57 protein-coding genes and 1 tRNA gene (2 of these 58 only partly in view) are annotated in these 54,872 nt (G+C 68.8%); 25 read left to right on the top strand and 33 right to left on the bottom strand.

Going from position 1 to position 54,872, the window contains the following annotated elements:
• The 13 genes from fliG to AC1RGU_RS01350 form a co-directional block, all read left to right on the top strand.
• On the top strand, positions 1-384 hold the 3' portion of the coding sequence (fliG, locus tag AC1RGU_RS01410) for a flagellar motor switch protein FliG (protein ID WP_062469343.1). 618 nt of this gene lie to the left of the window's left edge; the window shows 384 of its 1,002 coding nt (coding positions 619-1,002); its start codon lies off the left edge, out of view; its stop codon occupies positions 382-384.
• Positions 371-1,135, top strand: a complete 765-nt coding sequence (gene fliH, locus AC1RGU_RS01405) for a flagellar assembly protein FliH (RefSeq protein WP_492694233.1) — start codon at positions 371-373, stop codon at positions 1,133-1,135. The genes fliG and fliH overlap by 14 nt, the downstream gene beginning before the upstream one ends.
• A gap of 4 nt (positions 1,136-1,139) precedes the next feature.
• A complete protein-coding gene (fliI, locus tag AC1RGU_RS01400; protein ID WP_492694232.1) occupies positions 1,140-2,567 on the top strand; it encodes a flagellar protein export ATPase FliI in 1,428 nt (475 codons plus the stop codon).
• On the top strand, positions 2,564-3,022 hold the full coding sequence (gene fliJ / locus AC1RGU_RS01395) for a flagellar export protein FliJ (RefSeq protein WP_062469337.1): 459 nt from the start codon (positions 2,564-2,566) through the stop codon (positions 3,020-3,022). The genes fliI and fliJ overlap by 4 nt, the downstream gene beginning before the upstream one ends.
• Positions 3,023-3,041: 19 nt before the next feature.
• Positions 3,042-4,376, top strand: a complete 1,335-nt coding sequence (locus tag AC1RGU_RS01390; RefSeq protein ID WP_492694231.1) for a flagellar hook-length control protein FliK — start codon at positions 3,042-3,044, stop codon at positions 4,374-4,376.
• A gap of 116 nt (positions 4,377-4,492) precedes the next feature.
• Positions 4,493-5,008, top strand: coding sequence for a flagellar basal body-associated protein FliL (gene fliL / locus AC1RGU_RS01385; RefSeq protein ID WP_492694229.1), 516 nt, complete (start codon positions 4,493-4,495; stop codon positions 5,006-5,008).
• A 30-nt stretch (positions 5,009-5,038) separates the two neighbouring features.
• Positions 5,039-6,040, top strand: a complete 1,002-nt coding sequence (gene fliM / locus AC1RGU_RS01380) for a flagellar motor switch protein FliM (protein ID WP_492694227.1) — start codon at positions 5,039-5,041, stop codon at positions 6,038-6,040.
• Entirely contained in the window at positions 6,033-6,461 is a 429-nt protein-coding gene (fliN, locus tag AC1RGU_RS01375) for a flagellar motor switch protein FliN (protein ID WP_492694225.1), read from the top strand. Before fliM ends, fliN begins: the two co-directional genes overlap by 8 nt.
• A complete protein-coding gene (gene fliO / locus AC1RGU_RS01370) occupies positions 6,458-6,940 on the top strand; it encodes a flagellar biosynthetic protein FliO (RefSeq protein WP_492694223.1) in 483 nt (160 codons plus the stop codon). Before fliN ends, fliO begins: the two co-directional genes overlap by 4 nt.
• Positions 6,937-7,695, top strand: coding sequence for a flagellar type III secretion system pore protein FliP (gene fliP / locus AC1RGU_RS01365; RefSeq protein ID WP_062469318.1), 759 nt, complete (start codon positions 6,937-6,939; stop codon positions 7,693-7,695). Before fliO ends, fliP begins: the two co-directional genes overlap by 4 nt.
• Positions 7,692-7,961, top strand: coding sequence for a flagellar biosynthesis protein FliQ (gene fliQ / locus AC1RGU_RS01360; RefSeq protein WP_062469313.1), 270 nt, complete (start codon positions 7,692-7,694; stop codon positions 7,959-7,961). The genes fliP and fliQ overlap by 4 nt, the downstream gene beginning before the upstream one ends.
• A complete protein-coding gene (gene fliR, locus AC1RGU_RS01355; RefSeq protein ID WP_492694221.1) occupies positions 7,958-8,755 on the top strand; it encodes a flagellar biosynthetic protein FliR in 798 nt (265 codons plus the stop codon). The genes fliQ and fliR overlap by 4 nt, the downstream gene beginning before the upstream one ends.
• A 110-nt stretch (positions 8,756-8,865) precedes the next feature.
• The gene (locus AC1RGU_RS01350) at positions 8,866-9,747 is read left to right on the top strand and encodes a hypothetical protein (RefSeq protein ID WP_492694219.1); all 882 of its coding nucleotides are present in this window, start codon (positions 8,866-8,868) and stop codon (positions 9,745-9,747) included.
• A 33-nt stretch (positions 9,748-9,780) separates the two neighbouring features.
• On the opposite strand, the gene AC1RGU_RS01345 is transcribed toward AC1RGU_RS01350, so the two are convergent.
• A complete protein-coding gene (locus AC1RGU_RS01345; RefSeq protein ID WP_492694217.1) occupies positions 9,781-10,575 on the bottom strand; it encodes a LytR/AlgR family response regulator transcription factor in 795 nt (264 codons plus the stop codon).
• Complete coding sequence (locus tag AC1RGU_RS01340; RefSeq protein WP_492694215.1) at positions 10,572-11,627, bottom strand: sensor histidine kinase; 1,056 nt, start codon at positions 11,625-11,627, stop codon at positions 10,572-10,574. The genes AC1RGU_RS01345 and AC1RGU_RS01340 overlap by 4 nt, the downstream gene beginning before the upstream one ends.
• A gap of 237 nt (positions 11,628-11,864) precedes the next feature.
• Between AC1RGU_RS01340 and AC1RGU_RS01335 the strand changes: the two genes are divergently transcribed.
• A complete protein-coding gene (locus AC1RGU_RS01335) occupies positions 11,865-13,049 on the top strand; it encodes an alpha/beta fold hydrolase (protein WP_492694213.1) in 1,185 nt (394 codons plus the stop codon).
• Positions 13,050-13,182: 133 nt separating this feature from the next.
• Here the strand turns inward: AC1RGU_RS01335 and AC1RGU_RS01330 are convergent, their stop codons facing one another.
• On the bottom strand, positions 13,183-13,560 hold the full coding sequence (locus AC1RGU_RS01330; protein WP_492685877.1) for a tautomerase family protein: 378 nt from the start codon (positions 13,558-13,560) through the stop codon (positions 13,183-13,185).
• A gap of 83 nt (positions 13,561-13,643) precedes the next feature.
• On the opposite strand from AC1RGU_RS01330, the gene AC1RGU_RS01325 reads away from it, so the two are divergent.
• Positions 13,644-14,501, top strand: a complete 858-nt coding sequence (locus AC1RGU_RS01325; RefSeq protein ID WP_492694211.1) for a LysR family transcriptional regulator — start codon at positions 13,644-13,646, stop codon at positions 14,499-14,501.
• Positions 14,502-14,511: 10 nt separating this feature from the next.
• Here the strand turns inward: AC1RGU_RS01325 and AC1RGU_RS01320 are convergent, their stop codons facing one another.
• Both AC1RGU_RS01320 and AC1RGU_RS01315 read right to left on the bottom strand, forming a co-directional pair.
• Positions 14,512-15,114: an SMI1/KNR4 family protein gene (locus tag AC1RGU_RS01320; RefSeq protein WP_492694209.1), complete on the bottom strand. Its 603-nt coding sequence runs from the start codon at positions 15,112-15,114 to the stop codon at positions 14,512-14,514.
• Between the two features lie 65 nt (positions 15,115-15,179).
• Positions 15,180-15,716: a GNAT family N-acetyltransferase gene (locus AC1RGU_RS01315; RefSeq protein WP_492694207.1), complete on the bottom strand. Its 537-nt coding sequence runs from the start codon at positions 15,714-15,716 to the stop codon at positions 15,180-15,182.
• Positions 15,717-15,819: 103 nt separating this feature from the next.
• Here AC1RGU_RS01315 and kdsA point away from each other — a divergent pair, with 103 nt between their 5' ends.
• On the top strand, positions 15,820-16,671 hold the full coding sequence (kdsA, locus tag AC1RGU_RS01310) for a 3-deoxy-8-phosphooctulonate synthase (protein WP_492694205.1): 852 nt from the start codon (positions 15,820-15,822) through the stop codon (positions 16,669-16,671).
• 23 nt (positions 16,672-16,694) lie between these two features.
• On the opposite strand, the gene AC1RGU_RS01305 is transcribed toward kdsA, so the two are convergent.
• The 19 genes from AC1RGU_RS01305 to flgB form a co-directional block, all read right to left on the bottom strand.
• Entirely contained in the window at positions 16,695-17,753 is a 1,059-nt protein-coding gene (locus tag AC1RGU_RS01305) for a hypothetical protein (protein WP_492694203.1), read from the bottom strand.
• Between the two features lie 184 nt (positions 17,754-17,937).
• Positions 17,938-18,561, bottom strand: a complete 624-nt coding sequence (locus tag AC1RGU_RS01300; protein WP_492694201.1) for a pentapeptide repeat-containing protein — start codon at positions 18,559-18,561, stop codon at positions 17,938-17,940.
• A gap of 148 nt (positions 18,562-18,709) precedes the next feature.
• Positions 18,710-19,921 (bottom strand): flagellar hook-associated protein FlgL, encoded by a 1,212-nt coding sequence (gene flgL / locus AC1RGU_RS01295; RefSeq protein WP_492694199.1) that lies wholly within the window; start codon positions 19,919-19,921, stop codon positions 18,710-18,712.
• Between the two features lie 35 nt (positions 19,922-19,956).
• Positions 19,957-21,909 (bottom strand): flagellar hook-associated protein FlgK, encoded by a 1,953-nt coding sequence (gene flgK / locus AC1RGU_RS01290; RefSeq protein ID WP_492694197.1) that lies wholly within the window; start codon positions 21,907-21,909, stop codon positions 19,957-19,959.
• Positions 21,910-22,032: 123 nt separating this feature from the next.
• Positions 22,033-23,751: a methyl-accepting chemotaxis protein gene (locus AC1RGU_RS01285; protein ID WP_095946608.1), complete on the bottom strand. Its 1,719-nt coding sequence runs from the start codon at positions 23,749-23,751 to the stop codon at positions 22,033-22,035.
• A 10-nt stretch (positions 23,752-23,761) separates the two neighbouring features.
• A complete protein-coding gene (locus AC1RGU_RS01280; RefSeq protein ID WP_095946607.1) occupies positions 23,762-24,289 on the bottom strand; it encodes a chemotaxis protein CheW in 528 nt (175 codons plus the stop codon).
• Between the two features lie 16 nt (positions 24,290-24,305).
• Entirely contained in the window at positions 24,306-25,928 is a 1,623-nt protein-coding gene (locus AC1RGU_RS01275; protein WP_492694194.1) for a methyl-accepting chemotaxis protein, read from the bottom strand.
• A 16-nt stretch (positions 25,929-25,944) separates the two neighbouring features.
• A complete protein-coding gene (locus AC1RGU_RS01270) occupies positions 25,945-27,525 on the bottom strand; it encodes a methyl-accepting chemotaxis protein (RefSeq protein WP_492694192.1) in 1,581 nt (526 codons plus the stop codon).
• Positions 27,526-27,715: 190 nt separating this feature from the next.
• A complete protein-coding gene (locus AC1RGU_RS01265) occupies positions 27,716-27,997 on the bottom strand; it encodes a hypothetical protein (protein WP_447741797.1) in 282 nt (93 codons plus the stop codon).
• A 7-nt stretch (positions 27,998-28,004) separates the two neighbouring features.
• A complete protein-coding gene (locus AC1RGU_RS01260; protein WP_492694190.1) occupies positions 28,005-29,570 on the bottom strand; it encodes a methyl-accepting chemotaxis protein in 1,566 nt (521 codons plus the stop codon).
• Positions 29,571-29,640: 70 nt separating this feature from the next.
• Positions 29,641-30,633 carry a flagellar assembly peptidoglycan hydrolase FlgJ gene (gene flgJ / locus AC1RGU_RS01255; protein ID WP_492694188.1) on the bottom strand — a complete coding sequence of 331 codons (993 nt, stop codon included), beginning with the start codon at positions 30,631-30,633 and terminating at the stop codon, positions 29,641-29,643.
• Between the two features lie 10 nt (positions 30,634-30,643).
• On the bottom strand, positions 30,644-31,765 hold the full coding sequence (locus tag AC1RGU_RS01250; protein WP_492694186.1) for a flagellar basal body P-ring protein FlgI: 1,122 nt from the start codon (positions 31,763-31,765) through the stop codon (positions 30,644-30,646).
• Complete coding sequence (locus AC1RGU_RS01245; RefSeq protein ID WP_095946601.1) at positions 31,765-32,460, bottom strand: flagellar basal body L-ring protein FlgH; 696 nt, start codon at positions 32,458-32,460, stop codon at positions 31,765-31,767. The genes AC1RGU_RS01250 and AC1RGU_RS01245 overlap by 1 nt, the downstream gene beginning before the upstream one ends.
• Positions 32,460-33,242, bottom strand: coding sequence for a flagellar basal-body rod protein FlgG (flgG, locus tag AC1RGU_RS01240; RefSeq protein WP_062469245.1), 783 nt, complete (start codon positions 33,240-33,242; stop codon positions 32,460-32,462). The genes AC1RGU_RS01245 and flgG overlap by 1 nt, the downstream gene beginning before the upstream one ends.
• 23 nt (positions 33,243-33,265) lie before the next feature.
• The gene (locus AC1RGU_RS01235; protein ID WP_159274365.1) at positions 33,266-34,012 is read right to left on the bottom strand and encodes a flagellar basal body rod protein FlgF; all 747 of its coding nucleotides are present in this window, start codon (positions 34,010-34,012) and stop codon (positions 33,266-33,268) included.
• Between the two features lie 13 nt (positions 34,013-34,025).
• Positions 34,026-35,240 carry a flagellar hook protein FlgE gene (flgE, locus tag AC1RGU_RS01230; RefSeq protein WP_095747489.1) on the bottom strand — a complete coding sequence of 405 codons (1,215 nt, stop codon included), beginning with the start codon at positions 35,238-35,240 and terminating at the stop codon, positions 34,026-34,028.
• 82 nt (positions 35,241-35,322) lie between these two features.
• Positions 35,323-36,009, bottom strand: coding sequence for a flagellar hook assembly protein FlgD (locus AC1RGU_RS01225; protein WP_070061527.1), 687 nt, complete (start codon positions 36,007-36,009; stop codon positions 35,323-35,325).
• Positions 36,010-36,053: 44 nt separating this feature from the next.
• On the bottom strand, positions 36,054-36,449 hold the full coding sequence (gene flgC, locus AC1RGU_RS01220; protein ID WP_307586288.1) for a flagellar basal body rod protein FlgC: 396 nt from the start codon (positions 36,447-36,449) through the stop codon (positions 36,054-36,056).
• A complete protein-coding gene (gene flgB, locus AC1RGU_RS01215; RefSeq protein WP_159274363.1) occupies positions 36,446-36,853 on the bottom strand; it encodes a flagellar basal body rod protein FlgB in 408 nt (135 codons plus the stop codon). The genes flgC and flgB overlap by 4 nt, the downstream gene beginning before the upstream one ends.
• 221 nt (positions 36,854-37,074) lie before the next feature.
• Between flgB and flgA the strand changes: the two genes are divergently transcribed.
• The 6 genes from flgA to AC1RGU_RS01185 all read left to right on the top strand — a co-directional run bounded on the left by flgA (position 37,075) and on the right by AC1RGU_RS01185 (position 43,601).
• The gene (flgA, locus tag AC1RGU_RS01210; protein WP_492694183.1) at positions 37,075-37,773 is read left to right on the top strand and encodes a flagellar basal body P-ring formation chaperone FlgA; all 699 of its coding nucleotides are present in this window, start codon (positions 37,075-37,077) and stop codon (positions 37,771-37,773) included.
• 96 nt (positions 37,774-37,869) lie between these two features.
• Entirely contained in the window at positions 37,870-38,166 is a 297-nt protein-coding gene (gene flgM / locus AC1RGU_RS01205) for a flagellar biosynthesis anti-sigma factor FlgM (RefSeq protein ID WP_070061524.1), read from the top strand.
• Complete coding sequence (locus AC1RGU_RS01200; RefSeq protein ID WP_235926751.1) at positions 38,163-38,618, top strand: flagella synthesis protein FlgN; 456 nt, start codon at positions 38,163-38,165, stop codon at positions 38,616-38,618. Before flgM ends, AC1RGU_RS01200 begins: the two co-directional genes overlap by 4 nt.
• 9 nt (positions 38,619-38,627) lie before the next feature.
• Positions 38,628-39,062, top strand: coding sequence for a YadA-like family protein (locus AC1RGU_RS01195; RefSeq protein ID WP_492694181.1), 435 nt, complete (start codon positions 38,628-38,630; stop codon positions 39,060-39,062).
• Between the two features lie 123 nt (positions 39,063-39,185).
• Positions 39,186-40,016, top strand: a complete 831-nt coding sequence (locus AC1RGU_RS01190; RefSeq protein ID WP_492696433.1) for a response regulator transcription factor — start codon at positions 39,186-39,188, stop codon at positions 40,014-40,016.
• Between the two features lie 570 nt (positions 40,017-40,586).
• A complete protein-coding gene (locus AC1RGU_RS01185; RefSeq protein WP_492694179.1) occupies positions 40,587-43,601 on the top strand; it encodes a transglycosylase domain-containing protein in 3,015 nt (1,004 codons plus the stop codon).
• 61 nt (positions 43,602-43,662) lie between these two features.
• Here the strand turns inward: AC1RGU_RS01185 and AC1RGU_RS01180 are convergent.
• From AC1RGU_RS01180 to AC1RGU_RS01160, 5 genes are all read right to left on the bottom strand, one after another.
• A tRNA-Ser gene (locus AC1RGU_RS01180) sits at positions 43,663-43,752 on the bottom strand.
• Between the two features lie 57 nt (positions 43,753-43,809).
• On the bottom strand, positions 43,810-45,141 hold the full coding sequence (serS, locus tag AC1RGU_RS01175; RefSeq protein ID WP_139700286.1) for a serine--tRNA ligase: 1,332 nt from the start codon (positions 45,139-45,141) through the stop codon (positions 43,810-43,812).
• A 63-nt stretch (positions 45,142-45,204) separates the two neighbouring features.
• On the bottom strand, positions 45,205-46,161 hold the full coding sequence (locus tag AC1RGU_RS01170) for a threonine/serine dehydratase (protein ID WP_492694177.1): 957 nt from the start codon (positions 46,159-46,161) through the stop codon (positions 45,205-45,207).
• A 5-nt stretch (positions 46,162-46,166) separates the two neighbouring features.
• Positions 46,167-47,135 carry a 4-hydroxy-3-methylbut-2-enyl diphosphate reductase gene (ispH, locus tag AC1RGU_RS01165; RefSeq protein WP_095743996.1) on the bottom strand — a complete coding sequence of 323 codons (969 nt, stop codon included), beginning with the start codon at positions 47,133-47,135 and terminating at the stop codon, positions 46,167-46,169.
• Entirely contained in the window at positions 47,132-47,575 is a 444-nt protein-coding gene (locus AC1RGU_RS01160) for an FKBP-type peptidyl-prolyl cis-trans isomerase (RefSeq protein WP_062469447.1), read from the bottom strand. The genes ispH and AC1RGU_RS01160 overlap by 4 nt, the downstream gene beginning before the upstream one ends.
• Before the next feature lie 107 nt (positions 47,576-47,682).
• Between AC1RGU_RS01160 and radC the strand changes: the two genes are divergently transcribed.
• Both radC and AC1RGU_RS01150 read left to right on the top strand, forming a co-directional pair.
• The gene (radC, locus tag AC1RGU_RS01155; protein ID WP_062469128.1) at positions 47,683-48,360 is read left to right on the top strand and encodes a RadC family protein; all 678 of its coding nucleotides are present in this window, start codon (positions 47,683-47,685) and stop codon (positions 48,358-48,360) included.
• Complete coding sequence (locus AC1RGU_RS01150) at positions 48,360-49,025, top strand: Smr/MutS family protein (protein WP_062469125.1); 666 nt, start codon at positions 48,360-48,362, stop codon at positions 49,023-49,025. Before radC ends, AC1RGU_RS01150 begins: the two co-directional genes overlap by 1 nt.
• Positions 49,026-49,049: 24 nt before the next feature.
• On the opposite strand, the gene AC1RGU_RS01145 is transcribed toward AC1RGU_RS01150, so the two are convergent.
• The 4 genes from AC1RGU_RS01145 to fabV all read right to left on the bottom strand — a co-directional run bounded on the left by AC1RGU_RS01145 (position 49,050) and on the right by fabV (position 54,155).
• On the bottom strand, positions 49,050-51,113 hold the full coding sequence (locus AC1RGU_RS01145; RefSeq protein WP_492696432.1) for a bifunctional 2',3'-cyclic-nucleotide 2'-phosphodiesterase/3'-nucleotidase: 2,064 nt from the start codon (positions 51,111-51,113) through the stop codon (positions 49,050-49,052).
• 142 nt (positions 51,114-51,255) lie between these two features.
• Positions 51,256-52,479 (bottom strand): NAD(P)/FAD-dependent oxidoreductase, encoded by a 1,224-nt coding sequence (locus AC1RGU_RS01140; RefSeq protein ID WP_492694175.1) that lies wholly within the window; start codon positions 52,477-52,479, stop codon positions 51,256-51,258.
• A gap of 32 nt (positions 52,480-52,511) precedes the next feature.
• Positions 52,512-52,931, bottom strand: coding sequence for a group II truncated hemoglobin (locus tag AC1RGU_RS01135; RefSeq protein WP_056578450.1), 420 nt, complete (start codon positions 52,929-52,931; stop codon positions 52,512-52,514).
• 27 nt (positions 52,932-52,958) lie between these two features.
• Positions 52,959-54,155, bottom strand: coding sequence for an enoyl-ACP reductase FabV (fabV, locus tag AC1RGU_RS01130; protein WP_492694173.1), 1,197 nt, complete (start codon positions 54,153-54,155; stop codon positions 52,959-52,961).
• 191 nt (positions 54,156-54,346) lie between these two features.
• Between fabV and AC1RGU_RS01125 the strand changes: the two genes are divergently transcribed.
• Positions 54,347-54,872 carry the 5' portion of an ABC transporter substrate-binding protein gene (locus AC1RGU_RS01125; protein ID WP_062469113.1) on the top strand. It continues 302 nt past the right edge of the window, so 526 of the gene's 828 nt are visible here — the first part of the coding sequence; its start codon is at positions 54,347-54,349; its stop codon lies beyond the right edge, outside the window.

The following is a 54,872-nucleotide window of genomic DNA, read 5'->3' as shown; positions in this document are numbered from 1 at the left end:
ATGAGCACCACGGTGGAAGAAGAAGCCATTGCCCATGTGCGCGAGCAGGACGAGGCGCTGGCCCAGCGCATCGTCGACGAGATGTTCGTGTTCGAGAACCTGCTGGGCCTGGAAGACCGCAGCATCCAGCGCCTGCTCAAGGACATCGAGAGCGACTCGCTCATCATCGCGCTCAAGGGCGCGCCGCTGGAGCTGCGCGACAAGTTCCTCAGCAACATGTCGCAGCGCGCCGCAGAAACGCTGCGCGAGGACATGGAGCTGCGCGGTCCCGTGCGCGTGTCGCAGGTCGAGACCGAACAGAAGGCCATCCTGCAGGTCGCCCGCCGTCTGGCGGACGCCGGCGAGATCGTGATCGCGGCGCCTGGCACCGATGACTTCGTCTGACCCCGGCGCCTTCGGCGGCTCGCGCGAGCGCCTCGCCGCCATCCACGCGGCCGCGCGCCAGGCCGGCGCCGGCACGCCGGCGCTGTCGGCGTGGGAGCGTTGGGAGATGGGCACGCTCGATGGCAAGGCGCCCTCAGGCACGGCCCTCTCGCGTCAAACAGCACAGCGCCTTTCCCCGCCTCCTGCGCCTCCCGCGCCCAAGGTCGACCTCGCCGAGCTGGCCCGCATCCGCAAGGAAGCACGCGCCGCGGGCGAGGCCGAGGGCCGCGCTGCCGGGCTGGCCGAAGGCCGCCAGGTCGGCCACACCGAAGGCCTGGCCACCGGCCTCGCCGCCGCCAGCGTGCACGCCGAACGCCTGCGCGCGCTGGTCCGCTCGCTGCCCGAGGCGCTGCGCAGCGCCGAGGCCGAGCTGGCCGAGACCGTGCTCGCGCTCGCACTCGACGTGGCGCGCCAGGTGGTGCACCGCACCTACCAGGCCGAGCCCGAATGGGTGCTGCCGCTGGTGCGCGACCTGCTGCACGCCGAACCCGCGCTGCGCGGCGAACCGCGCCTGCTGCTGCACCCCGACGACATCGCGCTGGTGAAGAACAGCCTGGGCAACGAGATCGAGGCGGCCGGCTGGCAGCTGCGTGCCGACGACAGCCTGGCGCGCGGCGGCTGCCGCGTGCAGTCGGCCACGGGCGAGCTGGACGCCAGCCTGGCCACGCGCTGGGAGCGCGTGGGCGCGGCGCTGCGTGGCGACGCCTCCTGAGCCGATGCAGACGACGGCCACCAACCCTCATCTGAACAGCGTGCGCGCCGTGCTGGAACAGGCGCGCGCCGACGTCGCCCGCTGCACGACCACCACCGCCTCGGGCCGCCTCACGCGCGCCGTCGGCCTCGTGCTCGAAGCCGTGGGCCTGCAACTGCCCGTGGGCAGCGACTGCCTCATCGAGCTGCCGCCCGGCCACCCGCAGCGCCATGCCGAGGCCGAAGTGGTGGGCTTCGCGGGCGACCGCCTCTTCCTCATGTCACAGACCGAAGTCGCAGGCCTGTTGCCCGGCGCGCGCGTGTTCGCGCGGCCCGGCCTGCGCGAGCCCGGTGCGACCGGCGACGCGCACACCAAGCGCCTGCCCGTGGGCGAAGGCATGCTGGGCCGCGTGGTCGATGCGGCCGGCCGACCGCTCGACGGGCTGGGCCCGCTCGACGTGGCGCGCCAGGTGCCGCTCGCGGCGCCGCCGATCAATCCGCTGTCGCGCGCGGCCATCGACTCGGTGCTCGACGTGGGCGTGCGCGCCATCAACGCCATGCTCACCGTCGGCCGCGGCCAGCGCATGGGGCTGTTTGCCGGCTCGGGCGTGGGCAAGAGCGTGCTGCTGGGCATGATGGCGCGCTACACCAGCGCCGAGGTGATCGTGGTCGGCCTCATCGGCGAGCGCGGTCGCGAGGTGAAGGACTTCATCGAGAACACGCTGGGCGAAGAGGGCCTGGCCCGCGCCGTGGTGGTGGCCGCGCCGGCCGACAACTCGCCGCTGCTGCGCCTGCAGGGCGCGGCCTACGCCACCTGCCTGGCCGAGTACTTTCGCGACCAGGGCAAGGACGTGCTGCTCATCATGGATTCGCTCACGCGCTATGCGATGGCGCAGCGCGAGATCGCGCTGGCCGTGGGCGAGCCGCCCGCCACCAAGGGCTATCCGCCTTCGGTGTTCGCGCGGCTGCCTGCCTTGGTGGAGCGTGCCGGCAACGGCGCGCGCGATGCACAGGGGCGCGGCGGCTCGATCACGGCCTTCTACACCGTGCTCTCGGAAGGCGACGACCAGCAGGACCCGATCGCCGATTCGGCGCGCGCGATCCTGGACGGCCACGTCGTGCTCTCGCGCACGCTGGCCGAGGCCGGGCACTACCCGGCCATCGACATCGAGGCCTCGATCAGCCGCGCGATGACGTCATTGATCGCGCCCGCGCAGTTCGACACCGTGCGCCGCTTCAAGCAGATGCTGTCGCGCTACCAGCGCAACCGCGACCTGATCAGCGTCGGCGCCTACGCGCCGGGGCACGACCTGCAGCTGGACCAGGCGATCGCGATGTACCCGCGCATCGAGGCCTTCCTGCAGCAGTCGATGCACGAGCGCACCGGCTACGAGGAGGCCATCGCCCACATGGACAGCCTGTTCACGAACACACCTTCCCCAGGACGCCCATGAGCAGCAGCAAGCTCCCCCTCGGCATGCTCATCGACCTGGCGCAGAGCCAGACCGACGACGCCGCGCGCCGCCTGGGCGCACTGCAAAGCGCGCACCTGAGCGCGCAGCAGAAGCTCGAGCTGCTGCTGCAGTACCGCCAGGACTACCACGCGCAACTCGACACGCTGATGCGCGGCGGCCTGCCGTCGTCGCAGTGGCGCAACTACCGCAACTTCCTCGGCACGCTCGACCACGCGATCGCGCAGCAGCGCGCCATCGCCGAGCGGGCCGGGCACCAGCTCGACCGGGGCCGCACCGACTGGCAGCGCGAGAAGCGCCGCCTCAGCTCCTTCGACACGCTGGCCGATCGCGTGCGCGCACAGGAGCTGATGGCGCAGGCCAAGCGCGAACAGCGCGACAGCGACGAACGCGCCGCCCGCCAGTTCTTCGACCGCGCCTCGCACCCCACCCACTGAATCTCCTCCAGGAACCGACATGCCCCCCATGATCCCGCCGTCCGTCACGCCTGCCGCCACCTCGCCGGTGGCGCAGGGCGGCGCACGTGGCCGCAGCAACGCCGACGAGGCGCAGGGCCGCGCGTTCGGTGCCGCGCTCGAACGGTCGCGCGCGAGCCAGGCCGAGAAGGCGTCGGATGCCGACACCGTGGTGGCGGATGCCAAGCCGCTGCGCAAGACGGACCTTGCGGAAGAGATGCGGGACGCGCCGCCTGCGGAGCCGGACCTCGCTTTTCTCGCAGCAGCCGTCACGCCGCAACAGGCATTGGTGCTCGCGGGAGGTGCAGCCGCGCAGGGCAGCAGTGCGCCGGAAACTTCGCTGGCGCCGGCCACGCCCGACGCGCAAGCCGGTCTGCCTGCAGGCACGGTGCGTTTGAGCAGCGACGACGCCGCCACGCCCGCGCCTGCCATCGCCACCGAAGACGCTTCCACCCCCACCGCCACTGCCGCCGCACAAGGCGCGGCACCTGAAGCCGACAACGCCACACCGCCTTCGCTGTACGAGATCGTGCGCGCCGCCGTGGCCGCGCAGCCGATGGCTGTCGATGGCAAGAGGCCGGTGGCCGCCCCCGCCGGCCCGCCCGTCGGCACCGCCGCGCCGGGCCGCGCGGGTGCACCGCGCACCGTGAGCGCCACCACCACCGAACAGCTCGCAGCCGCTGCGCAAGCCCAGCCCGCTGGCGACGCGAAGCCCGCGACAGCGGACACCGCCCCCGTCGCCGCAGTGTCGGCCGGCACCTCGGGCGAGGACGCAGCGGCGCCATCCACCACGCCGTTTGCGCTGCAACAGCCCGCGACCGTCTCCTCCGAACGCACGACAGAGAGCCCCGCCGCACGCCCCGCCGTGCACACGCTCGCCCCCGAAGTCGGCAGTGAGAAATGGGCACCCGCACTCGGCCAGCAGCTCGCGCGCATGAGTCTCACCGGCACGCACACGGCCGAGCTGAACCTCAACCCCGCCGGCCTCGGCCCGCTGAAGGTCACGCTGTCCGTCGGCGAGCACCAGGCGCAGGCCGCGTTCGTGTCGGCGCACGAGAGCGTGCGCAAGGCCGTCGAGGCCGCGCTGCCGCAGCTGCGCACCAGCCTGTCGGAGCAGGGCATCACGCTGGGCCAGACCTCGGTCGGCGCGGACACGCGCGCGCCCTTCGGGCAGGACGCGGCGTTTGCGCAGCAACAGCAGCAACAACACCAACGACAGGGCGCATGGCGACCGCAGGGCACTTCCGCTGCCACCGACATCGCCCGCACGGCAACGGCAGCACCCCGCCCCGTTGCCACCCCACGCACGGGCCCGGGCGTCGACACCTTCGCCTGAAACGCCCCGCCCGCCTCCCGCAATGAACGGATGTGAAGCGCCTTTGTGCGCTTGTTCGGCCGTTCGCCGGCGGGCGACTTCGCAAAGAATAGATCGGACCCGTCCACCGTTTCACCATGGCTACCTCTTCTCCCGCCGCCACCGCGGCTGCGTCGGTCGCGACCGACCCGCCGGCCTCGCGCCGCACCTCGAAACTGCTGATCGGGCTCGTGGCCGTCCTCGGCCTGGCCGCGGCCGGCGCGGCGGCGTACGTCTTCGTGCTGCCCCGCTTCACGGAACACGCCGCCACCGAGACGGCCAAGGCGCCGGTGCCCGAGAAACCCATCTTCCTGCTGCTGGAGCCGCTGACCGTCAACCTGCAGTCCGAAGGCCGCTCGCGCTTTTTGCAGATCGGCATGGCGCTGAAGGTGCGGGACGAGCAGGCCAAGGCACAGATCGTGGAGTTCATGCCCGAGCTGCGCAGCCGCCTGCTGGTGCTGCTGTCGAACCGCCCGCCCGAATCGCTGGTCACCTCGGAAGACAAGGCCCGGCTGGCCACGGAGATCCACAGCGCGCTGAACGCACCACTGGCCGAGGGCCTGCCCGAGCTAGGCATCGCGAGCGTGTCCTTCAACTCCTTCGTCGTGCAGTGACGACGATGCCCGTTTGCGGACCCGCGATCCATGGCGTATGAACAGGTGCTCTCCCAGGACGAGGTCGATGCGCTGCTGCAGGGCGTCACCGGCGGCGACCTCGACCAGGCCGCCGCGCCCGCGCCGCCGCCCGACGGCCTGCCGGCCTACGACCTCGGTGCGCCCGACCGCGTGGTGCGCAACCGCATGCACACGCTGGAGGTCATCAACGACCGCTTTGCGCGCGGCCTGCGCAGCGCGCTGCTGAACTTCATGCGCCGCAGCCCCGACATCTCGGTGGGGCCGGTGCAGATCCAGCAGTTCGGCGAGTTCGTGCGGCACCTGCCGGTGCCCGCGAACATCAACATGGTCCACATGAAGCCGCTGCGCGGCACCGCCCTCTTCGTGTTCGACCCGAAGCTGGTGTTCCTCGTGGTGGACAACCTGTTCGGCAGCGACGGGCGCTACCACGTGCGCGTGGAAGGGCGCGACTTCACGCGCACCGAGCAGCGCATCATCAAGCGCCTGCTCGACCTGTCGCTGCAGTGCTACGGCGACGCGTGGCAGCCGGTGTTTCCGCTGGCCTTCGACTACGTGCGCGCCGAGATGCACGGCAAGCTCGCCAACATCGTGGCGCCCAACGAGGTGGTGATCAACACCACGCTGCAGATCGAGTTCGGCCCCATCGGCGGCTTCCTGCACGTGTGCCTGCCCTACTCGATGATCGAGCCGATCCGCGACCTGCTGTCCAACCCGATCCAGGACGAGGTCGAGGTCGACAAGCGCTGGGTCACGCAGATGTCGCGCCAGATGCAGGCCGCCGACGTCGAGCTCACCGCCGACTTCGTGACCATGCCCTCGACGCTGGGCGAGGTGATGAAGCTGCGCGTGGGCGACGTGATTCCCATCGAGCTGCCGGCGGCGGTGGTCGCCAAGGTCGGCGGCGTGCCCGTGATGGCCTGCGGCTACGGCACCTCCAACGAGCGCTACGCCCTGCGCGTGCAACACATGATCTCCCACCAAGACAGCGATTCGAAGAACGACCATGACTGACAACACCTCTGCCGCCAGCGACGCGGACGACTGGGCCAGCGCACTGGCCGAGCAGACCGCGGCCAGCGCGCCCACGCCCGACCCGGCCGTGGCTCCCGCAACGGCGCAGGTCTTCCAGCAGATCCAGGACGCGCCGGCCGCCTCATCCACGACGCCTGTCGACATCGCGCGCGTGCTCGACGTGCCGGTGCAGCTCACCGCCGAGATCGGCCGCACGCGCATCACCATCAAGAACCTGCTGCAGCTGTCGCAGGGCTCGGTGGTGGAGCTCGACGGCCTGGCCGGCCAGCCGCTGGACGTGCTGATCAACGGCTACCTCATTGCGCAGGGCGAGGTGGTGGTGGTGAACGAGAAGTACGGCATCCGCCTGACCGACATCGTCACGCCCTCCGAGCGCATGCAGAAGCTCGCGCGCGCATGAGCCTGGCGCGGGTGTCTTCGCTGCTTGCGCGGAGCGCCGCGCTGCTCGCACTGGGCCTGCATGCGGCCCATGCGGCCTTGCCCACCGTGCCCACGCCGGTGCGCGAAGCCGCGCCGCCCGCTGCGGTCGGCGGCGCGGGCCTGCTGCAGGCGGGCTTCGGCATGGCGGCGGTCGTCGGCCTGATCTTCCTGTGCGCGTGGCTGGCGCGGCGCTTCGGCCTGCAGCGGTTGGGCGGCGGCCAGGTGGTGAAGGTGGTGTCCACCGCCATGGTCGGCCCGCGCGAGCGCGTGGTCGTGGTGGACGTGGCCGGCCAGTGGCTGGTGCTGGGCGTCACCAGCAGCCAGGTCCGCACGCTGCACACGCTGCCGGCCCAGGCAACACCTGCGGCAGTCACACCCATGTCGCCACAGAACCCGGTGGGCCTGTTCGCCCAGAAGCTGCGCGATTCCCTCGCGGGCAAAGCGCGCACCGCGCCATGACGCGCCCTGCCCTGCACCGCGGCCTGCGCACCGCCTTGCTGCTGCTCGCCGCCACGCTGCCCGCCGCCGCGTGGACCCAAGGCCTGCCCGGCCTCACGAGCACGCCGGGCCCCGGCGGCAGCCAGACCTGGTCGCTGAGCGTGCAGACGCTGGTGCTGCTGACCTCGCTCACCTTCCTGCCCGCGCTGCTGCTGTCAATGACCAGCTTCACGCGCATCCTCATCGTGCTGGGCCTGCTGCGCACCGCCATCGGCACGCAGACCTCGCCGCCCAACCAGATCCTGGTGGGGCTGTCGCTGTTCCTCACCTTCTTCGTGATGTCGCCGGTGTTCGACAAGGCCTACACCGAGGCCTACGTGCCCTTCTCCGAAAGCAAGCTCAGCGCCGAGAAGGCGCTGGAGCGCGGCATCGCGCCCTTCAAGACCTTCATGCTCAAGCAGACGCGCGAGACCGACCTGGCCTTGTTCGCGCGGCTCGCCAAGGCGCCCGAGATGCAGGGGCCCGAAGACGTGCCGCTGCGCATCCTGCTGCCGGCCTTCGTCATCAGCGAGCTGAAGACCGCGTTCCAGATCGGCTTCACCATCTTCATCCCCTTTCTCATCATCGACCTCGTGGTGGCGAGCGTGCTGATGTCGATGGGCATGATGATGGTGCCGCCCGCGTCCATCGCGCTGCCCTTCAAGCTCATGCTGTTCGTACTGGCCGACGGCTGGCAGCTGCTGATCGGCGCGCTCTCGCAGAGCTTCTACTTATGACGCCCGAATCCGTCATGACCATGGGCCACCGGGCCATGGAAATCTCGTTGCTGCTGGGCGCACCGCTGCTGCTGGTGGCGCTGGTGATCGGCCTGGTGGTCAGCATCTTCCAGGCGGCCACGCAGATCAACGAGGCCACGCTGTCCTTCATTCCCAAGCTGCTCGCGGTGTTCGCGACGCTGGTCATCGCCGGGCCGTGGATGCTCGACCGCATGCTCGACTACATGCGCGCCCTGTTCGCCAGCATCCCGCAGATGCTGGCGTGACGCCCTCGGTTTTCTCCGTCACCTCGGGCCAGCTCGAGGCCTGGCTGGTGGCCTTCCTCTGGCCCTTCGTTCGCATGCTGGCCATGGTCTCCACGGCGCCGGTGTTCGGCGAGCCCTGGGCGACGCGGCAGGTGAAGGTCGGCATCGCCGCCGTGCTGACGCTGGTGATCTCGCCCACGATCGGGCCGCTGCCCGCAGTGCCCGTGGTGTCGGCAGGCGGCCTCTGGATCATCGTGCAGCAGGTGCTGATCGGCGCCGCCATGGGCTTCTCGATGCGCCTCATCTTCACGGCCGTGCTGGCCGCGGGCGAGTACATCGGCCTGCAGATGGGGTTGTCGTTCGCATCTTTCTTCGACCCCATGAGCCACGGCAGCACGATGGTGGTGTCGCGGTTGCTGAACATGCTGGCGATGCTGATCTTCATGGCGCTGGACGGCCACCTGCTCATGCTGGAGGCGCTGGCCGCGAGCTTCCACACGCTGCCCATCGCCGATGCGCCGCTGGCGTCCGGCGGCTGGATGTTCCTGGTGCTCGCGGCCGGCGACATCTTCGCGAGCGGCCTGCTGCTGGCGCTGCCGCTGATCACCGCGCTGCTCACGCTCAACCTCGCCATGGGCATCCTGAACCGCGCCTCGCCGCAGTTCAGCATCTTCGCGGTGGGCTTTCCGCTGACGCTGCTGGCGGGGCTGGTGATGCTGCAGCTGCTGATGCCGCACCTGGCCGCGTTCCTGGAACCGCGGTTTGCGGAGTCACTCTCGAACATGCTGCGGTTCACGCAGGGGCTGCGGCGCTGAGGGCTGGACCTGTGCTTGCGGCCAGTCCACTGGTTTGAAGGACAGCAGGGTCACGGGATGGCGCGCCACTCCCACTAAGATGATTCCGGCCCCAACACGGAAGGTCGCGCATGTCACACCCCATTTATCTGTCCAGCTCCTCCCTGCCCCGGATGCCGGAAGGCAGCCGCAACGAATGGCGCAGTTTCTTCGGCCATGGCACGGAGCTGGAGGCCAACGCGTTCTTCCCGCTGTTCTGGCGGGCACTTTTCAGCCCCAGCGACATCCGGTACGCGCGCTTCATCGACGAATACGACATGGACGACGAAGCCTCGGCCGTCGACCGCGAGGAATGCATCGAGGATTTCGGCGCCGACGCGACCTACCCCTACCTCGTCATTGACAAGGCCGCTGCGGTTGCGCGGCTGACGGAGCGGCGTGAAGCGATCCTCGGCGCCGTCGGAGAACGCTACCGCCCGATCTACGCGTCCTTTGAAGCACTGATTGCGCAGCACTTCGGGGACTACCTCCTGCTGCGCACTTCCGGCCTGCCAGATGCGGCCGATGCCGAGCCATGGCTGCGCGCCGATCTTGGGGACATCGACGGTCTCCACGACAGCAAGGCGCTCGAAAGCCTGATATCGGATCTTGCGAGGCACGATGCGGACCCGGTCTGGACATTGAGCGGCCTCGCGTCATCCAGCGATGGCGCCTGGCCCACGCCGGCGTTGCGAGAACACTTCCCCGACCCGCGACAACGGAAGGCCCGCAGACCGCCGACAACAACACAGCAGATCGACGAACACGATCGCGCGTTCGCGGAACCCAAGGCGCACGCTGCCAAGAGCTGGCTCGACCCCGCCCTGGAATGGCTGGGCGCCTTCGTGGCGGCGGGTGCGGCCTTGGGCGCCTATTACTTCACCCAATCCACCTGGCTGGCCGTGCTGGCCTTCTTGTGCGTCGCAGTGGCATTGGGCTTCGGCATTGCGAGGCTGCGCGCCCCGAGACGATGACCCCGGCCCTGGCCATCAATAAGCCTGCTCCCGCTACATCGCGCGGAACAGGTGCCCGAACGCCCGGCTGACCTTGAGCGATCGCGCCAGGCCCCGCACCGACAGGCTGTAGCGCCCGTTCTCGTCGCGGGTGGCGCTCACGACGCAGTGGGTGTTGACGAGCACGCCGCGATGCACCTGCGTGAAGTCGGTGGCGTCGATCCGCGACACCAGATCGCGCAGGCTCATGCGCACCAGCGCCTCGCCCTGGGCCGTGACGACATTGACGTACTTCTCGGCGGCTTCCAGGCAGATCACCTCCGAGACCGGAATCATCCGCACGGTGTTGCCGACGCCGGCGCGGATGACCTTGATCTTTTCGGGTGCGTCCGCCGGATCGGTGATCGACTGCACGCGCTCCATCAGGGCCGCCATGCCACCGGCAGCCGGTGTCCGCGCGCGCTCGTGCAACCTTTGCTTCAGGCGTTGCACGCAGACCTGCAGGCGTTCGAGCGTCGCCGGCTTGAGCATGTAGTCCATCGCCGCATGCTCGAACGCCGAGATCGCAAAGTTGTCGTACGCGGTGATGAAGACGAAGAGCGGTTCGGCCCGGTCGTCGGGCCACTCGTCGGCGACGGCCTCGGCGACTTCCAGGCCTGTCTTGCCCGGCATCTTGATGTCCAGGAACATCACATCGGGCGCCAGGGTCTGTGCCAGTTCGATCGCCTTCAGGCCATCGTCGGCAACGCCCACGATCTCCAGCTCGGGCCAGGCTTCGTGCAACAAGCGCTGCAGTGTTCGCGACAGCACCGGTTCATCTTCGGCAATCACGCCGCGCCACGCGTTCACGATGGAATCCTCACGACCGCGCGCACGCCGCACGGCGATCGCGCTTGCAGAGACAGGGACGCACGCAAGCCATAGCGGGTCTGCAGGCGATCACGCACATTCTTCAGTCCGGCCCCGCAGACCTCGTCGCTACCCGAAGCGGGCGGGTGCGGCGACAAGCCCAGACCGGAATCGTCCACAGCGACCTCGATGCCGCCCTCGATCGAACGTGCCAGCACTTCGACGCCCCCTGCGCCCAACTTCGGCTCCAGGCCGTGCCTGATGGCGTTCTCGACCAGCGGCTGCAACAGCATCGGCGGGATGGCGATCCGCTCCAGCTCGGCGGGCAAGTCGAGCCGATAGGCCAGCCTGGGCCCCATGCGCAAGGACATGATGTCGAGGTACGCCCTCAGCTGGGCGAACTCCGACTGCAGCGTCGTCACCTCGTCGCGTGACGCTGCATGCGTGCTGCGCAGGTAGACGATCAGCTGGTCGATCATGCGCTCGGCCTGTCGCGGGTCCTCGTCGACGAGCGAGCGCAGAGTCGCCAGCGTGTTGAATAGCATGTGGGGCTCGAGTTGCGCGCGCAGCAGCCGCAATTCCGATTCGGTGGCGAGGCGCTGGGCGTCGGATCGGGCGACCGCCTCCTTGGCAAGCTGGTCACGCGTCGCAGCGACGTAGAGGACGAACATGGCCAGCACCAGGCCGAAGGCGAACGCCACCATGTAGTCGCTGTCATGACCCACGACGCGGCCGATCGGTTCGCCCAGGATCAGGAGCGCGACCAGGTGCCCCCCGAAGTACCCCGTCGGGATGGCGATCGCGCCGGTCAGAAGCCAACGGGGCAGCGCCTGCATTCGCCGCAGTCGTCCAAAGCGGCCCAGCACCGCGACGCACGCGATGAACACCATGCCGACACATTCGACGAAGACGAACAGGCGCGCCGGCGTTTCGAGTGCAGGAGCGGCCCAGAAGAGCAGCCCGGCCGCGATCGCACACAGCAGGAACGCGCCGGCCGTCAGCCGCACGGCGCCCAGCCAGGGGGCGGGAATCGGTGAATCAACGCGGATCACGGGCGGAAGTCGGCTGAATGCATCGCGCCACTGTAGAGGTTGGCACGCCATGCCGCCACCGATCGAGGGCCGGTGGGGCGAGTTTGTCCTCGAGCCGTCGTTTGAGGGGACCGAACGGCGACCGCTCGATGCCGCCTCACGACCGTTGGCACCCTCGGTTGGACGTTTGGGCGCCAAACCGGATGCGCGCCTGGCAGCGGCCGCCGACAGTGCGGACCTCACCACCCGGAAGTCCCCATGCAACGATCTTCTTCTCTTTCGAACACGCTGCTTTGCGCCGCGGCCGCCGTCTGTGCGGCCCTCGTCACGACGAACGCACAGGCCTTCGACGGCATCGTGGAAAAGCAGGTGTTCAACCTGCCCACCTACACGACCGTGAACGGCCAGGTCATCAAGGGCGTGCGCATCGGCTATGAAACCTATGGCCGCCTGAATGCGGCGCGAGACAACGTGATCCTCATCAATCACTTCATCACCGGCACCTCGCACGCCGCCGGCCGGTATGCGGCGAGCGACGCCGCGCCGGGTTACTGGGACACGATCATCGGCGCCGGCCTGCCGATCGACACCGATCGGTTCTTCGTCATCGCGACCGACGCGTTGGCCAACCCCAATCGCGCATCGGCCATCGTCGTCAGCACCGGCCCGGCCAGCATCGACGCCGCCACCGGCAAGCCGTATGGCCCGCGCTTCCCGGTGCTGGCGGCGCGGGACACGGTGGAAGTGCAGAAGGCCCTGCTCGATGCGTTGGGCATTCGAACCCTCTACGCCGTGGCTGGCGCGTCGGCCGGCGCCTGGATGTCGGTGGAATGGGCCTCGGCCTACCCGGAGCGCGTGCAACGCCTGGTGTCCATCGTGGGGCCTGGCGTCGACAGCCCGGCCTACGCCATCGCCAAGATGAGCTCGTGGGGCGCGGCCGTGCGGCTGGACCCGAACTGGGCCCACGGCGACTACCACGGCAAGGCCGAGCCGCTGGCAGGCATGACGCAGGCCATGCGTCTCGTCACGCTCGACGCGCTCAGCTTCGCCTGGGCCGACAAGGCCTTCGGCCAGAAGTGGGCCGACCCGGGCAAGAACCCCGGAGAAGCGACCGCGAACCAGTTTGCGGTCGATGCCACCCTCGAGAAGATCGGCGAAGCGCGTGCCAAGGGCATGGACGCCAACAGCTGGCTGTACACGCTGAAGGCCTTGCAGTTGCCCAGCGCCAAACCAGAACGCATCAAGGCCAGGTCGCTGTTCGTGGGCATCAGCTCGGACCAGATCTTTCCGCCGCTCCTGTCCAAACGCGCCGTGGAGATCCTCAAGGCGCAAGGCACGCCGGCAGAGTATGTCGAGATGAACAGTCCCAATGGCCACGCCGATGCACTGGGTGCCACCATCGGCCTGGCCGGGCCGGCGATTGCGTCGCTCCTGGCGAAGTAGGCGCGCGGTCTGTGGCGTTGTCAGCAAGCGTCCGGTCGGGAAGAGGAAGCCGGCCTCTTTCAAGTTCCGTCCACCAGTTCTGGGATCGCGCGATGGATGCAGGCTTTCTTTTGGAGGCTGAAGGAGCCATTCCTCAGGCAAATTGCGCCAGCCCATGCCCGACGGACCAGTTCTCCTTGGGTGCATCGGCAATGGTCACAAAGACGTCCTCCGGACGTATCCCTGGACTCTCGGCCAGCAGCTGCGCGATGCGCTGGAACAGCGCCTTCTTCTGCTGCGCGGTGCGCGTGTTGAAAACGGTGATCTGGATGTACAGGAGATCGTCGCTGCGCGCGACGCCGAAGGCGCCTCCATATCGGAAGTTGGCGGCCTCGTGCTCGGTGATCGTCATGAACTGATCGTCTTGCGGCACGTTCAACGTGTCGCGCAGGGCGCGATAGAGGCTGTCGAAGATCGCCTGCCGGTAGGCCTCTGGCTTTCCCGCGCGCATCGAGATGTGAATGGTGGGCATCGCTGCTCCGGGTCATGGTGGAACAGCGGATGTTATGTATTCAGATTTGCTATTGATACTTATCTCAATAACAATCTTTTGTCATGACTGATCGCCCGCTGGATCTCGATGCCGTTCAGGCCTTCGTTCGCATCACCGAGCTGGGCAGCTTCACGCGCGCGGCAGAAGTCATGCAGACCACGCAGGCAGGGATCAGCCTGAAACTGAAGCGCCTGGAAGACAGGCTGGGTTGCCGGCTTCTGGAGCGCACACCCCGGCACGTGGAACTGTCGGCGCGCGGTGCCGCCTTCCTCGGACATGCCCGGGAACTCCTGGCGGTCCACGATCGCACGCTGGCGGCCTTTGCGAGCGCCCGCCAGCGGCTGACCATCGGCATCAGCGATCACGTGGCAGGCCCGGAGTTGCCCGCGCTGATCGCCCGCATGAACGCGCAAGACGCGCAGCTGCTGATCGATATCCGGATCGGCTCGTCGGGCGATCTGCTCCAGAGCTACGACCGGCGCGAACTCGACACGGTCATCGTCCGACTGCACGCGGGACGCACGGACGGGAAGCTTCTGACGCAGGAGCGCTTCGGCTGGTTCGCTGCCGCGGGCTGGCAGCACCGCGCGGGTGAGCCGCTGCCGCTGGCCACGATGGCGCAGCCCTGCGGCGTGCGCGCGCTGGCGGAGCAGCTCCTGGACACGGCCGGCATCCCGTGGACCGAGGTGTTTGTGGGGGGCGGCGTCGCGGCCGTGGCGGCGGCGGTGATGGCCGGACTGGGCGTCGCGGCGTTGGCGCCGCGCATGTTGCCCCTGGGCTGCGTCGACGTAGGGCCCAAGCTGGGCCTGCCCGACCTGCCGCGCCTGCCGGTCCTGCTGCACTCCCGGGTCCGAGAGGCTCGGGCGCGCGAGGCCGTGGACGCCCTGTCTGCGGCGTTCAGGAGCGTGGCAAGAAACTGATCCGACTGCGTCAGGGCGTGCGTTCGTCCACCACGAAGCCCCAGAAATCGTCGTCGCAGTGGATGCAATGGTCCAGGAAGGATTGCATGTCCCTGGCGTGGAACCACACCAGGCCCTGCGCCTCGTCGCACAGCGCATCGGCCTGCGCGTCCAGGCTGAGCGATGGGAGGTGGGCCAGTTCCATGTCGGCCAGGAACTCCTGCGTGTCCAGCTTGCCTGCAAAGAGGTCGTGGTCGAGGCTGGCGATCCGGCCCTTGTGCCGGCCGTGCAGCACCTCCACGAACGGGTTGCCCGCCGGGTCGCTGCCGATGTCCAGAAACCAGTCGGCCAGCAGGCTCTCGGCCTGCAACGTCTCCAGGTCGCAGTGCGGGTCCGAGGCGCCGAAGCTGTTGAGCACCCGAAAGTTGGCGTGCGACGCGCTGCTCGCCGTGCCGTCTGGCCGCACATAGGCCGCGATGTCGCCGGCCTGTTCCATCTCGTACAGCGAGAAGCCGTTCTGGATTCGCAGGAAGGTGGCGTAGGCGTTCGAGAAACCGAGGCGGCGCTGCAGCGCGTCGACCGCCTGCGCCGATGCCGGTGCGCGGCCAAAGGGATTGGGGAAAAGTACTTTCATGGCGTTCGCTGCAGCCTAACGCGGATCACGGCGCACCGGCCCCGCGTCGCTTTCGTGCGCCGCCCCTATCGGGCAGGCAGGTTCAGGCCGTAGATCAGCATGTCCTCGAAGACGCCCCGGTGGTTCACGTGCTTCACCAGGCGCCCCTCCGGGAGGAACCCGGCCTTCTGCATGACGCGCTCGGAGCCGGTGTTGCGCGGCAGGCAGCTGCAGACGATGCGGCTGATGCCGAGCTCGCTGTGTGCGTAGCGGATCACGGCGCCGACCGCTTCGGAGCAGATGCCGCTCGACCAATGCGCGAAGGCGACCCAGTAGCCCAGCTCGGCGCGGCGATGCAGTGCGGACATGTGGGCCAGCTGCACCGCGCCCAGCAGCTCGCCCGTGTCGGCGCTGGTCACGGCATAGATGACGTCGGTTCCCGCGCGGAAGGCGGGAGCGTGCGAGGCGATCCATTCGCTGGCCACGCCATCCGGATAGGGGTGAGGCACGTGCGCGGTCGGCTCGGCGACGCGCACATCGCCTGCGATGCGTTGCACGTCATCGGCGTCGTCGGGATCGAAGGGGCGCAGGACGAGACGGGGGGTTCGGAGCTGAGGTTGCATGGCGGGGTTCGGATTCAACGTCGCTTGCGTGGCCAGGGGGCCATTCTGGGCCAGAAGCCGAACCGCGAGAATGCGGGCAACAGACACTTCAGAGGAGCTCGCCTTGACCACCGTCACCATCACCCCCGCCATCCACGTCAGCAACAGCAAGGGCTTTGTCCTGTTCGGCGGCGTGAACGTCCTCGAGTCGAAAGACATGGCCCTGCGTGCCGCGGAAGAATACGTCCGGGTCACGCAGAAGCTCGGCATTCCCTATGTCTTCAAGGCGAGTTTCGACAAGGCCAATCGCTCGTCCATCCACTCCTACCGGGGCCCCGGCCTGGAAGAGGGCCTGAAGATCTTCGAGGCCGTCAAGGCGGCGTTCGGCGTGCCCGTTCTCACCGACGTGCACGAGCCCTGGCAGGCGAAACCCGTCGCCGAAGTGGTGGACGTCCTGCAGCTGCCCGCGTTTCTCGCGCGCCAGACCGACCTGGTCGTCGCGCTCGCCCAAACCGGCAAGGTCATCAACGTCAAGAAGCCCCAGTTCCTGAGCCCGACGCAGGTGCTCAACATCGTCGAGAAGCTCAAAGAGGCGGGGAATTCTTCCGTCATCCTGTGCGACCGCGGCACCTGCTTCGGCTACGACAACCTGGTGGTGGACATGCTCGGCTTCGGCACCATGAAGAAGGTCACCGGGGACCTGCCGGTCATCTTCGACGTGACCCATGCGCTGCAGCAGCGCGAGGCCAACGCCATCGCCTCCGGCGGGCGGCGCGAGCAGGTGGCCGAGCTGGCGCGTGCGGGCCTGGCAGTGGGCCTGGCGGGCCTCTTTCTCGAAGCGCATCCCGACCCGGCACAGGCCAAGTGCGACGGCCCCAGCGCTTTGCCGCTGGACCAGCTGGAGCCCTTCCTCACGCAGCTGAAGGCGTTGGACGACCTGGTGAAGTCGTTCGCGCCCTTGCACATCCGCGCCTGAACAGGACGCGCCCGCACGGGCCTCTAGCGGCTGTCGAGCCGGGCCTTCATGTAGCAGGCCCGCAGCAGCGCCTGTTCGCGATGGGGATCGTGCAGGCCATTGCCCATCGGCCGGGTCCGGCTCGCCGCCTCCTGCAGCGCTCCGGCGTGGTACTCGGCCAGCGACTGGGGCGGAACGGCCAGCGCGCCTGCGGCGTATTCGACCCTGGCTTTTTCCGTCATCCAGCCCTGCACGCGCTCGCGCGACCCGGTGTGCGTGCGGCGGTAGTAGCGGTCGGCCTCCACCTCCGATTGATAGAAGGTGTCGATGGCGGTCCGCAGGGCGTCCGAGCAGCGCGACATCAGCATGTCCACGGAGGGTTCGCTGCGCGCGGATGCTCTCGCCGCGGGGACGCTGCCCGCCTGAACCGTCGGACGTTCCGGTGCCGCGGCCTCGTTCGGCATGGCGGCCGAGTCGCAGTTCCTTGCGCCCGAATGCCTGCATTCGGAGACGAGCCGCACGTACTCCTGCTGATAGACCTTGCGCGTGGCCGCGCGATCTTCGGGCGTCAGGTTGCCGCAGCTGCGATCAAGGTACTCGATCATCGTGTAGTTGTGGATGCGGTCCGCGCCGGGGCCCGAGGCCTGCGTGGCGCGTTGCTGCAGCGCCTTGCATTCTTCAGATGAGGCGCGCGTTCGCTGCGAGGGCGCTGTATTTCCTGCCTTCGCCTCCTTCTCGGAGAAGCAGTACCCCCTGTAGCCCCGCCCTTCCACGTACCGCCAGCGGCCCGTGCCCCGGTGCTTGGTCGAGCAGGCCCACCAGTGCACGGTGCCGTGCAGGAGGTTGCCCTCCTTCTTGCCGGGGCCCAATGTGCTGAGTCCGCCGTTGGGGCACTGGAAGGCCTCGGAGCTGTCGAAGAAGTGCTTGGTCTGCCGCGGGTTCTCGACGCAGAAGCCGACGTCGACGCTGTAGTTGCACTGGTTGAAAAGCGTGCTGTCCTTGCCGATGACGCAATGGCTGTCGGTGCCGTCGTTCGCAGCCAGGGCGGGCAAGGCCGTGCCCAGCAGGAAGACGCTCAGGGCCAGGGTGCGAACGATCGGCATGCTTTTCTCCTCCAGGATGGCGCCTGAATCTAGCCGGACGATTCGCAAACGAAATACCACTTTTGTGGGAGGCCACGGGAAGCGGTGGCCCGCCTCGCAAAACGCAAGTGGAGAAGCAATCACGCGCCAACGGCAGCTAGCTTGCTCCCTGCGTCGTGTTCATCGCACCCGCGCTGTCTCGTTTCTATTCCTCCGGCCTGACGTCCATTCCCAGCGCCTCGGCGATGGTCAACGCTTGCACGGCGGTGATGACTGCGCCTTGGAGCTGCACGTTGTGCGGTTCGAGTGCGCTCAGGTCGCTGCCGCGCAGGTCGCAGCGCGAGAGGTTGGCGCTGTGCAGCCAGGCCCCCGACAGATCGACATCGCGAAGCACGCCGCCGTCGCATCGTGCGCCCGTGAGGTCGACCTCGCGCATCCGTGTGCCGTTGAACGACGCCTTGCGCAAGTCGGCCCCCGGGAGGCCGGCAAACGACCAGTCGCCGCCGACCGCTTTCATCACCTCGAACATGCAGCCATCGAACATGCTGCCGATGAACTTGCAATCGATGAAGCTGGCGTCGAAGAACTTGCAGGCGACAAACGTGCAATTGACGAAAGCCGCCTCCGTGTGGACCGACGCATTGAAGCGCGCGCTCCGGAACGTGCAGTCGGTGAACACCGAGCCGGTGTTCCTGGCCTCCGTCATGTCCAGATCGCTGAACAGGACGGCGGTGTAGGTTTGTCGGTCGATGTCCTTCCCGTACCAGCGCTCTCCAGCCAGCGTGGTCCGGGTCGCAGGTGCCGGTGCCCCATATGCACGTTCGGCCATGGATCGATTCTCCGAGGAAGGTGGGGGTGGTGCGCGGCTGCCAGGCGGACGACCGGCGGCAGCCAGTCGACGCATTCTGCCCGCGTCCATCGCGACGATCGGCTTTTCCCCTCCAGTGGCCAGCACGCAGCCGCTGGCCACCCCACACTCACAGGTAGTTGAAAAGCGAGATGCTGTTCAACTTGGCAAACGTCATCTGCGTCGCCTGCAGCGACGACTGCCGCTGATAGAACTCGGAAATCGCCGTGTACGGATCGAGGTCCTCGATCGACGACAGGTAGCTTTCTTCCTGCAGCTTGTTCATGGCACCGGCACTGTCGAGCGCCTGCAGCTCGACCTGGCGCGAGCCCACCGACGACAGCACCGTGAGCACGTTGTCGTGTGCGTTCGTGACCTTCACGTTGGCGGTGCTCAAGGCGTTGCGCAACTGCGCCTGGGCCGCCGCGCCGCCGCCGTTCAGCGGTGCGCGCAACGCCGTCACCAGTTCGCCCAGGGCCGCGAAGATGTCGGTGCCGGCGTTCTGTGCGGTCGACACGTCGAAGCTGTCGCCGTTGGCCGGCGTGCCGCTGATGGCGATCTGCACGCCGCCGAACGAGATCGGGGTGCCGGCGGTGAACGGGCCGCTCGCGGCCACCACGGGCGGCGTGTCCTTGGTCATCACCGTGTAGTCGGTGCCGGTGAAGCGGATGGTGAAATCCTTGCCGTAGTTCGGTGCGGTGGCGTCGGTGATGCTCACCGCGCCGAACACGCCCGAGCCGGTGTTGGCAGGTGAGCCCGAGGTCACATAGCCCGCACCGCCCTGCACCGACTGGAAGATGCTGCGGCCGTCGTCCGAGGTCGACATCTGGCGCGCCACGTCGATCTGCATCAGCCGCTCGCCCTGGTCGCCCACGTACTGCACACCGCCGCCGGCAGCCATCACGAAGGGCGGGCTGCCGCTCTTGTAGCCGGCGAACAGGTACTGGCCGCTGCCGTTGTCGCTGTTGGCCACGCCCACGAGCTGCTCCAGGCTGCTCTGGATGGCTGTGGCAAGCGAGCCGCGATCGGCGTCCGACAGGCCGCCGCCGCCGGCCTGCACGACCAGCGTCTTCACGTGCTGCAAGATGGCCGTCACCGAGTCGAGTGCGTTCTCTTCGGTCGACAGCGCCAGCGCCGCGCGCTGGCGGCTGGTGGTGAACTGGGCGCCCTCCGCCAGCGTCTGGCTCACGCCGAGCGCGCGCGCCGCGCCCACCGGGTCGTCGCCGGCCGTCAGGAACTTGGAGTTGGTCGCCAGCTGCTGCTGGACCTTGAACAGCTTCTGCTGCTGCAGGCCCATCGACTGCAGGCTCTGTTCGTAGAAGGATTGGGTGCTGATGCGCATCGCGGGTCCTGGAATCTGTGCAAGAGGTAGAAGGGTCAGCTGCGGATGCCGAGGATGGCGTCGAACATGGCCGAGGCCGTCTGGATCACCTTGGCGTTGGCCTGGTACATCTGCTGGAACATCAGCAGGTTGCCGGTTTCCTCGTCCTGCACCACGCCGGAAATCGCGCGCTGGCTGGCCTTGATCTGGCCGGTCACGCTGTCCTGCGTGACGGCGGCCACCTTGATCGACATGGCGCGGTTGCCGACGTCGCTCACCAGCTGCGAGTAGGCGCCGTTGAAGGTCGCGGTGCCGTTCGACATCGTGGTCTTGCGCTGCAGCGCGCCCAGCAGCAGCGCATTGCCGCCGTCGGAGACACCGCCGGTGTTCTTGCCGATGGTGAAGGTGTCGCCCTGCGCGGGCGCGCCCGTCATGGCCACGGTGATGCCGTCGAAGCTCATCTTCGCGCCGGCCGTGTACGGCACGGGCGTGCCGGCCGGGTAGCTGGTGGCGGTGCCGTTGGCCAGCGTGACGGTCACGGCCGAGCCGGCCGGAAAGCCCGACAGCGTGCCGGTGCCCGCGTTGAAGCTCAGCGTGACGTTGCCGGCCAGCGGCGAGCCCGGGTAGGCCGCATCGACGCTGGCCGCGCCCAGCGCGCCGCTGCCCTTGTTGCCCGCGGTGTTGCCGGTGATCACGGGCGAGGCGGCGGCCACCTTGGCCGGGTCGCGCACCAGCACCTCGAGGTCGCGCGCGCCGGTGCGCGTGGGCTGCACCAGGAACGAATCGCCGGCCTGCGCCGTGCCGCTCGCGGCCGTGAGGCTCACGCCGTCGAAGCTGATCGGGAAGGTGGTGAAGCTGCCCATCGGCGTCTTGTCCGACAGCCGCGTGACCGTGTAGGTGAGCGTGCCTCCGACGTCGGTGACGCTCACGTTGTAGTCGCTCGTGGTGAGCTTGGACGCATCGGTCAGCGTGGCGCCGAGCTCGAGGTTGCCGGCGTTGCCAGCATTGGCGATGGTGCCCGGCACGGCCTGCGAGAAGAAGTTCTGGCCCAGCGCGCCGTTCAGGTCCACGCCCAGCTTGTGCTGCGCGTTCACCGCGTCGGCCACCGACATGGCGAGCCGGCCGATGGCGTTCTGCGTGGGGATCAGCGTGTCCTTGCGGAAGGCCATGAGGCCGCCGAGCACGCCGCCGGTGAAGGCGCTGTCGTCGAGCTCGACGGTGTTGCCGGCAAAGCCCGACAAGGCCACCACCTGGCGCGTGGGGTCGGCCGACGACGTCACCGCCGCCATCTTGGAGGCATGGTCGCCCACCACCAGCGACTGGCCGGTGGCGATGAACACGTTGTACTTGCCGTCGTCCTGCTGCAGCACGCGCACGTCGACCACCTGGCTCAGCTCGCTCACGAGCTGGTCGCGCTGGTCGAGCAGGTCGTTCGGCGCCTGGCCGCCGGCCACCGCGCTCATCTGGCTGATCTGCTGGTTCAGGCTGGCGATCTTGGCGGCGTAGGTGTTGATCTGGCTCACACTGCCCACGATCTGCTCGTTGACCGAGGTGTTCAGGTCCGACAGGTACTGGTCGGTCGCGCGGAACTTGCTGGCCAGCGACTGCGCCGCGCTGATCATCTGCTGGCGCGCCGCCGGGTCGGCCGGCGTGTTGGCCACGCCCTGCACGCTGGTGAAGAAGCTCTGCATCAGCGGCGCGATGCCCGAGGTCTTGTCGGCCAGCAGCTGGTCGATGCGGTTGACCTGCACGCCGTTGGTGGCCAGCGCGGCCGACTGCGACTGCGCGCTGGCCAGCTGCGCCGTGAGGTAGCGGTCGTAGCTGCGCGACACGGTCGTCACGTTGGCGCCCGAGCCGATGAAGCCCGAGCCGCTGGCAATGCCGCCGGCCGTGGCGATCTGCGCGATCTGGCGGCTGTAGCCGGCCGTGTACACGTTGGCGGTGTTGTGGGCCGTGGTCATCAGCGCGGTGCGGGCGACCGCGAGGCCGCTCAGACCTGTGTAGAACATGCTTCCGGACATAAGGCTTTACCTGTCAAAGGGGTGTGGGGGAGCGGCATCACGCGATGCCTCCCCATGGTTATCGGCAGCGCGCGCCCGAAGTTGAGGGCGCACACATTCATGCCGTCTTTCTCAGAACTCCGACCAGTCGCCCTTGGCATCGCCGGCCATGGCCAGCTGGGGCGTCCCGGTGGGCTCGCGGCGCGTGGGCAGCGCCTTGGCGCGCGGCTTGGGCGTCGGCTTCGGCGGCTTGGGAATCGGCGTGATGCGCGTGAAGCTGGCGCGGGTCGTTGCGACCGCGTTCGCGTCGAGCTTGAAGACGCTCACGGCCTGCACGAGGGCGCCGGCCTGCTCCTGCAGCGACTGCGCGGCGGCCGAGGCTTCCTCGACCAGCGCCGCGTTCTGCTGCGTCACCTGGTCCATCTGCGTGATCGCCTGGTTGATCTGCTCGATGCCCGAGGTCTGCTCCTGGCTGGCTGCCGTGATCTCGCCCATGATGTCCGTCACGCGCTTGACGCTGCCCACGATCTCTTCCATCGTGCGGCCGGCTTCTGCGACTTGCTTGCTGCCTTCTTCGACCTTTTCCACCGAGTCGCCGATCAGGGTCTTGATTTCCTTGGCGGCGGCTGCGGAGCGTTGAGCCAAGCTGCGGACTTCGGAGGCGACCACGGCAAAGCCACGACCTTGCTCGCCAGCGCGTGCGGCTTCAACAGCAGCGTTCAGCGCCAGGATGTTGGTCTGGAACGCGATGCCATCGATCACGCCGATGATGTCGACGATCTTCTTGGACGAGGCATTGATCGAGCCCATCGTGTCCACCACCTGCGACACGACCGCGCCACCCTTGACGGCGACCTCAGAGGCCGACACCGCCAATTGATTGGCTTGCCGCGCGTTGTCCGCGTTCTGCTTGACCGTCGAGGTCAGCTCTTCCATCGACGCCGCCGTCTGCTCCAGTGAACTGGCCTGCTCCTCGGTACGCGACGACAGGTCCTGGTTGCCCGAAGCGATCTGCCCCGACGCCGTGGCGATCGTCTCCGTGCCCGTGCGCACTTCACCCACCACCTTGGCGAGATTCGCGTTCATGTCCTTCAGCGCCTGCATCAGCTGGCCCGTCTCGTCGCGGCTGTCCACGCGGATGTTCGCGCTCAGGTCGCCGGCGGCCACCGTCTCGGCCACGCCCACGGCCTTGGCCAGCGGACGCACGATGCTGCGCGAGATGAAGAAGGCGAACAGGCCACCCAGCAGCACCGTGAGCGCCGTCAGCAGCAGCCGCAGGTTGAAGCTCTTCGCATTCGCCGCGTCGATGGCGTGGCTCATGTCGTCGATGGCCCGGCGCTCGATGGCCAGCAGTTCGAGCACGCGGTTTTCATACGCTTTGGCCGCCGGCTGGAACGACAGCTGGTAGGCGCGCACGGTCTCGACGGTGTTGCCGCTGGCCTTGGCGCGGGTCACCTCGTCCTTGGCGGCCTGGTACTTGGCGCGCAGCTCGACGATCGACTTGTAGGTCGCCTTCTCCTCGTCGGTGACCAGCAGCGCCTCGACCTTGGCCATGGTCTCGCTGCCCTTCTTCACGCTCTCGGAGATCACGTCGGCGAAGAGCATCGGCAGCGCTTCGTCGGTGGTGCGCGCGATCATCGAGGTGCGCGCGATGGCCGAGTAGGTCAGCACGTACCAGTCGGAAATGAGCCGCTCCTTGGCCAGCGGGCTCTGCATCATGATGCGCGTGGCTTCGGCGTTCTTGTGCGCCGACATCAGCCCCACCGCGCTGGAGATGAGCGTCAGCCCCAGCACGATGGCGAAGGCAAGGGTCAGGCGGGTGCCGATGCGAAGGTTCGAAAAGAATGTCATGGGGTGGTCCTCAAACGGTGGCTGCGGCTTCGATGAGGCCCATTTCTTCGCTGGACATCAGCCGGTCGATGTCCACCAGGATCAGCATGCGTTCGTCCAGCGTGCCCAGGCCGATCAGGTAGTCGGTGTCGAGCACCGAGCCCATCTCGGGCGCCGGCTTGATCTGCTCGGCCGTGAGCGTGATCACGTCCGACACGCTGTCCACCACCATGCCCACCACGCGGCCCGAGATGTTCAGCACGATCACCACCGTGAACTGGTCGTAGGTGGGTGCGCCCAGCTCGAACTTGATGCGCATGTCGATGATCGGCACGATGATGCCGCGCAGGTTGACCACGCCCTTGATGTAGTCCGGCGCGTTCGCGATGCGCGTCACGGCGTCGTAGCCGCGCAGCTCCTGCACCTTCTGGATGTCGATGCCGTATTCCTCGTCGCCGAGCTTGAAGGTCACGACCTCCAGGCGGTTGGCCACGGCGGACGCGGACGGCGCCGCGCCATTCGATCGCGGCGATGTGGTGTCTCTGGTGTTGTTCAACATGTGTTCTTCTCCTCGTTCAATACGCATCCCGGGCGCCGGCACCCTCGCCCGCCCCGGTCCTGAATACCCCTGCGGCCCGGACCAGTCCCTCCGCCTGTTCCTGCAGCGACTGCGCCGTGGCCGACGCTTCCTCGACCAGCGCGGCGTTCTGCTGCGTCACCTGGTCCATCTGCGCGATGGCCTGGTTGATCTGCTCGATGCCCGAGGTCTGCTCCTGGCTCGCCGTCGTGATCTCGCCCATGATGTCGGTCACGCGCTTCACGCTGCCGACGATCTCCTGCATGGTGCGGCCGGCTTCGGCCACCTGCTTGCTGCCCGCCTCGACCTTCTCCACCGAGTCGCCGATGAGGGTCTTGATTTCTTTCGCGGCCGCGGCCGAGCGCTGCGCGAGGCTGCGCACCTCCGACGCGACCACGGCGAAGCCCTTGCCCTGCTCGCCCGCGCGCGCGGCTTCCACGGCCGCGTTCAGCGCGAGGATGTTGGTCTGGAACGCGATGCCGTCGATCACGCCGATGATGTCGACGATCTTTTTCGACGAAGCGTTGATCGAGCCCATCGTGTCCACGACCTGCGAGACCACCGCGCCGCCCTTCACCGCCACTTCCGAAGCGGAGACGGCCAGCTGGTTCGCCTGCAGCGCGTTGTCCGCGTTCTGCTTCACGGTCGAGGTCAGCTCTTCCATCGACGCCGCTGTCTGTTCGAGCGAGCTGGCCTGCTGTTCGGTGCGCGAGGACAGGTCTTCGTTGCCCGAGGCGATCTGGCTCGACGCCGACATCACGCCGGCGACGTTCGCGCCCACGTCCGCGACGATCGCGAAGAGGTTGGCGCTCATCTGGTTCAGCGCGCGCAGCAGCCCCGCGATCTCGTCGCCAGGCCGCACCGTGAAGCGCACGAGGTCGCCGCCCGCGATGGTGCGCGCGACCTCGATGGCTTCATCGAGCGGACGGAACACCGTGCGCCCGAGGAACGCACCGAGGCCCAGCCACGCCAGCGCGGCGCCGAGGCTGCCCGCTGCCACGGCGGTGGGCAGCCAGCTGTGGGCGCCGGACGCTGCCACCAGTCGGGACGCTTCCATCCAGCCCATCGCGCCCAGGCCCGCTGACAGCGCAGCCGCCGAGACGGTCACGCCGAGCACGCGGCGGCGCACCGGGATGCGCCGCAGCCGCGCCAGCGGATTGGCCCAGCCGCTGCGCACCACTTCGCCCTGCAGCAGCTCGAGGCCCTTGGCCTCGCCCTCGCGCATGCGGCGGTAGAGCGCATCGGCGGCCATCACGTCCTCGCGCGCGGGACGGCTGCGCACGGACATGTAGCCCTCCACGCGGCCCTGGTGGCGGATCGGCGTGACGTTGGCGAGCACCCAGTAGAAGTCGCCGTTCTTGCGCCGGTTCTTGATCAGGCCGGTCCACGGCAGGCCCTGGTCCAGCGTGCGCCACAGGTCGGCGAAGGCCTCGGGCGGCACGTCGGGGTGGCGCACGATGTTGTGCGCCTTGCCCAGGAGTTCGGCGGCCGTGAAGCCGCTGGCCGCGACGAAGGCCGGGTTGACGTAGGTGATGCGGCCCTTGAGGTCGGTGCGGGACACCAGGGCCTCTTCCTTCGAGAGTTCGTATTCGATGTCGGTGACGGGCAGGTTGACACGCATGGCCGGTGCGTCGCCTTCAGGCCAGTGCCAGCGCGTTGCCGTGGCTGCTGCTGCCGCCGAGGCGGAACACGCCGACGACCTGCGACAGGCTGCCCGCCTGCTCCTGCAGCGACTGCGCGGCCGCCGAGGCTTCTTCGACCAGCGCCGCGTTCTGCTGCGTCACCTGGTCCATCTGCGTGATCGCCTGGTTGATCTGCTCGATGCCCGAGGTCTGCTCTTGGCTGGCCGCGGTGATCTCGCCCATGATGTCCGTCACGCGCTTCACGCTGCCCACGATCTCTTCCATCGTGCGGCCGGCTTCTGCGACTTGCTTGCTGCCTTCCTCGACCTTCTCCACCGAGTCGCCGATCAGGGTCTTGATTTCCTTGGCTGCGGCTGCGGAGCGTTGAGCCAAGCTGCGAACTTCGGATGCGACCACCGCAAAGCCTCGGCCTTGCTCGCCAGCGCGTGCGGCTTCAACAGCAGCGTTCAACGCCAGGATGTTGGTCTGGAACGCGATGCCATCGATCACGCCGATGATGTCGACGATCTTCTTGGACGAGGCGTTGATCGAGCCCATCGTGTCCACGACCTGCGACACGACCGCCCCACCCTTCACTGCGACTTCCGAAGCGGAGACGGCCAGCTGATTCGCCTGCCGCGCGTTGTCCGCGTTCTGCTTCACCGTCGAGGTCAGCTCTTCCATCGATGCCGCCGTCTGCTCCAGCGAGCTGGCTTGCTCTTCCGTGCGCGACGACAGGTCCTGGTTGCCCGAAGCGATCTGCCCCGAGGCCGTGGCGATCGTTTCCGTGCCCGTGCGCACTTCGCCCACCACCTTCGCCAGGTTGGCGTTCATGTCCTTCAGCGCCTGCATCAGCTGGCCCGCTTCGTCGCGGCTGTCCACGCGGATGTTCGCGCTCAGGTCACCGGCCGCCACGGTCTCGGCCACTTCGAGCGCATGGCCCAGCGGACGCACGATGCCCAGCGTGAGGCGCCACGCGAACAGCGCGCCCAGCACCAGCGCGATGGCCGACAGCACGAGCAGCGTGGTGCGGCCTTCGGTGTGGTCGGTCGCGATGCCCTTGGCGGCGGCGTCGATCTTCTCGCGCTGGTGGTTGGCCAGGTTTTCGACGGCGCCGGCGTAGACAGAGAGCGCCGCGCTGAACTTGGTGTCGACCAGCACATTGGCTTCGTCGATCTTCTTCTCGTCCTTGAGCTTGTTGAGCATGCCCACGGTCTCGAGCACGACGACGCGCGCCGCGACCACCGCGGCATAGAGCGCCTTTTCTTCCGGCGTGGCGAGCATGGCTTCCAGCTGCTTCTGCGCCGGCGTGATGCGCGCCGAACCCGCCGCCTGGAGCTTGGCGAAGTAGGCCGCCACCTCGGGGTCGGTGGTCTTGACCATCGCGTAGTTGGCGACGGTGTTCGACTTGAGCAGGCTGAGCCATTCGGCCGCCAGCCGCTCCTTGACCAGCGCGCCCTGCACCATCTCGTCGGTCGCCTGCCCCACGTTCGTGAGGCGCAGCACGCCGGTGCCCGCAATGAACGCCATCAGCAGCAGCAGCACCGCGAAGCCGAGCCCCAGGCGGGTGCCGATTTTCAGATCCTTCAAACTCATTGCGCTTCTCTTCCTTCAATAACGGGGGACGGTGGCCGCATCGCGCGGCGGGCCACCGGCATGACATGACGGCATGGCGGGGCAGCGGCCTGCGCCACCCCGTCTCCCTGTTATCGGCAGCGCGCCGCCAGACTTGAGTCTTTTTTCTGAATATCGGTGCGGATCGGGGCGCGGGCGCATGCGTTCTCTGTCAGGCGTCGGTGGCGTTGACATGCTGGAACACCCGGTCCAGCCGCTCGGCCACCTTGGCGTCGTGGTGGCTTGCACGGGCCCGTGCGTGCGCCGCAAGGCCCGCGAGACCCAGGCCCGTCAGGCCGGCGGCGCCCGCCAGCGCCCACACGGCATGGAGCGCCCAGGCGCAGCCGGTGCCGACATGGAAGCCGAGGAAGAGCGCCACGGCCAGCAGCAGGAGCAATGCGGCGAAGCCCATGCCGACGCGGCGCAGGGCTTTCGGATGGAAATGCGTGGACACGGGGCGTTCAGGCCGCAACGGCTTCGTCGGCGTCGAGCTTGAAAGTGCTCACGGCCTCGACCAGGGCGCCCGCCTGCTCCTGCAGCGACTGCGCCGCCGCCGACGCTTCTTCGACCAGTGCCGCGTTCTGCTGCGTCACCTGGTCCATCTGCGTGATCGCCTGGTTGATCTGCTCGATGCCCGAGGTCTGCTCCTGGCTCGCCGCCGTGATCTCGCCCATGATGTCCGTCACGCGTTTGACGCTGCCTACGATCTCTTCCATCGTGCGGCCGGCTTCTGCGACCTGCTTGCTGCCTTCTTCGACCTTTTCCACCGAGTCGCCGATCAGGGTCTTGATTTCCTTGGCGGCGGCTGCGGAACGTTGAGCCAAGCTGCGGACTTCGGAGGCCACGACTGCAAAGCCTCGGCCTTGTTCACCCGCGCGGGCAGCTTCAACCGCTGCATTCAGCGCCAGGATGTTGGTCTGGAACGCGATGCCGTCGATCACGCCGATGATGTCGACGATCTTCCTGGACGAGGCGTTGATCGAGCCCATCGTGTCCACGACCTGCGACACCACAGCGCCGCCTTTGACAGCAACTTCGGAAGCCGACACCGCCAACTGATTGGCCTGACGCGCGTTGTCCGCGTTCTGCTTCACCGTCGAAGTCAGCTCTTCCATCGACGCCGCCGTCTGCTCGAGCGAACTCGCCTGCTCCTCGGTGCGCGACGACAGGTCCTGGTTGCCCGCCGCGATCTGCCGCGACGCCACCGCGATCGAATCGGTCGAGGCCTTGATGCGCGTCACGAGGTCGGTGAGCGTGTCTTCCATCTCGCCCATGCCGCGCAGCAGCCGGCCGAAGTCGCCGCCGCGCTCGGTCTCGAACTCCTGGCTCAGGTCGCCGGAGGCCACGGTCTCGGCGATCAGCAGCGCCTCGGCGACCGGATCGGCGATGCTGCGCGTGAGCAGCCATGCGAGCACCGCGCCCAGCGCCAGCGCGGCCACGGCCAGCGCGACGATGTAGATGAGGCCCGCGCGGTACTGCGCGTCGATGGCGGCGGCGGTGCTGTCGATGTGCTTCTGCTGGTGCGCCACCATGGCGCGGATGCCCGCGTCGTAGCCGTCGATCATCGGCAGCAGCTGCGTGTCGGTGCGCGTCGCGGCCTCGTCCTTGCGGCCTTCGGTCTTGAGCTGGAGGATCTGCTGGCGCAGCGCGATGTACTCGCCGCGCCGCTTCTGGATGTCGGCGCTCAGCGCCAGCTCTTCCGGCGACACGAGCAGCGCCTCGAGCGCCTTCTGCGTCTCGGAGATGGTGGCGCTGGTTGCGGCAATCTGCTTTTGCAGGTGCGCCTGCACCTGCGCGTCGTCGCTCTTGAGCAGCGAGAAGGTGCGCACGCTGTTGGTGGCCGTGCCCAGCTGCCAGGCCGTGGCCAGGCGCTCCTTCGACAGGGTGCGCGAGGCCATGTCCTGCGTGGCCTCGCCCACGCCCTGCAGCCGCAGCACGCCGATGCCCGCCACGGCCACCAGCAGCGCCAGCACCAGCGCAAAGCCGGCGCCCAGCCGCATTCCGATCGTCCAGTTCTTTATCGTCATTCGCTTGTCTCCTCTCGGGGCCTCTCGTGTCGTTGTTCTCGGGTCCGGGCAGTCAGGCTGTGCGAGCGGCTCAGCCGAACTTCTGCATGATGCGAACCAGCTTCTCGCCGTACTTCGGGTCGGTGGCATAGCCCGCGCGCTGCAGGCCGTGCGCCGCCTCGTTCGGGTCGGCGGTGGCCAGCACGTTCGCGTAGCGCGGGTTGCGCGTGATGAAGCGCGCGTAGTCGGTGAAGGCCTCCTCGTACGAGGCGTAGGCGCGGAACTTCGCGCGCACCTTCTGCGGCTCGCCGTCGATGTATTCGGTGGTGGTGGTCTCGACCGTCGCGCCCTTCCAACCCTTGTCGGCCTTGATGCCGAAGAGGTTGAAGCTTTGCGTGCCGTCGTCGGCGCGGATCTCGCGCTTGCCCCAACCGGATTCGAGCGCGGCCTGCGCCAGGATCAGCGGCGCGGGCACGCCGCTGGCGGCGCTGGCCGCCTGCGCGGAGGCGCCCATGCGGTCCACGAACGCATCGACCTGGCCTTGCAGCGAGGCGTTCGCGACGGGTGCGGGGCCGCTCCTGACTTGATAGACGCCAAGGTCGGCCGCCGTCGACACGCGCGCGCCCGGCGCCGAGCCGATGGGGATGCCCGCGCGCGGGCCGTACGACAGGCCGGGGGGCGACTCCAGCGACATGGGCCGTGTGCCGATGCCATCGTCGGCTTCGGTCGCCGCCGAAGGCAGTTGCCGCCGCAGCTGCGCCAGCATCGCCTCGGCCAGCCCCACGCCGCGCCCCGAGAGGTTCTGCGTGAGCTGCTGGTCGAACATCGACAGGTAGACCTTCTGGTCCTGGCTGTCGAGCAGGCCGCTCGAAGGCGTCGCCTCGCGCATGCTCTTGAGCACCATGTTCATGAACAAGGCCTCGAACTGGCGCGAGACCTGCTGCAGGCCTTCTTCGGGCGAGGTGCGCACGGTGCGCCGCAGCGCATCGACGCCCTGCACGTCGAGTGCGAAACGCTGGTCGAGCGCACCGCTGCGGCTGGCCGCGTCGGTGCCGGTCCACGCGCTGTTGGGGGAGATGGTCATGCCGTCGGCCTCAGATGATCTCGAGCTCGGCGCTCAAAGCACCGGCCGACTTCATGGCCTGCAGGATCGACACCAGGTCCTGCGGGTTGGCGCCCAGGCTGTTCAGCCCCTTCACCACATCGGCCAGCGAGGCGCCGCCGCGCACCATCTGGATCGCGCCACCGCCCTGGTTGACGGAAATCTGCGAGGTCTGCGCCACCACCGTGCTGCCGCCCGAGAACGCGCCCGGCTGGCTGATCACCGGCTCGGTGTTGATCACCACCGACAGGTTGCCGTGCGCGATGGCGCAGTCTTTCACGCGCACCGCCTGGTTCATCACGACCGAGCCCGTGCGCGCATTGACCACCACGCGTGCGCCCGCTTGCGTGGGCGTGACCTCGAGCTCCTGCAGTTGCGCGAGAAAGCCCACGCGCCGCTGCGGCTCGGGCGCCTGCACGCGGATCACGCGTGCGTCCATCGCCTCTGCGGTGCCGGCGCCGAACTGGCGGTTGATGGCGTCCGTGGCGCGCTGCGCGGTGCCGAAGTCGGAGCGGTTCAGCTCGATGGTGAACGAGCCTTCCGCACCCACCGGTGCCTCGACCGTGCGCTCCACCAGCGCACCGGCGGGAATGCGCCCCGAGCTCAGCTGGTTGACCTGCACCTTGCTGCCGTTGGCCGACGCACCCGCGCCGCCCACCACCATGTTGCCCTGCGCCACCGCGTAGGTCGCGCCGTCCACGCCCTTGAGCGGCGTCATCAGCAGCGTGCCGCCGCGCAGGCTCTTGGCATTGCCCATGGACGACACGGTGACGTCGATGTTCTGGCCCGGCCGCGCGAACGACGGCAGCGTGGCCGTCACCATGACGGCCGCCACGTTCTTGAGCTGCATGTTCACGCCCTGCGGGATCGTGATGCCCAGCTGCTGCAGCATGTTGTTCAGGCTCTGCGTGGTGAACGGCGTCTGCATCGTCTGGTCGCCCGTGCCGTCCAGGCCGACCATGAGGCCGTAGCCGATGAGCGGGTTGTCGCGCACGCCCTGGATGCTGGCGAGTTCCTTCAGGCGCTCTGCATGCGCGGGCGCGATGAACAGGAGCGCGCACAGCGCCGCGATGCGCCAGCGATTCGAATTAGGTGAAGCCTGGAGGTGTGTCATCAGAACGGCATCACGTTGAGGAAGATGCGCTGCATCCAGCCCATGTGCTGGGCTTCATCGATGTAGCCCTTGGCCGAGTACTCGATGCGCGCATCGGCCACCAGCGTCGAGGGCACGGTGTTGTTGCCCGACACGGTGCGCGGGTTCACCACGCCCGAGAAGCGGATGTACTCGGTGCCCTGGTTGATGCCCATCTGCTTCTCGCCGCTCACGAGCAGGTTGCCGTTGGCCATGACGTCGGTCACGGTGACGGTGATCACGCCGTTGAAGGTGTTGTTGGCGTTGGCGCCGCCCTTGGCGTTGAGCGTGTTGGTGCCCGACAGCTTGGTCTCCTGCCCGTCGAGCAGGCCGCCTATGAGCTTGGGAATGGCCGCGAACACACTGGTCGTGTTGCCCGTGCGGCTGGCATTGGCGCCCGAGTTCTTGGTCGCGTTGACCTTCTCGCTGATGAGGATGGTGAGGATGTCGCCGACGTTGCGCGGGCGGCGGTCTTCGAACAGCGCGTTGGCGCCGGGGCCGTCCTGGAAGATCGCACCCGGCGCACGCCGCGCCTGCACCGCCGCGTACTGGTCGGCGCGCGCCGTCATCGGCTGGTGCACCAGCGGCTCGCGCGGCACCTGCGCGCAGCCGGCGGCCAGCGCGGTGGCGAGCAGCAGCGCCGCCGCACGGCGAAGAAGACGCACCCCCGCCCGCATCACAACTGGGCCAGGCGCTGCAGCATCTGGTCCGAGGTCTGGACCGCCTTGCTGTTGATCTCGTACGAGCGCTGGGTGGCGATCATGTTGACCAGCTCTTCCACCACGTTGACGTTGGAGGCCTCGACATAGCCCTGGCTCAGCGTGCCCGCGCCGTCCACGCCGGGGTTCACCTGGTTGGGTGCGCCCGAGGCGTCGGTCTCGGCATACAGGTTCTCGCCCTGGCTCTGCAGGCCCGTCGGGTTGACGAAGGTCGCGAGCTGCAGCTGGCCGACCTGCACGGTGTTGGTGCCGCCCGCCTGCACCACCGACACGATGCCGTCGCGGCCCACGGTGATGCTGGTGGCGTTGGCCGGGATGGTGATGGCGGGCTGCACCGGGAAGCCGCTGGCCGTGACCAGCTGGCCGTCGCGGTCGGTCTGGAACGAGCCGTCGCGCGTGTACGAGGTGGTGCCATCGGGCATCAGCACCTGGAAGAAGCCGCTGCCGCTGATGGCCACGTCGGTCGGCTTGTCGGTCTTGGTGAGGTTGCCCTGCGAGTGGATGCGCTCGGTGGCGACCACGTGCACGCCGGTGCCCACCTGCAGGCCCGAAGGCAGGCGCGTCTGGTCGGAGCTCTGGCCGCCGACCTGGCGCAGGTTCTGGTAGACCAGGTCTTCGAACACGGCGCGGCTGCGCTTGAAGCCGGTGGTGCCGACGTTGGCCAGGTTGTTGGAGACCACGTCGAGCTGCGTCTGCTGCGCGTCCAGGCCGGTCTTGGCGATGTAGAGGGAGCGGATCATTGAAAGGAGTTCCTGGAAGAGGGTCAGCCGTAGGCCAGCAGCTTGTTGGCGGTCTGCGCGTTGATGTCGGCGGTCTGCAGCGACTTCATCTGCATCTCGAAGCTGCGGGCGTTGGCGATCATGGCCACCATGGCATCGACCGGCTGCACGTTGCTGCCCTCGATGGCGCCGGAGATGAGCGTGACGGCCTCGTCGGCCTCGGCCGGCGGCAGGTCGGCGCGCATGCGGAACAGGCCGTCGTCGCCGCGCACGAGGTCGGTCACGGGCGGGTTGACCAGCTTGAGCCGGCCCACCTCGGCGATGCCAGTGAGCGTGGTCGAGGCCGCGTCGCGCGAGCCCACGAGGCCGTTGGACGCAATGCTCACGGCCGAACCCGGCGGCACGGTGAGTGCGCCGTTGTCGCCCACCACGGGGCGCCCGCCCATCGTCGTGAGCTGGCCGTCGGCGCCGATCTGCAGGTTGCCGACGCGCGTGTAGGCCTCGCTGCCGTCGGCCGCCTGCACCACCAGCCAGCCCTGGCCGCCCACGGCCACGTCGAGCGCGCGGCCGGTCTGCGTGAGCGGGCCGTGCGTGAAGTCGGCGCCGGGCGTGGTGGCGGCCACGAAGGCGCGCGTGGGCGCTTCTTCGCCGACCACGGGCACGGCGCGGAAGGTCGCGATCTGCGCGCGGAAACCCGGCGTCGAGACGTTCGCCATGTTGTTGGCGACCACGGCCTGCTGCTCCATGGCCTGCTTGGCGCCGCTCATGGCGACATACAGCATTCGATCCACGAAGTGCTCCTGCTCAGCGGATGTTCATGAGCGTCTGCATGACCTGGTCCTGCGTCTTCACGGTCTGCGCGTTGGCCTGGTAGTTGCGCTGCGCGACGATGAGGTTCACCAGCTCGGAGGTCAGGTCGACGTTGGACGACTCCAGCGCGCCCGAGGCCAGCGAGCCGGCCTTGGTGCCTTCGCCCGGCGTGCCGGTGAGCGCGTTGCCCGAGGCCTGCGTCTCGGCCCACACGTTGTTGCCCTTGGGCTCCAGGCCGTTCGGGTTGGCGAACGACGACAGCACGACCTGGCCCAGCAGGCGCGTCTGCTCGTTGGAGAACTTGCCGGTGATGGTGCCGTCGGGGTTGATCGAGAACGCGGTGAGCTCGCCCGACTTGTAGCCGTCCTGGCCCAGCTTGCTCATGCCGTTGGCGCTGCCGAACTGCGTGGTGCCCGTGAGGTCGACCGAGGCGGTGAGCGGCGAGGCGCCGTTGGTGAAGGTGAGCGGCCCGATGTTGAACGCGCCCGAGGCCGGTGCGGTCATGACGCCCTTGGCGTCGAAGGTCACGTTGGACAGCGCGGCGCCGCCGTTCAGCGGCGCGCCGTCGGAGGTGCCGTACACGTTCCAGGTATTGGCCGCGGTCTTCACGAAGTACACGGCCACGTCGTGCGGGTTGCCCAGCGAGTCGTAGATGGGGCCGATGGCGTTCGGGTAGTTGTAGGTCGCGGCGTCGGTGGGGTTGAACGGCGTCTTGGCGGGCACCGTGCTGCGCGCGTCGAGGTTGAACTGCGCGTCGATGTTGGCCGTGGGCTTGGGCGGCATCATGCCGCCCTGCACCTGGATCGGGCCCGGCGTGCCGCCGCTGATGCCGCCGCTGGCGTTGGCGCCGTAGCCGGTGAGCTGCAGGCCCTGCGCGTTGACGATGTAGCCGTCCTTGTCGCGCGTGAACTGGCCGTTGCGCGAGTAGAAGACCTCGCCGCTGGGGCTGGCCAGGCGAAAGAAACCGTCGCCGTTGAGGATGGCCACGTCCAGCGGGCGCGTGCTCGACTGCGTCACGCCCTGCGTGAAGTTCTGCGTCACGCCCGACACCGAGGCGCCCAGGCCCACGCGCGAGCCTGCGTACACGTCCTGGAAGGTGGCGGCGGCCGACTTGTAGCCCACGGTGCCCGAGTTGGCGATGTTGTTGCCGATGACGTCGAGGTTGGCCGCGGCCACGCCGAGTCCGCTGATGCCTTGGGAGAAACTCATGAGGGGGTCCTTGTTCGGTGCGAGGAAGAAGAGTGCGAAGGGCGCGGCCCGCACGGGCCGCGTCGAAGACGAAGACGAAAGCTCAGAGGAACAGGCGCACGTCGCCCAGCCCGATGCTGGCGCCCGAGGCCAGCTCCAGCGTGACGCCGCCGGCGCCCTGCTTCACGGCGGCCACCTGCGAGAAGGTGAGCGCGGTGGCCTTCACCGTGGTGCCGTTGTTGCTGGCATCGACCGTGAAGCGGTAGGCACCCGGCGGCACCGCCACGCCCAGGTCGTCCTTGCCATCCCAGGTGACGGCGTTGACGCCTTCCTTCATGGCGCCCGCGTCGAGCGTGCGGATCACCTTGCCGGTGCTGTCGACGATCTTGATCTCGACATCGGCGGCGGTGCCCGGCAGCTGCACGGCGAAGGCCTGCGTGGCGGGGTCCTTGCCGTCTTCAGGCTTCTTGGTGGTGAGCACGTCGCCGGGCGACAGCACGTTGTAGCCGATGAGCGAGGTGGCCTGCAGCAGCTGGTTGGCGCCGGTCTGGTTGACCAGGCCGGAGAGCGTGGCGTTGAGCTTCTCGATGCCGCTCACGGTGCTCATCTGCGCGAGCTGCGAGGTGAGCTCGGCGTTCTGCATCGGGTTGAGCGGGTCCTGGTTGTTCAGCTGCGTGACCAGCAGCTTGAGAAAGCGCTGCTCGCTGTCGGCACTGGAGACGTTGTTGTTGCTGTTCGCCGCCGTGGGCGCGTTCAGCCCGCTGATGGACGAGGTGTCGGAGAGGGCCATGGGGTCGGGGTTCTTCCTGCGGGAGGCGCGTGTGCGTGCGTGGGTTACTGGCCGATGGTCAGCGTCTTGACCATCAGCGTCTTGGCGGTGTTGAGCACCTCGACGTTGGCCTGGTAGCTGCGCGAGGCCGAGATCATGTTGGTCATCTCCTCGACCACGTTGACGTTGGGCATCGCCACGTAGCCCTGCGCATTGGCGTGCGGGCTCTTGGGGTCGAACACGAGCTTGGCGGGTGACGGGTCTTCGATGACACCCGCCACCTTGACGCCGCCGATGTCGCGGCGGCCCGAGGCCGCCACTTCGAACACCACCTGCTTGGCGCGGTAGGGCTGGCCGTCGGGGCCGGCCACGCTCTCGGCGTTGGCGAGGTTGCTCGCGGTCACGTTCATGCGCTGCGATTGCGCGGTCATGGCGGAGCCCGCCACATCGAAGATGTTCATGGCTGTACCGCCGACAGGAGCGACTTGATCTTGGCGTTGATGAGAGTCAGGTTCGACTCGTAGCGCAGCGCGTTGTCGGCGAAGGCCACGCGCTCGACGTCCATCTCGACCGTGTTGCCGTCGAGGCTGGACTGGTGCGGCACGCGGTACAGCAGGTCGTCGCCGGCCGTGGCCTGCGCCTGGCCCGCGAGGTGGCGCGACGAGGTGGTGGCCATCGACACCGACGAGGCGGCGCGGCCGCGCTCGACGGCGTCGCTCAGGCGCGCGCCGAAGTCGAAGTCGCGCGCCTTGTAGTTCGGCGTGTCGGCATGGGCGATGTTGGCCGCGAGCACCTCCTGGCGCTGGGCCCGGAGATGGAGCGCTTCGCGGTGGAAGCGAAACGCCGCATCCAGCTTGTCGATCATCTTTGTTCCATCTGTTGAGGCGTCGCCAGTGCACGGGGCGCAGCGACCGATGGAAAGCAAGTCTATGCATGCGGCGCGTTGGCAATCGCCCGAACAAAGGGGGGTTTCGCCTGCTGCTCGCACCTTCGCCAGCGGGGTGAATTCATAAGAATCCAGGGGCGCCGGTTGCGGCTTTCCTGCACCGGCGACCTCATTTTTCTGGCCCTCTTCTTTCGCTTTCGATGACCCTCTCGCCGCTTCGCCAACGCCTGCTGCGCACTGCCTGCGCGGTGGGGCTGTCGTGCGCGACGTCGACCGGTGCGATCGCAGGCGACGCGGCCGCGAAGGCGGTCGAGACCTACCTCCAGGTGCAAAGCGCCGGCCTGCCGGGCAAGGTCACGGTCAGCCTCGAAGGGCGCGGCACCGAGGCCCTGCCCGCGTGCGAAGCGCCCGAGGTGTTCCTGCCGCCGGGCGTCACGCCGTGGGGCCGCATCTCGGTGGGTGTGCGTTGCCATGCCGAGCGGCCGTGGACGCGCTTCGTGCAGGCGCGTGTCGCGGTCGAAGGCCGCTACCTGGCGGCGGCGCGCGCCATCGACGCGGGCCGGGCACTGGGCGCGGGCGACGTGGTCGAGCGCACCGGCGACCTCACGCGGCTGCCGCGCTCGGTGGTCACCAGCGCGGCCGAACTGGTCGGGGTGGTGAGCGCCAACCGCGTCGCGCCCGGCGCTCCGATCCGCAAGGAGCTGCTGCGCGGCGTCGCCGTGATCCAGCAGGGCCAGGCCGTGAAGGTGGTGGCGCAGGGGCCGGGTTTTGTCGTCAGCACCGAGGCCAAGGCCCTGAGCGGCGCCGCGGTGGGCGCGGTGGTGCAGGCCAGGACGCTGGACGGCCGGGTGATCCGCGGCGTGGCCGACGAGGAAGGACAGGTCCGGCTGGTGCAGTAGCGGCCGCCGCGTTGGCGCAGGCTTCACTTCATGCACGCCCTTCCTAAAGTTCTTGCACCGGCTGCCGATATACGGGTCAGCCCCTGAGGAATCACCTTGAAAATCGATCCCACCGCCCCTTCGGCCACGCCCCTGCACCGCACGCCCGCGCCGGGCGCGCCGGCTCCGTCGACGCCCGCCGAGGCCGTGCAGCGCCCGAAGGAAGCGGCGCCCGTCTCCGCGCTCGTCCATGCGATGCCCGCCGCCGTGGGGGGCAGCGATTTCGACGCCGCACGCGTGGCCGCGATCCGCGAGGACATCCGCGCCGGCCGCTACGAGATCCGCCCCGAGCGCATCGCCGACGGCCTGCTGGCCAGCGTGCGCGAACTGCTCGCACCGAAGGGCGAGGCATGAGCACCTTGCTGGCGCACCTGCGCGCGGAAGCGGGCTGCATCGGGGAATTTCTCGTGGCGCTGGACCAGGAGGCGCAGGCCATGTCCGCCAGCGACTTCGACGCGCTGAACGCCATCGCCGGCCGCAAGACCGCGCTGCTGGACCGCATGGCCGAGCTCGACCGCCAGCGCGAATCGCTGCAGGCGGCGCAGGGCTTCGCGCCCGGCCGCGCGGGTGCGGATGCCGCCGCGGCCGCGGGCGGTGCGCCGACGCGCCAGGCCTGGAGCGAACTGCTGGCGCTCGCCGAAGACGCGCGCAACCGCAACCTGCACAACGGCACGCTGGTGTACGCGCACCTGGACTTCACGCAGCAGGCGCTGCACTTCCTGCAGGCCCGCGCCCAACCCTTCTACGGCCCCGACGGCGTGCGCAAGACGCAGCCCGGCGCGGGCACCCGGCTGGCCGCCGGCTGAATCGCAGCCGTGAACGCGTTCGCACGTTTCGCCCCCCGACGCACCGCGATCCTGCGGGTGCTGATGCTGTGGCTCGCGTGCGCCGGCGCCCATGCCTTCGAACTGGCGCCCGCCGTGCGCCCGGACGACGCCATCAACCTGGGCCAGCTGCACCCGGTGCGCGCGGCCGTCGGCGAGACGGCGCGCATCGCCTACTCGGGCGCGGCCATGGCCATTGCCATGTCGGCCGCCTACGTGCCGACGTACCGCCCCGGCGAACAGGCGATCGGCCTGGCCTTCGGCAGCTACCGGGGCTATTCGGCCGCGGCGCTGGGCTTCAAGCGCAGCTCGGGCGACGGCGACATGGCCTGGGGCATGGGCGTGTCCAGCACGGGCCGGGACTGGGGCTTCAACGCGGGCATCGGCTGGAAGCTGCCGCGCAGCACGGCCGCCGCCCGCCCCTGAGCCCACGCCGTCGCCCCGGGACGCCCTTCACCACCTTCCCATGGATGCCACCGACATGAAGACCTCTCCTGCCACGCCAACGCCCCGCCACGAGAAGGTCGCACGCCGGGGAGCCCGCGCGTGATGGCCGCGCAGCTGGGCGCGCGCCGCATCGCGATGGTGGGCTGCGACGAGGCGCAGCAGGCCGGCTGGGGCAACCGCCTGCGCCTGATGGGCTGCGATCCCGTGTGCTTCGACGACAGCACGGACTTCCTGCTGGCCATCACCCAGGGCCTGCAGTTCGGCCTGCTGCTGGTGGTGCTGAAGGACGAAGGCGCCTGGCCGATCCTCACGGCGATGTGCCGCGCGCTGCGCATTCCCATCTTCCTGGTGGCGCGCGCCTCGCAGCGCGACCTGCTGGTCGACATGCTGTCGGCCGCGGGCGGCGAGACGCAGGGCGCGAGCATCGACTTCGCGGTGCTGCCCGTCGACGAGTTCGAGGTGGAGTTGCGCGTGCGCGAATCGCTGCGGCGCAACCGCACGCTGCTGCAGCCGCACGCCACGGCCGCGTGCTTCGGCGACTACCAGTTCCTCGGCGAGCGCCGCGTGGTGGTGTGCCACGGCACCGAGGTGCGCCTGAAGCCGCGCGAGTTCGAACTCGCGCTGCTGCTGTTTCGCAACGCCGGCCGGCTGCTGGAGCGCGACTGGCTGCTGGCCTCGCTGTGGGTGGACGCGCGCATCGAACGCACGAGCCGCACGCTGGACTGCTGCGTGGCCAGCATCCGCCGCAAGCTGTCGCTGCACAAGGGCGGCGAGTTCGTGCTGGTCTCGGTGTATGGGCGGGGCTACGAACTGCGGCACATGCCGGCCGCGCGGTGCGCGTCGAACGTCGACGAGGCGCCGCTGATCGACACCGCGGACTTCCCGGACACCTCGAACGAGCCCGTGTGGCTCGGCGAAAGCGCGCGGGCCTGAGCATGCGCCCGCGCGACGAAAAAACCGTGACGACCTCCGGCCTCGAGGAACCACCCCGAAGGGCGGGTGCCGAAGCGTCCTCTACCAACGCCAGAAGACCGTCGCCGCCAGTATCCGCGCCTTACCTGAAGACAGGCTGAAGCCCCGCACAAAACCCTTCTGCTTCCGCACTCAGCCGCCAGTCAGTGAACGCACGTTCAATGGCGGGCACATCGTGAGGGGGAGATTCATTGCAGGACACCATGAGACTACTCGCAGAGGCATCGCTGATTCTTGCCCTGGCCATCGTCCTCGGCGGGTTGGTGCTCGGGCTGCTGGCGGGCCCGCAGGATTCCGACGACTAGTGGGGTGTCCGGGGTCGTGAAGGGTTGGCAGGTCAGTTCGCCCTGAAATAGATCCGCACGCCCGTGCAGATCGACATGCGCCATGTGTGTCGAGGTACCTCTTCTGCCGCGCGGCGGAAGTGCATGACTCCGGCCGATTGCGTCGTCGCACGCATGCCAAATCGCCTCAAAAAGCGCATCATCGTCATTGACGAACCCACGGTGCAGACTGTTCGCGAGGCAGAGCATGACTTGGTTCAAGAAGCTTTTCTGGATCGGCGCGGGACTCGCCGTGGGAGGCGGGCTTGCCCTGTTCGTGCTGGACGAATTGAAGACGTCCCGGCTGCAATCGGCCCTGTGGCGCGACTTGGCCGAGGGCGCCCGCTTCAGCGTCGAAGACGGTGCCAGCGACGCCATCCGCTTTCCCCGGACCGGGCCCTACGACGAGCGGCTGGGCTACCACCAGCTGCCGGGCTACATCGAGCGCCTGGCGCCGCAGGGCTATGTCGTCACCCGCCAGGCCCGCATGTCGCCGCGGCTGATCGAACTGCAGGACTACGGGCTCTTCGCGCCCTACCGTGAGAAAAACCAGGCCGGCCTGACCGTGCGCGACTGCCGGGACACGGCGCTGCTGCACACCCGCGTGCCCCAGCGCGCCTACGAGCGCTTCGAGGAGGTGCCGCCGCTGCTGGTGAGCGCCCTGCTCTTCGTCGAGGACCGCCACCTGCTGGACGCGCAGCCGCTGCAGCGCAACCCCGCGATCGATCCGGAACGCTTTGCCAAGGCGACGCTCGAGCAGGCGCTGCGCGCGGTCGGCCTGGGCCAGACGGCGACGGGCGGCAGCACGCTGGCCACCCAGCTCGAGAAGTACCGCCATTCGCCGCAGGGCCGCACCGGGTCGGTCGGCGACAAGCTGCGCCAGATGGCGTCGGCCTCGCTGCGCGCCTACCAGGACGGCGACGACACGCAGGCGCGGCGCCGACAGATCGTCGTCGACTACCTCGACACCGTGCCGCTGGCCGCGCGCCCGGGCATGGGCGAGGTGCACGGACTGGGCGACGGCCTGTGGGCCTGGTACGGGCGCGACTTCGGCGAGGTCAATCGCCTGCTCGCCGACCAGGCGGAAGAGGCGGCAGCGCCCACGGACGAGGCGCTGCGGCAGCAGGCCGAGGCCTTCAAGCAGGCGCTGTCGCTGATGATCGCGCAGCGCCGCCCGTCGCAGCACCTGCTCGGCGACGGCGCCGGCCTGGCGCGGCTGACCGACAGCTACCTGCGGCTGATGGCCGAGGCCGGCCTGATCTCGCCCACGCTGCGCGACGCGGCGCTGCCGCTGTCCTTGCACCTGCAGCCACCGCTGCCGCCGACGCCCCGGCCCGACTTCGTGCAGCGCAAGGCCGCGACCGCGCTGCGCACCCACATCGGCACGCTGCTCGACGTGCCGCGGGCCTACGACCTGGAGCGCCTCGACCTCGAGGCCGAAACCAGCCTGGACGGCGAAGCGCAAGCGCTGGTGGCGCGCGTGCTGGCCGGGCTGCGCACGCCCGCCGCGACGAAGGCGGCGGGGCTGGTGGGCTCCCACATGCTCGACCCGGGCGCCGACCCCAGCCCGCTGATCTACAGCTTCACGCTGTTCGAGCGCAGCGCCGGGAGCAACCTGCTGCGCATCCAGGCCGACAACATCGACCAGCCCTTCGACGTGAACCAGGGCGCGCGGCTGGACCTGGGCTCGACCGCCAAGCTGCGCACCCTGGTGAGCTACCTGGAGCTCGTGGCCGAGCTGCACGCGGGCTGGGTCGACCTGAGCCCGGCCCAGCTGTCGGCGCTGGCGCCGAACCCGCGCGACCCGCTGGGCACCTGGGCCCGGCAGTACCTCCTGCGCGCCAAGGACCGCCGTCTTGCGCCGATGCTGGAGGCGGCCATGGAGCGCAAGTACTCGGCGAACCCCGGCGAGGCCTTCTTCACCGGCGGCGGCCTGCACCAGTTCGAGAACTTCGAGCGCTCACGCAACAGCAGCTCGATGACGGTGCGCGAAGGCTTCAAGCATTCGGTCAACCTGGTGTTCATCCGCCTGATGCGCGACCTGGTGCGCCACCGCATGTTCGGTGGCGCGTCGGGCGCCGAGCGCCTGCTGAAGGACCCTGCCGACCCGGGCCGGCGCGAGCTGCTCGCGCGCTTTGCCGACCGCGAAGGCTCGGCCTTCCTCACCCGCTTCCATCGCAAGTACCAGCACCTGCCGGCTGCGGACGCCGAAGCGCTGCTGCTGCGCGGCCTGAGGCCGTCGGCACCGCGCCTGGCGAGCGTGCTCTTCACCATCGAGCCCGAGGCCGACGACGCACGGCTCGATGCGCTCCTGGTGCAGCGGCTGGGCCGCGGCGCCGGCTCCCCGCGCGCCTTGGGCGCGCTGCGCAGCACCTACGCCGGCCTGTCGCTGGCCGATCGCGGGTATGTCGCGCGCGTGCATCCGCTGGAGCTCTGGCTGGTCGGCTACCTGCGGCGCCACCCCGGCGCCTCGCTGACCGAGGTGCTGGACGCGAGCGTGCGCGAACGCCAGGAGGTCTACGCCTGGCTCTTCAAGACACGCCACAAGAGCGCGCAGGACAGGCGCCTGCGCGAGCTGATCGAACTCGACGCCTTTGCGCAGATCCATCGCTCATGGCAGCGCGTGGGTTACCCGTTCGCATCGCTGACGCCGTCTTACGCGAGCGCGATCGGCGCGTCGGGCGACCGGCCGGCCGCCCTGGCGGAGCTGATGGGCATCCTCGCGAACGACGGCGTGCGGCTGCCCACGCAACGGGTCGGCGCCCTGCACTTCGCGCGCGACACGCCCTACGAGACACGGCTGGAGCCGCGCCATGCGAGCGCAGAGCAGGTGCTGCCCGCCGAGGTGGCCGCCACGGTGCGCCGTGCCTTGGTCGAGGTCGTGAACGACGGCACCGCACGGCGGCTGAAGGGCGCACTGGTGGATGAGAACGGCCGCGCCCTCGAGATCGGCGGCAAGACCGGCACCGGCGACCACCGCTACGAACAGACCGGCCGCGGCGGACGGGTGATTTCGCAGCGCAAGATCGACCGCTCGGCCACCTTCGTGTTCATGATCGGCGACCGCTACTTCGGCACGATCCTGGCCTACGTGCACGAGCCCCACGCCGCCCGCCACCGGTTCACGAGCGCGCTGCCGACCCAGCTGCTGAAGTCGCTGGGGCCGCAGTTGCTGCCCGTGCTGCAGCGCAGGGGGTGCGGGGAGCCGCAGCGGGCGCCATGAGGCGACATGGGCGGCCCAAAGACAAAGCCCCTGTAGCAGGGCTGCTACAGGGGCTTGAATCTGGAGGAGAGGGAGGGATTCGAACCCTCGGTACTATCGCTAGTACGCCTGATTTCGAGTCAGGTACATTCGACCACTCTGCCACCTCTCCGGTGCTGTCGAGCCTCAGATTATAGCCAGAAAAATCTGACTTTTGACGCCCTGCGCTTCAACCGCGCAAAACTTCGAGGCCGCCGAGGTACGGACGCAACGCCGCCGGCACGTGGATCGAGCCGTCTTCGTTCTGGTGGTTCTCCAGCACGGCGACCAGCGCGCGGCCTACGGCCAGGCCGGAGCCGTTGAGGGTGTGCACCAGCTCGTTCTTGCCTTGGGCGTTCTTGAAACGGGCCTGCAGGCGGCGCGCCTGGAAGGCTTCGCAGTTCGACACCGAGCTGATCTCGCGGTACGTGTTCTGCGCGGGCAGCCACACCTCGAGGTCGTAGGTCTTGGTGGAACCGAAACCCATGTCGCCGGTGCACAGCAGCACCACGCGGTACGGCAGCTCCAGCGCCTGCAGCACGGCTTCGGCGTGACCGGTCATCTGCTCGAGCGCGTCGTAGCTCTTCTCGGGGTGCACGATCTGCACCATCTCGACCTTGTCGAACTGGTGCTGGCGGATCATGCCGCGCGTGTCGCGCCCGGCGCTGCCGGCTTCCGAGCGGAAGCACGGCGTGTGGGCCGTGAGCTTGATGGGCAGCTGCGCCTCGGGCACGACCTCGTCGCGCACGAAGTTGGTCAGCGGCACTTCGCTGGTCGGGATGAGGTACAGCGCCGAATGGTCGGGCGCGGGCTCGCCGTCCTGGCCGCCCTTCTTCGCGGCGAACAGGTCGCCTTCGAACTTGGGCAACTGGCCGGTGCCGCTGAGCGTGGCCGCATTGACCACGTAGGGCACGTAGCACTCGGTGTAGCCGTGCTGTTCGGTCTGCAGGTCGACCATGAACTGGGCCAGCGCGCGGTGCAGGCGGGCGATCGGGCCCTTCATGACGGTGAAGCGCGAGCCCGAGAGCTTGGCGCCCATCTCGAAATCGAGCCCCAGCGGCGCGCCGAGGTCGACGTGGTCCTTGGGCGCGAAGGCCAGCGGCGTGGCGTTGGCGCCGGCGCCGCCCTGGGGCGCCCAGCGGCGCATCTCGACGTTGCCGGCTTCGTCTTCACCGAGCGGCACGCTGGCGTGCGGCAGGTTGGGCACGGCCAGCAGCAGCGCGTGCAGCTCGGGCTGGATTTCCTCGAGGCGCTTGGATTGCGATTCCTGCTCAGCCTTGAGCGCGTTGACCTCGGCCATGAGCGCGTCGACCGACTCGCCCTTGGCCTTGAGCGGGCCGATCTGCTTGTTCAGCGTGTTGCGGCGCGCCTGGATTTCCTCGGTGCGGGTCTGCAGCGTCTTGCGCTCGGCCTCGAGCGCGGTGAACGCCGAGACGTCGAGGTAGGGCTGGTTCTTCTTGCGTTTTTCGAGGCCGGCCACAGCGGAGGCCAGGTCTTTGCGGAGCAGGGTGATGTCGAGCATGGGGAGATTTTAGGTGGGCGCCCGGCCCGCGCCCGCCCTCCCCGCTCGCACGCCTGCGGCGACTCAGGCGACCGTGGCCGGATCGACGTTCGCCCCGCAGATGATCAGGCACACCTTCTCGCCCTCGCGCGGCACGTAGGCGCCGGTCTGCAGCGCGGCCAGCGGCAGCGCGGCGGCCGGTTCCACGGCGAGCTTCAGCTCCTTCCACAGCCACTGCTGGGCGGCGCGGATGGCCTCGTCGGACAGCAGCAGCGCGTCGCGCACCTGCTGCTGGGTGATCTCCCAGGCGATGGCGCCGATGCGGCGCGCGCCGAGCGAATCGGCCGCGATGCCGCCGACGTCCACGTCGACCGGCTCGCCGGCCTCGCGGGCGCGGAACAGCGTCGGGGCCTTTTCGGGCTCGAGCGCCACCACGCGGGCGCGCTGCTCGAACCAGCCGGCCAGGCCGCCGATCAGGCCGCCGCCGCCCACGCTCACCAGCACGGCGTCGGGCAGGCCGCCCTGCGCCTCGATCTCGCGACCGAGCGTGCCGGCACCGGCCACCACTTCGGGCTGGTCGTAGGCGTGGGTGAGCAAGGCGCCCGTTTCCTTCTGGCGCGCCAGGCAGGCGGCCAGCGCGTCGGGGTACAGCTCGCCGACCACGACCACTTCGGCGCCCAGCGCCCTCAGGCGCGCGCGCTTGGCTTCGGGCGACACGCCCGGCAGGAACACCTGGCAGGGCACGCCCAGCGCCTTGGCGGCGGCCGCCGTGGCGATGCCGGCGTTGCCGCCCGAGGCCACGATCACGCCCGCGGCGGGGATGTCGTTGGCCAGCAGGCGGTTCATCATGCCGCGGGCCTTGAAGCTGCCGCTGACCTGCATGTGCTCCAGCTTGAGCCAGACTTCGGCGCCCGGCGCGGCCACGCCCAGGGCGGCGGCCGGCAGCTTCCACAGCGGCGTTTCACGCAGGAAATGGCCGGCGCGTTCGCCCAGCCTGCGGGAGGCGCTCTCGATGTCGGAGCGCCAATCGGTGTTTTTCATGATGTTCAGGAGATGTGCCCAGGGGGCGGGATGTCGTCGAGCTTGAGGCCCTTGGGAAGCGGGAACTTGATGGTTTCCTCGATGCCGTCCATCTTGCGCACCGACACGGCGCCGAAGGCGCGCACGCGCTCGATCACCTCGTGCACCAGCACCTCGGGCGCCGAGGCGCCGGCGGTGAGGCCGATGCGCGACTTGCCCTCGAACCATTCGGGCTTGAGTTCGTCGGCCGAATCGACCATGTAGCTCTCGGTGCCCAGGCGCTGCGCCAGCTCGCGCAGGCGGTTGCTGTTGGAGCTGGTGGGGCTGCCGACCACGATCACGAGGTCGACCTGCGGGCTCATGATCTTCACCGCGTCCTGGCGGTTCTGGGTGGCGTAGCAGATGTCTTGCTGCTTGGGCTCGCGCACGTTCGGGAAGCGCGCGCGCACGGCGGCGGCGATCTCCGCGGCGTCGTCCACGCTGAGCGTGGTCTGCGTGACCACGGCGAGCTTCTCGGTCTGCAGCGGCGAGGCGTTGGCCACGTCGGCCACGTCCTCCACGAGGTGGATGCCGCTCGACAGCTGCCCCATCGTGCCCTCGACCTCGGGGTGCCCCTTGTGGCCGATCATGATGAATTCGTAGCCCTCTTTGGCGAGCTTGGCCACCTCGACGTGCACCTTGGTCACGAGCGGGCAGGTGGCGTCGAAGATCGAGAAGCCGCGGTCGCGCGCCTCCTGCTCCACGGCCTTGCTCACGCCGTGCGCGCTGAACACCAGCGTGGAGCCGGGCGGCACGTCGGAGAGCTCCTCGATGAAGATCGCGCCCTTGGCCTTGAGCTCGTTCACCACGTAGGTGTTGTGCACGATCTCGTGGCGCACGTAGATCGGCGCGCCGAACTTGGCGAGGGCGCGCTCGACGATCTCGATGGCGCGGTCCACGCCGGCGCAGAAGCCGCGCGGCTCGGCCAACAGGACTTCTTCGATGTTCGGGTTCATAGCACGCCGATCAGCTTCACTTCGAAGGTGACGGGCTGGCCTGCCAAGGGGTGGTTGAAGTCGAAACGCACGCCGGTCTCGTTCGACTCGACGACCGCGCCCGCGTAGCTGCCCGAGCCGTCGGGCGTGGGGAACTGCACCACGTCGCCGACGGCGTACTGCTCGTCGGGGTCGCCCATCTGGGCCAGCAGCTTGCGCGCCACCCATTGCTGCATGTCGGGGTTGCGCTCGCCGAAGGCCTCGCCGGCGGGCAGCTCGAAGGTGGCGTGCGCGCCCTCTTCCATGCCCATCAGGCGCTGCTCCATGGCCGGCGAGAGCTCGCCGGTGCCCAGCGACAGCGTGGCGGGCTTGTCGGCGAAGGTGTTGATGATGTCGCCCGCCGGACCGGCCAGCCGGTAGTGCAGGGTCAGGAAGGAGCCGGAAGTCACAACTTGGGACATGGGTGCAGCGAAGGTGGGCAAAGACGAGGGAGGTGTCCCGATAAACTGACCCTCATTTTAAGGATCGGGGCAACATCTCGCCCCGGCCCAGGTTTCTGCAGGGTTTCATGGCATTCAAGGATCTCCCTCTCGACGCCCGGCCGCGCGAAAAGCTCATCGCGCGGGGCGCCGCCGCGCTGGCCGACGCCGAGCTGCTGGCGCTGCTGCTGCGCACCGGCGTGGCCGGCAAGAACGTGCTCCAGCTGGCCCAGCAGCTGCTCGAACGTTTCGGCGGGCTGTCGGGGCTGCTGCACACCGCGCCCGATGACCTCAAGGCGGTCAAGGGCATGGGCGGCAGCGCCAAGCGCTCCGAACTCACGGCCGTGCTCGAACTGGCGCGCCGCGCCATGGGCGAGCGCCTGAAGGAGCGCACGGTGTTCGACTCGCCCGAGGCGGTCAAGCAGTACCTGCAGATGCACATCGGCTCGCGCCCGCACGAGGTGTTCGCGGTGCTGTTCCTCGACGTGCAGCACCGCCTGCTCACGCTCGAGGAGCTGTTTCGCGGCACGCTCACGCAGACCAGCGTCTACCCGCGCGAGGTCGTCACCCGCGCCCTGCACCACCAGGCCGCGGCCGTGGTGCTGGCCCACAACCACCCCAGCGGCAGCATCGAGCCCTCGCGCGCCGACGAATCGCTCACGCAGACCCTGCGCGCCGCGCTGGCGCTGGTCGACGTGCGCGTGCTCGACCACGTCATCGTGAGCCCGGGCCAGAGCTTCTCGATGGCGGAACGGGGGCTGCTCTGATGGCGTCGTCTTCTTCGCGTCCCCCGGCCCTGAAGAACCTGGCCGACCTCAAGCAGGTGCAGCGCGTGCTCGCCGAAACCCGCGAGCGCGAGGCCGCCGAGGCTGCCGCGCGCGCCGCGGCCGAGCGCAAGCGTGCCGCCGAGAAAGACCTGTTCACGCGCGCCATTGGCGCCACCGAACCGCTGCGCCGCAAGGCCGCGGTGGCGCTCGCACCCGAGCCGCCCGCGCCCATTCCGTTCCAGCACCAGCTCGACGAGCAGCGCGTGCTGCGCGAGTCGCTGTCCGACGAGTTCGACGTGACCACGCTGCTCGACGTCGACGACGCCATGAGCTTTCGCCGCCCCGGCATCGGCACCGATATCACGGCGCGGCTGCGCAAGGGCGACTGGTCGATCCAGGGGCAGGTCGACCTGCACGGCCTGCGCAGCGACGAGGCGCGCGAGGCGCTCGGCGGCTTCATCCGCAACGCCCACAAGCAGGGGCTGCGCTGCGTGCGCGTGGTGCACGGCAAGGGCCTGGGCTCGCCCGGCAAGCAGCCGGTGCTCAAGACCAAGACGCAGCGCTGGCTGATCCAGAAGAACGAGGTGATCGCCTTCGTGCAGGCCAAGCCGGCCGAAGGCGGGGCCGGGGCGCTGGTGGTGCTGCTGGCGCCCGTGCGGCGCTGACACGGCGCCGCACGGGCCCTGCCCTTACTTGCTCAGATCGACCTTGTAGACCGAGCGGCCCTTGCCGCTTTCATCGTCCGCCTTCAGCAGCGAGATGTTCGTCAACCCCGCGTCCGTGGCCGCGCTCAATTGCCCCGGGCCCGACGTGATCGTCACGTTGCCCGCCGTCGTCACCTTGGTGAAGCGCCAGCTGCGCGCCGCGCCGTCGGCCGCGCGCGTGATGGTCTTCTTCGCCTTGATGTACGCAATCAGCACGTCGCGGTTCGCATCGGGCGAGGCGTAGATCGTCGCGCGCCCGTCCAGCGCCGGGATGAAGCTCGCACCGCTGGTCGCGCGGTAGTTGTTCGTGGCAATGACGAACTCCTTCGCCGGGTCGATGGGCGCGCCCAGGTACATGAGGTTCTTGATGCGGCTGCCCACGGCCTGCGTCACGTCGATCTCGTACTGCATGTCGGGCGTGGTGAACATGTCGAAGTTGTAGCCCGGGAAGGTGCTGATCAGCGGCTGGTCGGTCGTGAGCGCCGGGTCGATCCTGTTGAAGCGCTTGGCCGCGGCCTCGAGCCAGCCCTTGATCTCGGCGCCCGTCACCTTCACCGCGTACACCGTGTTCGGGTACAGGTACAGGTCGGCCGCGCTGAAGATCGCGAGGTTGCCCACGGCCACGTCGGTGTAGTCGCGCCCGCCTTCGAAGCCCGACTTGAAGGGCGCGCTCACCGACAGCACCGGCAGGCCCGCGTACTGCGGCAGGCTGGCCTGGATGTAGGTCTTCACGTAGTCGGCCTGGGCCTGGTTCACGATCTGGATCGCGCCCGGGTCGCCCACGTCGGCGAAGAAGGTGTTCATGCGGAAGTCGGTGCTGCCGATCGGCGTCTTCACGTAGTCGATCGCGGCCTGGTGCTGGGTGTCGACCAGCGGTGCCACGCTCGGGTCGGCATCGACGTACACGGCCTTGCCCGCGCCGTCCTTGCCGGTCTGCGTGGAGCGCGCCTCGACCAGCGTCTTGCTCTTGTCCACGCCCCAGGCCTTGCCGTCCCACACGAGTTCGAGCTTCACGAGGCCCAGCGCCTTGCCCCACGAGCTGGGCATCACGGCCGGCACGCCGTTGACGGTGCCGGCGGCGTTGTCCACGCCGGGCTGCGTGTAGCCGGGCTTGGCACCGCGGTCGGGGAACAGGCCGTGCTGGTGGCCCATCATCAGCACGTCGATGCCGGGCACCTTCGACAGGTACAGGCCCGGGCTTTCCATGGTCGGCGAGTACGGCGAGGCGTCGAGGCCGCCGTGCTGCAGCGCCACGACGATGTCGGCGCCCTTCTCGCGCAGCTCGGGCACGTAGCGCTTGGCCGCTTCGACTGCGCCTTCGGTGCGCAGCTTGCCTTCGAGAAAGCGCTTGTCCCAGTTCATGATGCCGGGCGTGGTGAAGCCGATCACGCCGACCTTCACCGGCACCGTCACGCTCTTGCCGTCCGGCGCGGTGGCGGTGAACTGCTTGGTGACGATGGTGTACGGCGCCACGAGCGGCTTGCCGCTCTTGAGGCTGTGCACGTTGGCCACCACCATCGGGAAGCTCGGGCCCGCGCACTTCTTGTTGCCGTCCACGCCCTCGACATCGAGGCCGCCGCCGAGCACCTGGTTGAGGAAGTCCAGGCCGTAGTTGAACTCGTGGTTGCCCAGTGTGCCGGCGTCGTAGCCGGTGGCGTTCATCACCTTGTACATCGACAGCGGCTGCGTGCACGGGATGCGGTTGACCAGCGCTTCGTAGTCGGCCAGCGCGGTGCCCTGGATGGTGTCGCCGTTGTCGAACAGCATCGTGTTCGCGAACTCCTTGCGCGCGGCGTTGATGAGCGTGGCGGTGCGCTCGTAGCCGTACGACTTGTCTTCGGCGAGCTTGAAGTAGTCGTAGCTGCGCACGTTGAAGTGCAGGTCGGTCGTTTCGAGCAGCGCGACCGTGGTGCGCGTGCCGGCGGCCACGGGCGCCGGGGCAGGCGCGGGCGCAGGAGGCGGAACGATCGGAGGGAATGTGGTGCCGCCCCCGTTGCCACCGCCACAGGCGGTGAGCACAGCGACCAGGACGGCGGCACAGGTGGACATGGGGGCGAGGCGCGCCAGCGACGCGGCCACTGCGTTGTTCATCGAGAGGTCTCCCTGCGGATATGAGGAAGGACCAGTCTCCGAAAGCTGGGTGACAGACCGGTGAATCCAGGCCTGCCGTGCAGCGCCGTTGCGACAGCAGTTACGCCAGGTGGTTCTTTAGTGGTACCGCCGCGTCCGCCACCGCTTCGGGCGCGGGGCTGCGGCCCGCTTCGAGCAGCTTGCGGCTCATCATGTGATCAACCGGCGCGTTCACCGATTCGACGCACACGAGCTGGCCGTCGACGTAGTGGAACAGCGAAAACGCCTCGGGCTTCGGCCCCGCGCGGCGCACGCTCACCAGGCCCGGCGTGCCTTCGGCCGGCATGAGGCCCGCCATCTGCAGACGCAGGCCGCCCTGGTCGGACCAGAACCACGCGACCGCGTCGTGATCGCGCGCCGCGCCGGTCAGCGTGGCCACGGCCGTGCGTGCCTGGTCGTTCGCGTTCTGCACCGATTCGAGCCGCAGCGCGCGGCCCGCGCGGCGGTCGGGGAAGCGCGTGCAGTCGCCCACCGCGAGCACGTCGGCCGCGCTGGTCCGCATGTGGCCGTCGACCACGATGCCGTCGGCGCACTCGAGGCCCGCGGCCTGCGCGAGCGCGGTCTCGGGCACCGCGCCGATGCCCAGCAGCAGCAGGTCGATCGGCTGCTTCACGCCGTTGACCTCGACCGACACGAGCCGGTCGCCCACGACCTCGAAGGCGCCGGTCTGCGCGCCCAGCACGATGTCGATGCCGGCCGCGCGGTGCGTGGCCAGCACGTGCGCCGACAGCTCGGGCGACACGGCGCGGCCCAGCAGGCGCGGCGCGCATTCGATCACCTGCACGCGCTTGCCCAGCGCCTGCGCGGTGGCCGCCACTTCGAGGCCGATGAAGCCGCCGCCCAGCACCGTGACCTGCTGCGCCTCCGCCAGTCGCGTGCGCAGGCGATGTGCTTCGTCGGCGGCGCGCAGGCTCGCCACGTTCTCCAGGCCTTGCGGCAGGCCAGGCATCTGGCGCGCGCGCGTGCCGGTGGCCAGCACCAGGCGCTCCCACGGCAGCACCGCGCCCGAACGCAGCGTGACGGTGTGCGCCTCGCGGTCGATGGCCACGGCGGCGTCGCCCAGGTGCAGCGTGATGCCCGCTTCGCGGTACCAGTCGGCGGCCTTGTGCGGCTGCGTGGTTTCGTCGGCGCTCTTGAGGAAGGCCTTCGACAGCGGCGGGCGGTGATAAGGCTCGCAGGCCTCTTCGCAGACCAGGTGCACGCGCGCGCCCAGCCCGGCTTCCGCCAGGCCCGCGCAGAGCTGGGCCGCGGCGTGGCCGCCGCCGATGATGACGATGGAATTCATGGAGAACAGTCTTTCGGGAATCGTTGTCGGGGTCACTCGCCGCGGTTGCGCATCCAGTCGGCGGTTTTGAAGAAGGAATCGCGCAACCTCGCGCGCAAGTCTTCAGGCACGCCGGTCTCGCCCATCGCCTGGTCCATGCAGGCCAGCCACTGGTCGCGTTCCTTGATGCCGATGGTGTGGCCGCCGATGGCCTGCGGCAGGTGCCGCGCGCGCAGCATGGGGTGGCCGAAGCGGTCGGTGTAGTGCGCGGGGCCGCCGAGCCAGCCGCACAGGAACCAGAACAGGCGCTGGCGCGCGTTGTCCAGGTCGGTGCCGTGCACGGCGCGCAGTTGCGCGTAGGCCGGCTCGAGGTCCATCAGGTCGTAGAAGCGCTCGACCAGCGCCTCCACCTTCGGCTCGCCGCCGATCCACTCGAAGGGCGTGCCGGCGGGCGGTTTGTCTTGAATCTGCATGAAAGCGAGTATCCCTTCGGGGGCACTCTAGAGTTGGATCAGATCGGGAATGCCCACATCGGTGCTCACGTCGGCCGTGTAGTCCACGCCCTCGACGGCAAAGCCGAACAGGCGCAGGAACTCGGTCTTGTAGCCCGCGAAATCGGTCAGCGCGTTGAGGTTGGCGTCGGTGACCTGCGGCCACAGTTCCTGCACGCGCGCCTGCACCTGCGGCGCCAGTTCCTTGTAGTCGGCGCGCAGGCGACCTTCGTCGTCCAGGTGCGGCGTGGCGCCGTACAGGCTGTCGGCGTACAGGCCGTGCACCTGCTCGATGCAGCCTTCGTGCGTGCCTTCGGCCTTCATCACCTTGAACAGCAGTGACAGGTACAGCGGCATCATCGGGATGGCCGAGCTGGCCTGCGTGACCACCGCCTTCAGCACCGACACGCGCGCGTCGCCACCCTTGGCCGCCAGCTGCGCGCGGATGTCCAGCACCTTCTCGTCCAGATCCTTCTTGGCGGCGCCGATGGAGCCGTTCCAGTAGATGTCGTGGGTGATCTGCTCGCCCAGGTAGGTGAAGGCCGTGGTCTTGGCACCGTCGGCCAGCACGCCGGCCTGCTGCAGCGCGTCGATCCACATCTGCCAGTCTTCGCCGCCCATGACGGCGACGGTGTTGTCGATCTCTTCCTGCGTGGCGGGCTCAAGCACCGATTCCTTCACGGTCCCGCTGTCGGTGTCCAGGCCGCGCAGCGTCACGGCCTTGCCGATGGGCTTGAGCACGGAGTTGAAGACCTGGCCCGTCTTCGGGTGCGTGCGGCGCGGCGCGGCCAGGCTGTAGACCACGAGGTCGACCTGGCCGAGGTCGGCGCGGATGGTCTCGATGGCCTGCTGCTTCACCGCGTCGGAAAAGCCGTCGCCGTTGATCGTCTTGGCGTAGCGCCCTTCGGCCGTGGCGGCGCGGTGGAAGGCGGCGGTGTTGTACCAGCCGGGCGAGCCGGGCTTGGTCGCGCTGCCCGCGCGCTCGAAGCACACGCCCAGCGTGTCGGCGCCGCAGCCGAAGGCCGCGGTGATGCGCGCGGCCAGGCCGTAGCCGGTGGACGCGCCGATCACCAGCACGCGCTTGGCGCCGCCCGCGATGGGGGGCCTGGCTTTGACGTACTCGATCTGTTGCCGGACATTGGCTTCGCAGCCCACGGGGTGGGTGGTGACGCAGATGAAGCCGCGCACGCGGGGTTGGATGATCATGAAAAGCTCGCTCGGTAAGACATTCGGGGGACGGCGGCGGGGCACGTCGCGGCGTCGCGAATTTAACCCAGCCGGCAACAGGCCGATTCATCAGCCCCATATGCATATGTCGATTGACGATTTAATAATCTTGGGTTTTATTGATATGGTTCCGGCCTGAATTTCACTCTGGAGAGAGGACGATCCCCACCATGCGCCACACCCTGCTTGCCGCGGCCCTTGCCGCTTCCGCCCTGCTGACCGGCGTTGCCGCCCACGCGGACCAGCTCGCCGACATCAAGAAGAAGGGCGAACTCGTGGTCGGCGTGCTCGGCACCGACGAGCCCGCCACCTTCATCGATCCGAAGACGCGCCAGATCGTCGGCTACGAGGTCGACCTGGTGAACGCCATCGCCAAGAAGATCGGCGTGAAGCCGGTGCTCAAGCAGATCGCCGTGGCCGCGCGCATTCCCGAGCTGCAGCAGGGCCACGTGGACCTGGTGGCCGCCGGCCTCACGCACAACAAGGAGCGCGAGGCGCAGATCGACTTCTCGCTCACCACCTTCGTCACCGGCCAGAAGGCCATCGTGAAGAAGACCAGCGGCATCACCGAGGTGCCGCAGCTCGGCGGCAAGAAGGTGCTGACCATCCGCGGCGGCACGCAGGAACCCAACATCCGCAAGGCCGTGCCCACCGCCGAGGTCGTGACCTTCGACACCAGCCAGCAGGCCTTCCAGG

Source organism: Variovorax sp. GW823-FHT02B07, from assembly GCF_058797695.1.
The sequence above is the reverse complement of the archived record's forward strand: the minus strand, read 5'-3'. Positions and strand labels throughout refer to the sequence as shown.

Excerpts from the sequence above, each read along its gene's own strand:
- AC1RGU_RS01250 (WP_492694186.1), bottom strand. The coding sequence starts at position 31,765 with ATGACACACCTCCAGGCTTCACCTAATTCGAATCGCTGGCGCATCGCG.
- flgC (WP_307586288.1), bottom strand. The coding sequence starts at position 36,449 with ATGAACATCTTCGATGTGGCGGGCTCCGCCATGACCGCGCAATCGCAG.
- serS (WP_139700286.1), bottom strand. The coding sequence starts at position 45,141 with ATGCTCGACATCACCCTGCTCCGCAAAGACCTGGCCTCCGCTGTGGCC.
- AC1RGU_RS01145 (WP_492696432.1), bottom strand. The coding sequence starts at position 51,113 with ATGTCCACCTGTGCCGCCGTCCTGGTCGCTGTGCTCACCGCCTGTGGC.
- AC1RGU_RS01190 (WP_492696433.1), top strand. The coding sequence starts at position 39,186 with ATGGCCGCGCAGCTGGGCGCGCGCCGCATCGCGATGGTGGGCTGCGAC.
- ispH (WP_095743996.1), bottom strand. The coding sequence starts at position 47,135 with ATGAACCCGAACATCGAAGAAGTCCTGTTGGCCGAGCCGCGCGGCTTC.
- flgJ (WP_492694188.1), bottom strand. The coding sequence starts at position 30,633 with ATGACCATCTCCCCCAACAGCGCGTGGACCGGCACCGACGCGGCCAGC.
- fliI (WP_492694232.1), top strand. The coding sequence starts at position 1,140 with ATGCAGACGACGGCCACCAACCCTCATCTGAACAGCGTGCGCGCCGTG.
- fliJ (WP_062469337.1), top strand. The coding sequence starts at position 2,564 with ATGAGCAGCAGCAAGCTCCCCCTCGGCATGCTCATCGACCTGGCGCAG.
- flgB (WP_159274363.1), bottom strand. The coding sequence starts at position 36,853 with ATGATCGACAAGCTGGATGCGGCGTTTCGCTTCCACCGCGAAGCGCTC.
- AC1RGU_RS01390 (WP_492694231.1), top strand. The coding sequence starts at position 3,042 with ATGCCCCCCATGATCCCGCCGTCCGTCACGCCTGCCGCCACCTCGCCG.
- AC1RGU_RS01185 (WP_492694179.1), top strand. The coding sequence starts at position 40,587 with ATGACTTGGTTCAAGAAGCTTTTCTGGATCGGCGCGGGACTCGCCGTG.
- AC1RGU_RS01160 (WP_062469447.1), bottom strand. The coding sequence starts at position 47,575 with ATGTCCCAAGTTGTGACTTCCGGCTCCTTCCTGACCCTGCACTACCGG.
- AC1RGU_RS01270 (WP_492694192.1), bottom strand. The coding sequence starts at position 27,525 with ATGAGTTTGAAGGATCTGAAAATCGGCACCCGCCTGGGGCTCGGCTTC.
- AC1RGU_RS01320 (WP_492694209.1), bottom strand. The coding sequence starts at position 15,114 with ATGAAAGTACTTTTCCCCAATCCCTTTGGCCGCGCACCGGCATCGGCG.
- flgE (WP_095747489.1), bottom strand. The coding sequence starts at position 35,240 with ATGAGTTTCTCCCAAGGCATCAGCGGACTCGGCGTGGCCGCGGCCAAC.
- AC1RGU_RS01140 (WP_492694175.1), bottom strand. The coding sequence starts at position 52,479 with ATGAATTCCATCGTCATCATCGGCGGCGGCCACGCCGCGGCCCAGCTC.
- AC1RGU_RS01315 (WP_492694207.1), bottom strand. The coding sequence starts at position 15,716 with ATGCAACCTCAGCTCCGAACCCCCCGTCTCGTCCTGCGCCCCTTCGAT.
- AC1RGU_RS01285 (WP_095946608.1), bottom strand. The coding sequence starts at position 23,751 with ATGACATTCTTTTCGAACCTTCGCATCGGCACCCGCCTGACCCTTGCC.
- AC1RGU_RS01350 (WP_492694219.1), top strand. The coding sequence starts at position 8,866 with ATGTCACACCCCATTTATCTGTCCAGCTCCTCCCTGCCCCGGATGCCG.
- fliO (WP_492694223.1), top strand. The coding sequence starts at position 6,458 with ATGAGCCTGGCGCGGGTGTCTTCGCTGCTTGCGCGGAGCGCCGCGCTG.
- AC1RGU_RS01135 (WP_056578450.1), bottom strand. The coding sequence starts at position 52,931 with ATGCAGATTCAAGACAAACCGCCCGCCGGCACGCCCTTCGAGTGGATC.
- AC1RGU_RS01260 (WP_492694190.1), bottom strand. The coding sequence starts at position 29,570 with ATGACGATAAAGAACTGGACGATCGGAATGCGGCTGGGCGCCGGCTTT.
- AC1RGU_RS01170 (WP_492694177.1), bottom strand. The coding sequence starts at position 46,161 with ATGAAAAACACCGATTGGCGCTCCGACATCGAGAGCGCCTCCCGCAGG.
- AC1RGU_RS01280 (WP_095946607.1), bottom strand. The coding sequence starts at position 24,289 with ATGTTGAACAACACCAGAGACACCACATCGCCGCGATCGAATGGCGCG.
- AC1RGU_RS01200 (WP_235926751.1), top strand. The coding sequence starts at position 38,163 with ATGAGCACCTTGCTGGCGCACCTGCGCGCGGAAGCGGGCTGCATCGGG.
- AC1RGU_RS01245 (WP_095946601.1), bottom strand. The coding sequence starts at position 32,460 with ATGCGGGCGGGGGTGCGTCTTCTTCGCCGTGCGGCGGCGCTGCTGCTC.
- flgA (WP_492694183.1), top strand. The coding sequence starts at position 37,075 with ATGACCCTCTCGCCGCTTCGCCAACGCCTGCTGCGCACTGCCTGCGCG.
- AC1RGU_RS01225 (WP_070061527.1), bottom strand. The coding sequence starts at position 36,009 with ATGGCCCTCTCCGACACCTCGTCCATCAGCGGGCTGAACGCGCCCACG.
- AC1RGU_RS01305 (WP_492694203.1), bottom strand. The coding sequence starts at position 17,753 with ATGCCGATCGTTCGCACCCTGGCCCTGAGCGTCTTCCTGCTGGGCACG.
- fliN (WP_492694225.1), top strand. The coding sequence starts at position 6,033 with ATGACTGACAACACCTCTGCCGCCAGCGACGCGGACGACTGGGCCAGC.
- fliQ (WP_062469313.1), top strand. The coding sequence starts at position 7,692 with ATGACGCCCGAATCCGTCATGACCATGGGCCACCGGGCCATGGAAATC.
- AC1RGU_RS01325 (WP_492694211.1), top strand. The coding sequence starts at position 13,644 with ATGACTGATCGCCCGCTGGATCTCGATGCCGTTCAGGCCTTCGTTCGC.
- fliM (WP_492694227.1), top strand. The coding sequence starts at position 5,039 with ATGGCGTATGAACAGGTGCTCTCCCAGGACGAGGTCGATGCGCTGCTG.
- AC1RGU_RS01275 (WP_492694194.1), bottom strand. The coding sequence starts at position 25,928 with ATGCGTGTCAACCTGCCCGTCACCGACATCGAATACGAACTCTCGAAG.
- fliL (WP_492694229.1), top strand. The coding sequence starts at position 4,493 with ATGGCTACCTCTTCTCCCGCCGCCACCGCGGCTGCGTCGGTCGCGACC.
- flgK (WP_492694197.1), bottom strand. The coding sequence starts at position 21,909 with ATGTTCTACACAGGTCTGAGCGGCCTCGCGGTCGCCCGCACCGCGCTG.
- flgG (WP_062469245.1), bottom strand. The coding sequence starts at position 33,242 with ATGATCCGCTCCCTCTACATCGCCAAGACCGGCCTGGACGCGCAGCAG.
- radC (WP_062469128.1), top strand. The coding sequence starts at position 47,683 with ATGGCATTCAAGGATCTCCCTCTCGACGCCCGGCCGCGCGAAAAGCTC.
- AC1RGU_RS01335 (WP_492694213.1), top strand. The coding sequence starts at position 11,865 with ATGCAACGATCTTCTTCTCTTTCGAACACGCTGCTTTGCGCCGCGGCC.
- fabV (WP_492694173.1), bottom strand. The coding sequence starts at position 54,155 with ATGATCATCCAACCCCGCGTGCGCGGCTTCATCTGCGTCACCACCCAC.
- fliH (WP_492694233.1), top strand. The coding sequence starts at position 371 with ATGACTTCGTCTGACCCCGGCGCCTTCGGCGGCTCGCGCGAGCGCCTC.
- fliP (WP_062469318.1), top strand. The coding sequence starts at position 6,937 with ATGACGCGCCCTGCCCTGCACCGCGGCCTGCGCACCGCCTTGCTGCTG.
- AC1RGU_RS01300 (WP_492694201.1), bottom strand. The coding sequence starts at position 18,561 with ATGGCCGAACGTGCATATGGGGCACCGGCACCTGCGACCCGGACCACG.
- flgL (WP_492694199.1), bottom strand. The coding sequence starts at position 19,921 with ATGCGCATCAGCACCCAATCCTTCTACGAACAGAGCCTGCAGTCGATG.
- AC1RGU_RS01150 (WP_062469125.1), top strand. The coding sequence starts at position 48,360 with ATGGCGTCGTCTTCTTCGCGTCCCCCGGCCCTGAAGAACCTGGCCGAC.
- AC1RGU_RS01330 (WP_492685877.1), bottom strand. The coding sequence starts at position 13,560 with ATGCCCACCATTCACATCTCGATGCGCGCGGGAAAGCCAGAGGCCTAC.